Origin of the sequence: Mesorhizobium prunaredense (genome assembly GCF_900156895.1) — a bacterium.
Taxonomy (GTDB): Bacteria; Pseudomonadota; Alphaproteobacteria; order Rhizobiales; family Rhizobiaceae; genus Mesorhizobium; species Mesorhizobium prunaredense.
In genome coordinates this window covers 373,253-429,666 of record NZ_FTPD01000006.1, presented here as the reverse complement: position 1 = coordinate 429,666, position 56,414 = coordinate 373,253, and the positions used below count along the sequence as shown (strand labels likewise).

The window sequence follows — 56,414 nt, the reverse complement described above, 5'->3', positions numbered from 1 at the left end:
GCTGGTCGACAAGAAGGAATAGCGAAGGCTGTCGCTGCGGCGGGGGGGCGATACCGCACATTTCATGCGACAGGCCTGACGCGTACCCGCGGACCTGCTGTGCCAACCAAAAACAGACCGCAACCCGTTCCGGGGATGAATTGGTGAGCGACTTGCGAAGCTCAAATTTCAAGACCTTTGCCTTAAACCACTCGGCCACCGGGCAAAACATTTTTTTAGGTCGAGAAAGCGTCTGGCGGTGCCCCGGCGGTGCCCAGAGAGCCTGCAAGGGAAGATGGCCCCGAAGGGCTGGAGGTTAACTAGTTGAAAACACTGTGGAACTTTTGGTGGAGCCAATCGGAATCGAACCGACGACCTCTTGAATGCCATTCAAGCGCTCTCCCAACTGAGCTATGGCCCCACTCCGGCAGTCTACCGGCGCCGTTACCGGCGAAGAGATCCGGCGCGGGTTGAGACCGCGCCGTTAGTGCAGGCGGCTTCTAACCCCGCCTTCCGTCAATATCAAGCCTTTAAGAGCCGCTTTTTATCAAGACCCCGCGAAAGTCGGCGGGCACTGTGTGAGAGGCCGGATCAGACTTCGTCGTCGTCGTCGCCGACGCCGATCATGTCGGCGACATCGTCGTCCTCTTCCTCTTCGTCGGCGAGGAAGGTATCGTCGTCGTCGCCGAGGTCCACATCGTCCTCGTCATCGCCGAGATCGGGAAGATCGTCGGGTTTCGCATCCTCGTCCGCCTCTTCGAGCGAGACGACCTCGACGCCCTCTTCCTCCTCGGCGTCGACTTCCTTCTCGGCAACTTCCTCTTCCTCCTCAGGGGCGGCAGTCTTGCCTTCCTCGAAATAAGAGCGGGGATAGTTCTTGCCGGTATAGGGCGAGACGATCGGATCCTTGTTCAGGTCATAGAATTTTTGACCCGTCTCGGGGTCGATGCGTTTGGTGCCAAGTTCGGGTTTTGCCACAGCAAGCCTCGTCGATGAAAGTTTGGTCCCCATAACCACAGTTTACGGCGCTGTCAAAGCCTAAAGCCAAGGTCACAAATCCGCGCGTTGAGCGACCTCTTGCAAGGGGATGACCATTTCCGTCCGCCGTGATACGAGACCGCGCAAACCACAAGAAAAAGGCCGGCCACCGGCGTTTTTCACCCAAGGAAAACCCATGTCGCATACTGCCGCCCCGAAACCGGCCACCGCCCGCAAATCGCCAGCGCTTTCAGGCACAGCACGGGTACCCGGCGACAAATCGATCTCGCACCGCTCGTTCATGTTCGGCGGCCTCGCCTCCGGCGAAACCCGCATCACCGGCCTGCTGGAGGGCGAGGACGTGATGCGCACCGGCGCGGCGATGAAGGCGATGGGCGCGCATATAGAGAAGCGCGGCACTGAATGGGTGATCCGCGGCACCGGCAACGGCGCGCTGCTGCAGCCGGAAGGCCCGCTCGATTTCGGCAACGCCGGCACCGGCTCGCGCCTGACCATGGGCCTGGTCGGCACCTACGACATGGAGACGACCTTTATCGGCGACGCCTCGCTGTCCGGCCGGCCGATGGGCCGCGTGCTCGAGCCGCTGCGCCAGATGGGCGTGCAGGTGCTGAAGGCGACGCCCGGCGACCGCATGCCGATCACGCTGCGCGGCCCCAAACACGCCGCGCCCATCACCTACCGCGTGCCGATGGCCTCGGCCCAGGTGAAGTCGGCGGTGCTGCTCGCCGGGCTGAACACGCCCGGCATCACCACCGTCATCGAGCCGGTGATGACGCGCGACCACACCGAAAAGATGCTGAAGGGATTCGGCGCCAATCTGTCGGTCGAGACCGACGAGCGCGGCGTGCGCCACATCTTCATCGAGGGCCAGGGCAAGCTCGTCGCCCAGACGATCGCTGTGCCGGGCGACCCGTCCTCGGCCGGATTCCCGCTGGTGGCGGCGCTGATCGTGCCGGGCTCGGACATCACGATCGAAAACGTGCTGATGAACCCGACCCGCACCGGTCTTCTTTTGACGCTGCAGGAAATGGGCGCAAGGATCGACATTGTCGACCCGCGCAATGAAGGCGGCGAAGATGTCGCCGATCTGCGCGTGCGCTATTCCGAGCTGAAAGGCGTCACCGTGCCGCCCGAACGGGCACCGGCGATGATCGACGAATATCCGGTGCTTGCCGTCGCCGCCAGCTTCGCCGAGGGCGAGACGTTAATGCAGGGGCTGGAAGAGTTGCGGGTGAAAGAATCCGACCGGCTGTCGGCAGTGGCCGAAGGGCTGAAGCTCAACGGCGTCGACTGCACTGAGGGCGAGGCCTCGCTGGCGGTGCGTGGAAAACCAGGCGGCAAGGGGCTCGGCCAGCACCCGAACGGAAAGAGCACCATCGTCCAGACCCATCTCGACCATCGCATTGCCATGAGCTTTCTGGTCATGGGACTGGCAACGGAAAAGCCTGTCACCATCGACGACCAGGCGATGATCGCGACCAGCTTTCCGGAGTTCATGGGGTTGATGAAGGGCCTTGGCGCGGAGATTTCTTAAACCCAGGATTGTCGTCAAATTTGGCTATCAACTCAATTGTTCTTTAAGGCCGGCCCGTCAAGGTCGAGCGAACAGTGGGGAGAGCCATGAACATCCTAGCCTCGATTTTGATTGCCATCGTAGCGGGTGTCGTTTTGATCATTACAAAGGCCATATCCGTGGCCAAGATGATCAACGAGGGGAATTATTCATTCGCGCGCTTCGGTTTGATCGCGGCATTTTGGGCCGCACTTACCATTCCAAGTTTGGGCTCTTCCTGTGGACCGATAGGTTGCACATACGGTTTGCATTTCGGGTGGGTGCTTGAACTGATCCAAGTCGCAATGCCCTCAAATGCGATTTTTTTCGTAATGGGCGGCTATGCGATCCTCAGCGTGTATTTTTTCAGCCATGCGCTAGGATGGATATTCTATCTGCTTAGGGCATTTGCGCGGCCCGTTTCGCGTTAATGATGGCGTTGTAACACGGGTGGCTTGAGCAAGTTGTTCCTGGTCAACGGAAAGCTTCGCGTAGCGAAGGGCGTGGGAGACGGCAAGGTCGCGTATTGGCGAGGGCCGCAAACTCCAGCGTCGATCTTGACCTCCGAGCAACTCGAAGAAATCCAGCGGCTCAACGGCACACGTCTGTTGCTGCCGTTTGTGTTTTTGGCCCTTGGTGCTGTTCTTGTTTTCCTGTTCGCAAAGGGCCAGATACCGCCTGAGATGCCGATACTCTTTGGCCTGGTGGCCACCATTTTATGCGTGTACGCGATTGTTAACGCGACACAGAGAATAGCGAAGATTTTGGACCGAGCTCCACGTCAGCTTGAATTACCGGCTCACGTCCCCGCTTCGGTGAGATTTACATCGCTATGGCAAAATCAGAGCAGTTTCCACCTGATCATCGGGACCTGGTTTGCCGGATTCGTCTTCGCTTCGAGCGTTTTCGGCTTGATCGCGAAACTCCTGGACCTCGAAAGCTATGACCCGACCGGTAGGCTGCATCCGATCGCGCTTCTATTTTTCGCCATTATTTCGTACGTCGTTTTTGCTACTTTTTTGAAAGAACGCCGCCGCAGAAAAAATGTTGCACACCCTGAGCAGCAGTAAGTTCCAAGCTTGACGTTGGCGATACCCGAGGTTCGTATGAAACCCTTCACCATCGCCATCGACGGACCCGCCGGCGCCGGCAAAGGCACGCTGGCGCGAAGGCTGGCCGACCACTACCGGCTGAACCTGCTCGACACAGGCCTTACCTACCGCGCGGTTGCCCATGCGCTGCTTCGGCTCGGCCTGCCGCTCGACAATGTCTCGGCCGCCGAGACCGCTGCCCGGCAGGTCGACCTGGCCAACCTCGACCGGTCGATGCTGTCGGCGCATGCGGTCGGCGAAGCGGCTTCGAAAGTGGCCGTGTTCCCGTCGGTGCGGCGCATACTGGTTGAAAAGCAGCGCGAATTCGCCAAGGGACCGCCGGGCGCCGTGCTCGACGGCCGCGACATCGGCACCGTCGTCTGTCCCGACGCCGACATAAAACTCTATGTGACGGCGAGCGCCGAGGTGCGGGCACAACGCAGGCTGACCGAGATCGAGAGCATCGGCGGTAACGCCGATTTCAACGAAATCCTCGCCGATATCCTGCGCCGCGACGAGCGCGACATGGGTCGCGCCGACTCGCCGCTGAAGCCGGCCGCCGACGCGCACTTGCTCGACACGTCGGAAATGGCTATAGAAGCCGCGTTCCTGGCGGCCAAGGCGATCATCGACGACGTTCTGGCCAAGAGAAACAAAGCCTGAGCCGGGTTTCCTGCCGTTGCCGATTGCCGGCGGCGAAAAGGTACCCATATCGGGCACGAACCAGCCTGCCAGCATTCTTCATGCGCCGGAATTGCCGCTTAGGCGGCCAAGGGCTTTTTTGGAGCCCGGAACGCCGGCAGGCCAACGCAACGCTAACCCACGGCGCCCGCCCCGCTTGAGATGCGGGGCATTCCAGGAGAAACTATGTCAGTTGCAAATCCCACTCGCGATGATTTCGCGAGCCTGCTCGAAGAATCATTTTCCGCCGGCCATTCCGGCGAAGGCCAAGTCGTCAAGGGCACGATCACTGCGATCGAAAAGGACATGGCAATCATCGACGTCGGCCTCAAGGTCGAAGGTCGCGTGCTGCTGAAGGAATTCGGCGTCAAGGGCAAGGATTCGACGCTTAAGGTCGGCGACACGGTCGAAGTCTATGTCGAGCGCATCGAGAACGCGCTTGGCGAAGCGATGCTTTCCCGTGAAAAGGCACGCCGCGAAGAGAGCTGGGTCCGGCTCGAAGAGAAGTTCACCAAGGGCGAGCGCGTCGAAGGCGTCATCTTCAACCAGGTCAAGGGCGGCTTCACCGTCGATCTCGACGGCGCCGTGGCCTTCCTGCCGCGCAGCCAGGTCGACATCCGCCCGATCCGCGACGTCTCGCCGCTGATGCACAATCCGCAGCCTTTCGAGATCCTCAAGATGGATCGCCGCCGCGGCAACATCGTGGTGTCGCGCCGCACCGTGCTCGAGGAGAGCCGCGCCGAACAGCGTTCGGAAATCGTGCAGAACCTCGAAGAGGGCCAGGTGGTCGAAGGCGTCGTCAAGAACATCACCGACTATGGTGCGTTCGTCGACCTCGGCGGCATCGACGGCCTGCTGCATGTCACCGACATGGCATGGCGCCGCGTCAACCATCCGACCGAAATCCTCAACATCGGCCAGACGGTCAAGGTGCAGATCATCCGCATCAACCAGGAAACCCACCGCATTTCGCTCGGCATGAAGCAGCTCGAGAGCGATCCGTGGTCCGAGATCGGAACGAAATTCCCGATCGGCAAGAAGATCAAGGGCACCGTTACCAACATCACCGACTACGGCGCGTTCGTCGAGCTGGAGCCGGGCATCGAGGGCCTCATCCACGTTTCAGAAATGTCGTGGACGAAGAAGAACGTGCATCCCGGCAAGATCCTGTCGACGACGCAGGAAGTCGACGTGGTGGTGCTCGAGGTCGATCCGGCCAAGCGCCGCATTTCGCTCGGCCTCAAGCAGACGCTCGAGAACCCGTGGCAGGCTTTCGCCAGCAGCCATCCGGTCGGCAGCCAGGTCGAGGGCGAGGTCAAGAACAAGACCGAGTTCGGCCTGTTCATCGGCCTCGAAGGCGATGTCGACGGCATGGTCCATCTTTCCGACCTCGACTGGACCCGTCCGGGCGAGCAGGTGATCGAGGAGTACAATCGCGGCGACATGGTCAAGGCGCAGGTGCTCGACGTCGACATCGACAAGGAGCGCATCTCGCTCGGCATCAAGCAGCTGGCCAAGGATACGGCCGGCGAGGCGGCGACTTCAGGCGAACTGCGCAAGAACGCGGTCGTCACCTGCGAGGTCACCGGCGTCAAGGATGGCGGCCTGGAAGTGCGGCTGGTCGACAGCGGCATCGAGACCTTCATCAAGCGCTCCGACCTCAGCCGTGACCGCGACGAGCAGCGCCCCGAGCGCTTCACGGTCGGCCAGAAGGTCGACGCCCGCGTCATCGCCTTCGACAAGAAGACCCGCAAGCTGCAGGTCTCGATCAAGGCGCTGGAAATCGCCGAAGAGAAGGAAGCGGTTGCCCAGTACGGCTCGACCGACTCCGGCGCTTCGCTGGGCGACATCCTGGGTGCCGCGCTGAAGAAGCAGGGCAGCTAAATCTGCAAACCGCGCCTCGCGCGGCCTGTAAACAAAAACCCCGCCGGAGCGATCCGGCGGGGTTTTTGTTTGACCGTGGCCAAGCATCGGACCCAAAAGCCTGCCCTCGGGCCTGCCGGGGGATGGACGCGATTTTGGGCAAAATCCGCGCTCAAGCAGAATCCGCACTCAAGCAGAAAGAGAGATCAGGCCCTGCCGTAAAGCGGTACCAGCGTGCCGCTCATCGCCAGATTGGCCGGCGAAGCGAGATAGGTGATGGCCTCCGCGGCCGCTTCGAGGCTGACCCATTTGCCGAAATCGGCGGCCGGCATGTCAGCCCGGGTGGCCGGCGTGTCGAGGGTCGAGGGCGCGACCGCGTTGACCAGGATGCCCTTGCCCTTGAGTTCTTCCGCCATCGCCACCGTCATTGCCGCGACTGCTGCCTTGCTGGCGGCATAGGCGACCATGCCGGAACCGCGCCGCAGGTCGAGCCCGGCGCGCGCCGTGACATTGACGATGCGGCCCGACACGGAAGATTCCAGCATCGAGCGGATCGCCGCGCGGCAGCACAGGAAGGTGGTGCGGGCGTTGGTGTCCATCATTTCGGCAAAGGACGCGGGTTCGATCTTCTCGACCGGCGCGGCGGTGAAGCCGCCGGCCAGGTGGATGGAGGCCCACAAGTCGGTAACACTGGCGTAGAACGCATCGACCTTGGCGGGGTCGGCGAGATCGACATTGTGCGCCAGCCTGACGCGCTCATGTGCCGGGAAGGGAAAATGCGCGGGCGCGGCAGCATGGGCATTGGGCACATGGCAGACCGCGCCCTGCTCCAGCAGTTTGCCGACAACCGCGCCACCGAGCGCTCCGGTGCCGCCGGTCACCACAACATGCCTGCCGTCCAGTGTATCCGTCATCTTCGACCGCTCCAGTCACTCATATGCCGCTGCTCGCCGCCGCCGAAGGTCGCGCCTTTCGCGCGATCACTCAACCGAAATCTCGATGACGCGGCGTCGTTTGCGCGCGTCAAGCCGGCGGCCATCAGTCGAGGATCGCATCCCCAAGACGCTGCCACAGCACTCAATCGACGGTGATCTCGATGACATACGGCAGTCCGGTCGCACGCGCGCGCTTGAGTGCGTCCGCCAGATCGTCGATACCAACAATCCGCTCCGCGGCAATGCCATAGGCCTCGGCCAGCTTGCAGAAATCAGGCGGCGCGGGTGAGACGCCGACCGGCTCGACGCCGACATCGAGCATCGAGGTTTCGATTTCGCGATAGCCGAGATTGTTCCACACGACGAAGATCACCGGCGCCGCAGCGTCGAGCGCGGCGCCAAGCTCCGGCAGCGTGAACTGGAAACCACCGTCGCCGGTGAGACAAACGACCGGCGCATCAGGCACGGCAAGGGCCGCGCCGATCGCCGCCGGCGGACCATAGCCCAGCGCGCCGAAGCCGGTTGCGGCGTTGAACCAGCCGCCCGGACGATCGTGATCGTAATAGAGGTTGGCGGCATAGACCGGCTGGGTCGAATCGCCGACGATGATCGAGCCCGGCAATGCATCGCGGATCATCTCGACGGCGCGGGTTTGCGCCTGGAGGGCCGGGGTCATTTCGGCAAAGGCTGCTTGCCTTGTCGCAGCGGCGCGAGCCTGACCGTCGCCCGATGGCGGCTGGTCCGCACCAATCTCGACAAGCAGCGCCTCGAGTGCTGCGCCGCAATCGGCATGGATCGAAATCCGGGCGGGCCGGCGGGCAAGCTGGTCGGCGCCGATGTCGATGCGGATCAGATTGGACGGCAGGACAAAGCCACCGTCGCTATATCCGTCGTAGTCGGTCGGGCCGAATTCGGTGCCGGCGGCAATGACCAGATCGGCCTCGGCTATCAATGCACGCACCGCCTTCAGACTGGGGCTGGCCGGCACGCCGAGCGGATGGCGGTGCAGCAGGCCGCGGGCATTGGCCGTCTGGACAACCGGCGCTCCCAGCCTTTCGGCAAGGCGCTGCAACGGCGTTTCGGCTCTCTTGGCGCCGCCGCCGGCAAGGATCAGCGGGCGGCGGGCAGCCGCGCAAAGTTTTGCCGACTCTGTTATCGCCGCCGGATCCGGTTCGGGCGGCGCGACATTCGCCAGCAAAGCGGCGATGCCGTCGGCCGGCTTGACCATGATATCGGTCGGGATCTCGATATGGACCGGGCCCGGACGCGACGACGAAAACAGGGCGAAAGCGCGGGCAAGAACGCCCGGCAGTTCGTCGGCGTCGGTGACACGGTGCGAAAACAGCGCGACCTTTTCCATCATGCCGCGCTGGTCGGGCAGTTCGTGCAGATGGCCAAGGCCCTTGCCCAGTGTCGGCGTGGCGTTGACGCCCGAAATCACCAGCATCGGAACCGAATCGGCACGGGCCTGGCCCATGGCGGTGATGGTGTTGGTCAGCCCCGGTCCGGTGATGACGAAGGCGATGCCGGGCCTGCCGCCGGCGCGCGCATAGCCGTCGGCCATGAACCCGGCGCCCTGTTCATGACGCGGGGTGACGTGGCGAATCTTCGAGCGCGCCAAGCCGCGATAGAGTTCGACCGTATGCACACCCGGAATGCCGAAGACCGTGTCGACATCATGGGCTTCGAGCAAAGTGATGAGCGCTTCGCCGACCGTCGTCATTGTCTGAGCACTGGACGTGTGAGGCAGGTCGGTCCGCCCTCGCAGGCGATGCACAGCGCGTCCGCCTCGAAGGTCGAAACTCTGCAGCCGGCGGTCGCCATGGCCGCCGCCGTCTTCGGAAAGCCGGCAACGGCGATCACCTCGCGCGGCGCGGTCGGCAGCACATTGAGGCTGAGGCCGTTGGAGGCGAAGAACTCCCCGGCGTCGCCTTCGACCAGGCGAATGCCTCGCGCCCGCAGCATCTGGTAGAAGGCAGCCGGCAAAAGCGGTGCATAGACCAGCGCCAGATCGTCGGCGAGTGGACTGATCACCGACATCAGATGCAGGCAGGCGTCCTCGCCATGCCAGAGCGGCAGGTCGTAGCCATAGACCTGGATACCCTTGGGGGTGAGCAGGTTGGCGAGTTGCTGGATACCGTCCTGGTTGGTGCGCACGCCGCGGCCGACGGCCAGGGTCCGTGAATCCACCCAGACGCAATCGCCGCCCTCGACCTGTCCAGGAGGCTCGATGCGGCCGAGGATAGGCACGCCCATGCGCTTGTAGGCCGCCTCGTGCAGGCCGGGCTCGGCCCGGCGCAGCGCCTTGCCCATGGCAAGGATGATGGCGCCGTGGTCGGTCATCAACGAAGGATCATGCGTGAAGACCGAATCGGCAAGCCCGTCATCGGCGTCGGTCAGCCATTCGATCGCGGCGCCGGATGCCAGAACCAGCGTCGTCAGCGCCTCATGCTGGGCGGCGGCCTTTTGCGGATCGAAGTCCGCACCATAGTGCCATTCCGATGCTTTGGCGCGGGCCATGGCGCTTGCGGCGGACCGCATCAGCACGCGCTGCAGGGGTCCGGCCATGGACTGCGACCCGTATGCTTTACCCACCAAGTGCTCCTGAAACATCCCATCCAGCCAATAGCCACTCAGCGAGGCGTGATCAATGGTCCAAAAAGCATGGTTGACGGAGGCAAGCGGAACGGTCCATCTTGAGAATGAGAAGTCTGTCCAGTGATGGTAATGGGTAAAAAATTCCAGCAGCGACGGGTCCAGCCACTTCATGAGGCACCCCAAAGGTGATCGCGCAAGGCACGGCCCCCGCCCTGAAGTACACGGCGCAGAACGACGCCGCCGAAGCCATCCATGTCGAGAACCTGCATAAAAGATTCGGCGAACTGCATGTGCTGAAAGGCGTTTCGCTGTCGGCACGCGACGGTGAGGTCATCGCCATCATCGGCGGCAGCGGCTCGGGCAAGTCGACGCTGCTGCGCTGCATCAATTGCCTGGAGAATCCGACCAGCGGGATCGTCCGCGTCAATGGCGAGGAGATCCGGATGAAGGCCGACAGCCATGGCCACACCGTTCCCGCCGACCGCAAGCAGATCGAGCGCATCCGCTCCAAGCTCGGCATGGTCTTCCAGAATTTCAATTTGTGGAGCCACATGACACTGATCGAGAACGTCATCGAGGTTCCGGTGCATGTTCTGGGCGTCAAGCGCGACGTGGCCATCGCCGAGGCCGAAAAGTTGCTCGCCCGCGTCGGCCTGGCCGAAAAGCGCGATGTCTATCCGGCCTATCTGTCGGGCGGCCAGCAGCAGCGTGCGGCCATCGCCCGGGCGCTGGCCATCAATCCGCGCGTCATGCTGTTCGACGAGCCGACCTCGGCGCTTGACCCGGAACTGATCGGCGAGGTGCTGAAGGTGATCGGCGATCTGGCGCGCGAGGGCCGCACCATGGTGCTGGTGACCCACGAGATGAAGTTCGCCCGCGAGGTCGCATCACATGTCGTCTACCTCTACAACGGGCTGGTCGAGGAAGAAGGGCCGCCGGAGCAGATCTTCGGCGCGCCCAAATCCGAAAGGCTGAAGCAATTTCTGCGCAATGTTGGATGACTTGCGAGAAAAGCAGATGGGAACGTCAAAACCAAAAAACGGGAGAACTGAAAAAATGAAACCTTTTCTCAAAACGGCGCTCGCGGCCACGCTGATCGCGTTGTCGGGCGCATTTTCGGCAAGCGCCGAACAGATCAAGGTGGGTTTTTCGCCTGAAGCCTATCCGCCGTTTTACTCGCAGGATGCTTCCGGCAACTGGGGTGGATGGGAAGTAGACATCGTCAACGCCATCTGCGGCGAAGCCAAGCTGGATTGCGTATTGACGCCAATCCCGTGGGACGGCCTTATCCCGGCGCTTAAAACCAAGAAGATCGACGCGATCATGAATTCGATGTCCATTACCGACGAACGCAAGAAGGAAATCGATTTTTCGGAGAAATACTACAATACGCCGACTGCGGTGATCGGCGCCAAGGATCAGAAATTCGATGCGACGTCAGAGGGGCTGAAAGCCAAGATAGTCGGCGTTCAGGCGTCCACGGTGCACGCTGCTTACGCCAAGAAGCACTTCACCGATGCTGCCGAGATCAAAGAATACCAGACGCAGGACGAGGCAAATCAGGATCTCGCCGCCGGCCGGATCGATGCCACTCAGGCCGATTCGATCGCGCTCGACGCATTTTTGAAGTCAGATCAAGGCAAAGCGTGCTGCGACCTCAAAGGTTATGTCGCACCGGACCTTGAGGTGCTCGGGCCTGGCGTCGGCGCCGGCGTACGCCAAGGCGACACCGAGCTCAAGGATAAGCTCAATGCCGCAATCAAGGCCATCCGCGCCAATGGCAAGTATGCCGAAATCACCAAGAAGTACTTCGACTTCGACATCTACGGCGAAGAGTCGCAGTCCAACTGACGGCAGCGGCATCAAGCCGGGCATGCCTAGCCGCCATCGTCGCGATGGCACGTCCGGCTTGCTACATCATTGGCGCCGCCTCAACCCGGAAGTCTAGGGGACATAAGCTGAGCGACGTTCTCGCCACCATTTTCGGAGCCAGTTCGCTGGAATTGCTCTCCTTCCAGCCGCCGAATGGCAGGGGTCTCAGCCTTCTGCATGGGCTGGCAAACTCCGTCGGAATTGCTTTCGGTTCCTTTGGAGTCGGTCTCGTGATCGGCATCGGCGGCGCTTATGGCAAGCTCTATGGTGGGCCGGTGGTCCGTGACCTGCTGGAAGTCTACACCACCGTGGTCCGCGCCGTGCCCGAACTGGTGCTGATCCTGCTGCTTTATTTCGCTGGTACCGACCTCATCAACCAGTTGCTCACCGCGCTCGGCCATGCCGCAATCGATATCAACGGTGTTGTCGCCGGCATAGGCGTGCTGGGGGTCGTGCAGGGCGCCTACTCTACCGAAGTCTTGCGCGGCGCGATTCTCGGCATTCCGCAGGGCCAGATCGAAGCCGCGCGGGCGTATGGAATGCCCCCCGGCCTGCTTCTCAGGCGTATCACGCTACCTGCGATGCTGCCCTTCGCCATCCCAGGGCTGGCAAATCTGTGGCTGATCGCCACCAAGGACACCGCGCTTCTCGCGATCGTCGGCGTCAATGAACTGACGCAAACCACACGGACGGCAGCCGGCGCGACGAAGGCTTATTTCACCTTCTTCATGGCGGCGGGCGCGCTCTATCTCGTTCTGACCCTCGTCTCCAACGTCGTCATCGGGCGTGTTGAGCGCTGGGCGCGACGCGGCATGCCTTCGATCGCGGGATCGCACTGATGGCGGCTGCCGAAACCCCGGTCATTAACGCCGCCGCCCGAGCTTCGCTCTGGATGCGGCCACATCGGATAGTGCTGATCCTGATCGCGCTGGTTATCGTATTGGCGTCGATTTTCCTCATGCGCTGGGATTGGCTGCCCACCTATCTGCCGCTGGCTTTGCAGGGCATATGGCGGACCATATGGCTGCTGGTGGTGACGTCGGCTCTGGGCATCGCGCTCGCTATCCCCCTAGGCCTCGCGCAGGTGATCGGCCCGCCGATTCTGAGGGTTCCGGCCAAGGTGTTCTGCACGGTTATTCGTGGTACGCCGCTGCTGCTCCAGCTCTGGCTGCTCTACTTCGGACTCGGTTCGCTGTTTCCACAATTTCCGTGGATACGCGAGTCGTTCCTCTGGCCCATTCTCAGGCAGGCATGGCCCTACGCGGTTCTTTCGCTGACGATTTCCTATGCTGGCTACGAAGGCGAAGTAATGCGTGGCGCCTTCGCAGGCGTACCGAAAGGTCAACTCGAGGCGGCCCGAGCTTTCGGCATGAGCCGTTGGAAAATGTTCAGGCGAGTATGGCTTCCGCAGGCGATCCACCGGGCGCTGCCGACGCTGGCCGGCGAAACCGTCCTCCAGCTGAAGGCAACACCGCTGGTGGCGACCATAACCATGGTCGACATCTATGCAGTAGCCTCGCGGGTGCGCCAGGATCTGTTCGTCACCTACGAACCCTTGCTGCTTCTGGCGTTGGTCTATATGGCCATCACCGGTATCCTGGTCTTCGGCTTCCGCCGGCTCGAGGCGCGGATTCCGAACCGGCTCGGCTGACATCGAGACAGTGTCACGAATTCAGGACTTACGAAATGCAACTCAGTCTCGAGCAGGCGACAGGGCTGTGCCGAATGGCGGCGCTCGGCGCCGGCGCCAATGAGGAAGCGGCGCAGTCGCTCGCAGCCTCCATCGTAGCGGCCGAGACAGAAGGTCTGTCGACGGTCGGACTGGCGCATTTCATCGACTATCTCGAAGCGCTGGAGGCCGGCCGCATCGACGGCAAGGCCGAGCCGTTCATCACCAGGCCGGCTTTGGCGATCTATCTCTCCGACGCGCGCGGCGGTCTGGCGCATACCGGCTTCGACCGCACCATCGACGATCTCGCCAAAGCGGCGCGCCTGTTCGGCGTCGCCATCTTTTCGCAGAAGAACGCCTATACATGCGGCGCGCTCGGCTATTTCACCGGACGGCTGGCCGCGCAGGGGCTGGTGTCCTTCGCCGCGACCAATGGACCGGCCGTGCTTGCCGGCTCCGGCTCGGTCAAGCCGGTCTATTGCACCAACCCGATGTCCTTCGCCGCGCCCGCTGCCGACGGAGCGCCGCTGGTGATCGACCAGTCATCGAGCGCCACCGCCTTCGTCAACATCCGCAAGGCGGCCGAGGACGGCGAGAGAATTCCAGAAGGCTGGGCACTGGACGCGAGCGGCAACCCGACCACCGATCCCGCCGCCGCCATGAAAGGCGCGATGCTTGCCTTCGGCGGCCAGCGCGGCGCCAACATCGCACTGATGGTCGAAGTGCTGGCGGCGGGCCTGTCGGGCGCCAACTGGTCACTCGATGCGCCATGGTTCACCGACGGCCCGGACAGTCCCGGAACCGGCCTCTTCGTGCTGGCCGTCGAGCCCAAGCTGCTCGATCCGAATTTCGAGAAGCGCATGAAAGATCAACTCGACCGGTTGCGCCGCCGCTACGGCGTGCATGTGCCCGGCCGTGCCCGGGCCGAAGCGGCGGAGAAGGCAGCGGCACGGGGCATAACGGCTCCGAAAGCCGTGGTGGAGCGCATCTCCGAATTCGCCGCCCGGTATTCTTCCTGAAGACGTCCACACCTTTCGGATAGTTGATCACGCGACAGCGGGCGTACTTGCCGTTACGCCCAGGCTGCCTCGTCGAGCCACGTTTCGGAAAACAGAAGTCTCCCGAAAACCCCGCGTCGGCTGGGTTTTTCCGGGCTCTCCCGCATCTGATAGTACATGCATTTCCCGGTCAACTTTTGTTCATTTGACTTTGACTGGGGTGGCGGCTGTTTGCGCGGAGCAGCAAAAGAGGAACCCCAATGGCCGCAAGCACCGACAATCCCAGCACCAATCTTTTCGTTCCGGCCCTTGGCAGCCTCTACGCGGCGCTGAACACCACCTCTGAAACCATCCTGCGCGCCGTGGCCGGCATCTTCCTCACCATCCATGGCTCTGGCAAGATCACCGACCCGCTCGGCACCGCCGAGATGGTCGAAGGCCTCGGCTTCTATCCTGGCGCGGGTCGGTGCTGCTGGCCTGCACCGAGTTCTTCGGCGGCATCTTCATCGCCATCGGTCTCTTGACCCGCCCGGCCGCGTTCGCCGGAATGTTCGTGCTTCTGGTCACGGTCTGGTTCCACTGGGTCACCCTGGGCGAGGGCTTTTCGGGTGCCGAAAAATCGCTTCTATGGGCGGCGATCCTGTTCTTCTTCGTGATCCGCGGCGGCAACCGCCAATCGGTCGACGCGCGCATCGGCAAGGCGTTCTGAACCAGCCGGCACTGCGGCAAACGGTGACAAAGGATCGCCCTTTGCCTTCGGCGCGAAACGGATTATGAACGGCTTCAGCCAAGCACAAGTAAATCTGGGCACCAGTAAATCTGGAAAGCGCGCCGGAGCCAGCAATGACCGAAATCCTGCAGACCCCAAAGCTCGTCGTCGTGTTCGGCGGCTCCGGCTTTGTTGGCCGCCATGTGGTGCGGGCGCTGGCCAGGCGCGGCTACCGCATCAGGGTCGCCTGCCGCCGGCCCGATCTCGCCGGCCATCTGCAACCGCTCGGCAATGTCGGCCAGATCCAGCCGGTGCAGGCCAATATTCGCGTGCGCTGGTCGGTCGACCGCGCCGTGCAGGGCGCCGACCATGTCGTCAATTTGGTAGCCATCCTGCATGAGAGCGGCCGGCAGAAGTTCACGCCCGTCCACGAGTTCGGCGCACGCGCGGTCGCCGAAGCGGCGCGCGCCGTCGGCGCCGGGCTCACCCATATCTCGGCGCTGGGCACCGATCTGAACGCGCAATCCGAGTATGCGCGCACCAAGGCGCTCGGTGAAAAAGCGGTCCTGGAAACGATCGAGGATGCGGTCATCTTGCGGCCCTCGATCAACTTCGGCCCCGAGGACAGTTTCTTCAACCGCTTCGCCAGCATGGCGCGCTATTCGCCGGTCCTGCCGCTGATCGGCGGCGGGCGGACCAAATTCCAGCCGGTCTATGTCGGCGATGTCGCCGAAGCGGTGGCGCGTTCGGTCGACGGCAAAGTCCAGGGCGGCCGGATCTATGAGCTTGGTGGACCTCAGGTGCTCACCTTCAAGCAATGCATGCAGGAAATGCTTGCCATGATCGACCGCAAGCGGCTCCTGGTGTCGGTGCCTTGGTGGGTGGCGAACATGCAGGCATCGATCCTCGGGCTTTTGCCCAATCCGCTGCTGACCAAGGATCAGGTCCTGCAGTTGCGCGAGGACAACATCGTGTCGGACGCGGCCATCAGGGAAAACAGGACGCTCGCCGGTCTCGATATCCAGCCACAGTCGATCGGCAGCATCCTGCCGAGCTATCTCTGGCGCTACCGGCCCGCCGGCCAGTTCCAGCGCAAGACGGCGGAATAGCCAATCAGGCGGCTCACTAAAGGCGCCGCGTGACCTGCATCGGCAGACCGCCCTGCGGTTGCGTCGTCAGTTTCTGCACCGGCCACGGTTTGGTTTCGGCGGTGGTATCGAAGCGGAAGCGCGACAGCATGACCGCCAGAGCGATGATCGCCTCCTGCATGGCAAAGCTGGTGCCGATGCAGACGCGAGGACCGGCGCCGAACGGCAAATACTGAAAACGGTCGATCTTCTCGCGATTTCCCGGATGGAAACGTTCGGGCATGAAGGCGTCGGGCCGGTCCCACAGCTTGCGATGGCGGTGGACGACCCAGGGCATGACCAGAACCGCAGCACGCCTCGGTATGTAGAGGCCGTTCCAGGTTTCAGGCTCGATCGGCTCGCGGTTGATCGACGGCGCCGGCGGATAAAGCCTGAGCCCCTCCTCGAAGGCGGCGCGGGTGAACGGCATGGCGTCGAGCCACTTTGTCGGGTCGGGCTCGCGCGCCAGCACGGCATCGATCTCACGCTCGACCTTTTCGCGCTCCCAAGGCGCTTCGGCCAGGCAATAGAGCGTCCAGCCGAGCGCACGCGCCGTGGTTTCATGGCCAGCTCCGATGAAGGTGATGATGTTGTCCTCGACCTCGGCGCGCGTCAGGCCGTCCGGTCCCTCCGCCTTGAGCAAAAGCGTGAGGAAATCCTGCGGCACCTTGCCCGGATCGCGCTTGAGCCGCTCTTCGCGCATTTTGACGGTGTCGGTGACGATCTTGCGGAAGTAGGCCATGGTTTTGCGGCCGCGGATGCGGGTCAGGCGCGGCAGCCAGTCTGGCGCCCGCAACAGATCGAGCGGATCAACGCGGCCCATGGTCTCGAACAGCCGGTCGATCTCCTTGGCGAAGCTGCCCGGCTCACCTGATATCTCACCGGAAAACAGTGTCTCGGCCAGGATGTCAAAGGTAAGCAGCGTCATGTCGTGGGCGACGTCCGACGTGCCGCCGCCCTCGTAGCGCGTGACGAACTCCCGCGTGCGCCTCAGCATCGGCTCGGCAAAACCGAAGATGTGGCGCGGCGTGAACACCGGCGCCATCGCCTTGCGTGAACGCCGCCAGACTTCACCCTCGGCGGTCAGCAGGCCGTCGCGCAGAATCGGCCGCAGGATCATCTGGCGAACCGTCGCCATCTTGTAGTTTTTGGCATTGTCGACCAGCACGTGGCGAATGAGGCCGGGGTCGTTGGCGATGACCAGCGGCCCGCCGATGCCGGTCACCGAAATCCAAGGCTGGTTGTAGGTCGGCTCGCCCCACAGTTCGAGCGGATTGCGATAGACGATGCGGATCATCTCCAGCGTCGAAGGCGGCGACGTGCGCGGCTTCGGCGCCGGCGGGACAAAGGGGGCGGGCTGACTGTCCATGGCGTGCTCCGCTGGTCATCCCAATGTAGTGGCTGGCAAGCCAAGCGTCCATGTCGCCGGCTCTCCGGAATGTAACGGGGCACTGGAAAGTGCCTGATCGTCGGAACAGGTCGGCCCGCTCTTGTGCGGCCGCTCTGTTCCCAAAACCGGTTCCACTTTTTGGGTCCGATGCCGTGGCCCGCCAGGCGTGCTCTTCTTCCATTCGGAAATGCTTGCAAACCTTGGAAAAACCGCCTTTTGCACCTATATCTGGGCCATCAAGGACGCGCGATTCGGAGCCGATTTTTTGCGCTGGATGTGCGGCATCAATCAGACAGGTTTTCATGAGCGATCAGATCGACAACGCCAACGGCGCTGAGGCCGAGTACGGCGCCGATTCCATCAAGGTTTTGAAGGGCTTGGACGCCGTCCGCAAGCGGCCCGGCATGTATATCGGCGATACCGACGACGGCTCGGGCCTGCATCACATGGTCTATGAGGTCGTCGACAACGCTATCGACGAGGCGCTGGCCGGCCATGCCGACCTCGTCACGGTGACGCTCAATCCCGACGGTTCGGTGACGGTCATCGACAATGGCCGCGGCATTCCGACCGATATCCACACCGGCGAAGGCATTTCGGCGGCCGAAGTGATCATGACGCAGCTGCATGCCGGCGGCAAGTTCGACCAGAACTCCTACAAGGTGTCCGGTGGCCTCCACGGCGTCGGCGTCTCGGTCGTCAACGCGCTGTCGGCCTGGCTGAAGCTGAAAATCCGCCGCAACGGCCAGATCTACGAGATGAGCTTCTCGCATGGCAATGCCGACGGACCGCTGAGGGTCACCGGCAGCTATGAGCAGCGCAAGGTTGCCGGCACCTATGAGGGGCGCAGCGGCAGCGAGATCACATTCTTTCCGTCGACCGAGACCTTCACCATGGTCGAGTTCGACTTCGGCACGCTGGAGCACCGGCTGCGCGAACTCGCCTTCCTGAATTCCGGCGTGCGCATCATTTTGACCGATGCCCGCCATGCCGACGTCGTGCGGCATGAGCTGCACTATGATGGCGGGCTCGAGGAGTTCGTCAGATATCTCGACCGCGTCAAGAAGCCGCTGATCGACAAGCCGATTGCGATCAAGGCCGAGCGCGACGGTATCACCGTCGAAGTCGCCATGTGGTGGAACGACAGCTACCACGAGAACGTGCTGGCCTTCACCAACAACATTCCGCAGCGCGACGGCGGCACGCATCTTGCCGGTTTCCGCGGCGCGCTGACGCGCCAGATTACCGGCTATGGCGAATCCACCGGCCTCACCAAAAAGGAGAAGGTGGCGCTGATCGGCGACGATTGCCGCGAAGGGCTGACGGCCGTGCTGTCGGTCAAGGTTCCCGACCCGAAATTCTCCTCGCAGACCAAGGACAAGCTGGTCTCGTCCGAAGTCCGTCCGGTGGTGGAAGGGCTCGTCAACGAGGCGCTCGGCACCTGGCTCGAAGAACACCCGACCGAGGGCAAGGTGGTCATCGAGAAGGTCATCCAGGCGGCAGCGGCGCGCGAAGCCGCGCGCAAGGCGCGCGACATCACCCGCAAGAGCTCGCTCGGCGTCACTTCGCTGCCCGGCAAGCTGGCCGACTGCCAGGAACGCGACCCGGCGAAGTCCGAAATCTTCATCGTCGAGGGCGACAGCGCCGGCGGCTCCGCCAAGGGCGGCCGTTCGCGCCAGAACCAGGCCATTCTTCCGCTGCGCGGCAAGATCCTCAACGTCGAGCGGGCCCGGTTCGACCGTATGCTCGGCTCCGACATGATCGGCACGCTGATCACCGCGCTCGGCACCTCGATCGGCAAGGACGAGTTCAACGCAGACAAACTGCGCTACCACAAGATCATCCTGATGACCGACGCCGACGTCGACGGCGCCCACATCCGCACCTTGCTGCTGACCTTCTTCTTCCGGCAGATGCCGGAGCTGATCGAGCGCGGGCATCTCTACATCGCCCAGCCGCCGCTCTACAAAGTGACGCGCGGCAAGAGCTCGCAATACATCAAGGACGAAAGCGCCTTCGAGGAATTCCTGATCGGGTCAGGACTGGAAGAGGCGTCGCTTGCGCTCAGCACCGGCGAGGTGCGGGCCGGGCAGGACCTGCGCAGCGCCATCGACGATGCGCTGGCGGTGCGCCAGCTCATCAACGGGCTGCACACCCGCTATAACAGGGGCGTGGTCGAGCAGGCGGCGATCGCCGGCGCGCTCAATCCGGACGTCTTCGCCGATCTCGGCCGGGCCAACGCTATGGCCGAGCGTGTCGCCCGGCGCCTCGACATCATCGCCGAGGACACCGAACGCGGCTGGACCGGCCGCATGTCGACCTCAAACGAAGGGGTCGGCGGCTATGTGTTCGAGCGCACGGTGCGCAGCGTCAAGGAGTTCGCGCATCTCGATCTCGCGCTGATCAATTCGGCCGACGCCCGCCAGCTCGACCGCTATGCGCCGCGCCTCGCAGAAATCTATGGCGAGCCGCCGGTGCTGCGCCGCAAGGATGTCTCGGAAACCATCTCGGGACCGCTGGCGCTGCTCAATGCCGTGTTTGCCACCGGCCGCAAGGGTCTGACCATGCAGCGCTACAAGGGCCTCGGCGAGATGAATGCCGAGCAGCTCTGGGAGACCACGCTCGACCCGAATGTGCGCTCGCTCTTACAAGTCAAGGTCAATGATGCAACGGACGCCGACTCGCTGTTTTCGCGGCTGATGGGCGACGAGGTCGAGCCCAGGCGCGAGTTCATCCAGGAAAACGCGCTGTCGGTGGCCAATCTGGACATCTGAGGCCCAACCCGGATATTTGCGGCATTGGCACGCTCCGGCGCGCCAATCCGCTTTATGCTTCGGGTCGCTCCAGTTTGCGGCCGAGATCGACGGCGTCACGCAGCACGCCGATATGCGAGCGCGGCGGGGTGCCGGCGGCTGCCGCGATCTCGACGCCGGTCGCCTTCAGCGACCAGTAGAGCCTGTGCGTGAAGATGCGGCCAAGCGAACTGCGCAGCTCGACCTGAATGTTCTCCACGCCGGGGCCGAAATTTTCCGCCATCAGTCCTGAGATCGGGTCGCCGGTCAGCCAGCCATTGCCCCTGTCGAAGATGTTGGTCCAGCGCGTCGCGGCAAACACCGCACCGTGATGCACCGCCCGCTGCGGCTTGCGCGAACGGCTGCGCCCTTCCTGATAGAGGACGGTTCCACCGGCCGCCGTTTCGGCGATCGGCGGACATGCCGAGAACAGCCGCTCAGCGATGCCGCGCCTGAACTCGGCGAGATTGTAGGTCACCAGAAATTCGCTGTGGGTCAGCGGACTGCCGAGCGTGACGAAATCGCTGATCTTCCAAGGCAATGGATGATCGGCGTCGCTGGCGCGGAGGTGGCGGTAGAGCTCCCATTGGGCGCGCCGGAATCCGGAAAAATCATCCAATTTGTCGGGCCACGCAGAACCATCTGACTTGAGCGTAGCCTTGTCGACGGCGCGGATCGCTTTCAGTCTCGACTTGTCGCGGAGGGCTTCCAGCTTTCGGGGCCTGAAATCGGCCCACAATATCTGCAGCAGATCATAGGCGATGATCGATCCCAGGCTGTGCGAGACCAGCACGATGCGGTCGTAGCCGTCGTCCATCATGAGACGCTTCAGCAGCGTCAGGCCACGGTCGCGGACAAGCGCGCGCTTCTCGACCGTCGCCGCTTCAGCCCGCACATAGGCGGCCACATCACCGAAATAAGGAAGACCGAACCGGTCCACCGACCAGACGACGAACGAGGCCAGGATCGTGACGAGCATGCCCGTGGCCCAGGAAATATGCCCTTGCAAGGCCGACGTCGCGAGCGCGAACGCCGCGCCCAAGACTGTTATGACGGCCAGAAGGGTAACGACATAGAGCCCGCGGGCGTCGCGCGGAATGTCGGCGGGCTTGCGCCAGAGCAGATTTGTCACCCAGGCCGCAAGCCGGCCCCGCGTCGTGCCTTGCGTGATGTCGGCCCAATAAAGCTCGTAGAAATCAGTGCGGCGGCCCTCGACGTCGTAAGGGGTGGTGATCCGGCGAAGCTCGTGCGAGTTCGTCCGGCTGTCAGGCGTGATCCAGCTCTGGTTGATCTTCGAGCCGCCGGGACCGCCCGGATCGGCGACTTGCGCATAAAACGGCGCGCGGGCGGGATCATGACTCCAAACAGCCTGAACAAATTCCCTCAGCGTGTCCATCGGCCGTTGTTCGCCCATGCCATGCACGATGACCACGGCCTGGCTGAGCTTGCGCGGCGCCTTTCCGGGGGCCGGCAGGTTGGCCTTCGCGGGCGAGCCGATCTTGGTCGGCGAAGCGACAGGCTGGGGGCCAGACACTGATGCCTCCGTTGGTGACAAATCCGTCCATCGGAACAGAACTTGCCCATCGTAGTGCTGAATCCAAAGCAAGTGCAAAAAGCGTCGCAGATATCTGTCGCAAATCGCCGACTTTTTGCGGGTGGGTTTTGCGACAGGAATTTGTTGAAGAGTTCAACGCAGGCGATTTTGTCGCGAAACCTAGGACTGTGACTTGCGACCCGTTATCGCGCCGCCATGAAGCATCGGCAAAGCCGCCGTTGCCGACAGCCGCCTGATCCGCTACTCCGTCTTCCCGGGCGGCACGTCGTTCAATCCCGCAGCTCAGGCATAGCGCCTGCTTCACAGCCAGTACGAAAGAGAACACATATGCCTCATAACCCCAACCCAGCCAGCCACGCGGCTTCAAGCGCGCCGCGCATCCGCGACTGGTCGCTGTCCTGGCAGATCGGGGCGGTTGCCCTCGGAACCGTATTTCTGGCGCTGGCGTCTTACATCGAAGTGCCTATGGTTCCGGTGCCCGTGACCATGCAGACCTTTGCAGTCACCCTGATCGGCGCGGTCTATGGCTGGAGACTCGGCGCGGCCACGATCGTTGCATGGTTGGTCGAAGGCGCGATCGGGTTGCCGGTTCTATCTGGGGGCGCTGCCGGTGCGCATCACTTTGTCGGCCCGACCGCCGGATACCTCTTTGCCTTCCCCTTGGTCGGCGCGCTCACGGGATGGCTGGCGGAGCGCGGCTGGAACGGCAACCGCCCCTGGCTGGCGTTCGTCTCCATGCTCCTGGGCAACGCGCTTTGCCTCGTGCTGGGCGCAGCATGGCTTTCCGTCGCCATTGGCATCGAACAGGCAATTGTCCACGGCGTCACGCCGTTCCTGATCGGCGGGGCGCTCAAGTCGGCATTGGCCGCGACCACGCTCAAGCTCATGACACGCGCGCAAAAATGAGCGTCCGGCTGCGGCCGCACCATCTCCTTTGCCTGCTGACTTACGCAGGCAAAGGTTACAGCGCCGCGTTCGTCGCCAATTTCGACGAGATCGCGGCTCGGCTCTCCGCAGGCGAACACATCCTGATCGTCTCCGGGCCTGACGATATTTGCGCGCCCCTGCTCGGTGAGGCGGAGCCGCACTGCCTTCGCGACAGCGTGACGGAGCGTGACCGTCAGGCGGCGGCCAGTGTTGTTACGCTTCTGGGGTACTCGATTGCCGAGGACATGGAACTTCAGCTCCATCCCTCGCTTCTACGAAGTATGCGCGATGCGTTCTCTTCGGGCCGCACCCGGGGTGCTTGCGTCGGGTGCGAGTGGTTCGACCTTTGCAGTTCAATCGCCGCTTCAGACTATAGAACGGTGGCACTCCGGTGAAAGGAAACGCTCGCAGTGGGACGATTCCGGAAGCTCAGACCGTCTGCCCGACGGCTTCGGCCGCCTGCCGGTCGGTAGACGGTTGGGCTCTGCAAGATTGCTGATCGAATACTCGCCGGTGTCGTACATGCGGCGGAGTTCCTTTTGTTGCCGCTCGGGAAAGCTTCGGCCTCTTGCGCGGAACCGGGTTTCTGTTTCGAGCAGCTAGCGATGTATCGGAGTCGCCAACCCGGATCAGTGATCCATGGCCTTGACGATCTCTTCGGTCATCTTCTTGGCGTCGCCGAGCAGCATCATGGTGCCGTCCTTGTAGAACAGCGTGTTGTCAATGCCGGCATAGCCGGAGCCGAGCGAGCGCTTGACGAACAGACAGGTGCGAGCCTTGTCGACGTCGAGGATCGGCATGCCGTAGATCGGCGACGACTTGTCGTCGCGGGCGGACGGGTTGGTGACGTCGTTGGCGCCGATGACATAGGCGACGTCGGCCTGCGCGAATTCGGAGTTGATGTCCTCGAGCTCGAACACTTCGTCGTAAGGCACGTTGGCTTCGGCCAGGAGCACGTTCATGTGGCCCGGCATGCGGCCGGCGACCGGATGAATGGCGTACTTCACGTCGACGCCATTGGCCTTGAGCTTGTCGGCCATCTCGCGCAACGCATGCTGCGCCTGGGCGACCGCCATGCCGTAACCAGGCACGATGATGACCTTCTGCGCGTTCATCATCAGATAGGCGGCATCGTCGGCCGAACCCTGCTTAACCGTGCGCTCGATGCCGTCGTCGGCAGTGGCGGAAGTCTCGCCGCCGAAGCCGCCGAGGATGACCGAGATGAACGACCGGTTCATGCCCTTGCACATGATGTAGGACAAGATCGCGCCGGACGAGCCGACTAATGCGCCGGTGATGATCAGCGCCAGATTGCCGAGCGTGAAGCCGAGCGCCGCAGCCGCCCAGCCCGAATAGGAATTCAGCATCGAGACGACCACCGGCATGTCGGCGCCGCCGATCGGGATGATGAGAAGGACGCCAAGGACAAGCGATGCCGCAACGATCAGCCAGAACACCAGCTTGGACTCGGTGGTGACGAGCAGCACGATCAGCACGATCAGCCCGATGCCGAGGGCGGCGTTGATGAAGTGGCGGCCGCCGATCATGATCGGCTTGCCCGACATGCGGCCGTCGAGCTTGAGGAAGGCGATGACCGAGCCGGTGAAGGTGATGGCGCCGATGGCGACGCCGAGGCTCATCTCGATCAGCGCCTGGGCGTGGATGTCGGCGACCGTGCCGATGTCAAAACTTTCCGGCGCATAGACGGCGGCAGCCGCCACCATGACGGCGGCAAGCCCAACCAGCGAATGGAACGCGGCGACCAACTGCGGCATCGAGGTCATGGCGATGCGCCGTGCGGTGACCGCGCCGACCGAGCCGCCGATCAAAAGACCGAGCACGATGAGGCCGAAGCCTCCGGCCGAAGGGGTCGCCAGCGCCAGCGTGGTGGCAATGGCGATGCCCATGCCGATCATGCCGTACATGTTGCCCTGGCGGCTGGTGGTCGGGTGCGACAGGCCGCGCAATGCCAGGATGAACAGGATGCCGGAGACCAGATAGAGGAAGGAGGCGAAGTTGGCGTTCATGGCCCTCTACTTGTCCTTCTTCTTGTACATCGCCAGCATGCGCTGGGTGACGAGGAAGCCGCCGAAGATGTTGACCGACACCAGCATCAGCGCGACGAAACCGAAGCCGGTGGCGATGCCGGAAGCCGAGATGCCGACGGCAAGCAGCGCGCCGACGACGATGACCGAGGAAATGGCGTTGGTGACGGCCATCAGCGGCGTGTGCAGCGCCGGTGTGACCGACCAGACGACGTAATAGCCGACAAAGATCGCCAGCACGAAAATGGCGAAGCGGAAGACGAACGGATCGATCGCCCCGCCGGATAGCGCGTGCGCGGCGTCGGCCGCCGCATCGGTGCCGCCTGGAGCGGTGGCCAGATCCTGCACCGCAAGCCGGACGGCGGCGGTCGCCTGGTCGAGCTGGTCGAGGGCTTTCTGCAAGGTCTGGTCCATCACGCGATCCCTTTCGACTTATTAGCGGGCGATTTGGGTGCGGCAGCTTTCCTGGATGCGGCAGCTTTCTTTGGCAGGGCTGGATTTTTTGCAGCGGCGGGCTTCGCAGGCTCAGCCGAGGCGATCATCACCGCCGGCTTGCCGGCGAAGGCCGGATGCACGACCTGGCCACCATCGGTCAGCATCGTCGCCTTGACCAATTCGTCGTCGCGGTTGATGGCAAGCGTCTTGGTGGTCTTGTCGACCAGCGTCTCGAGGAACGCAAAGAGGTTCCTGGCATAGAGCAGCGAGGCGGAGGCAGCGACGCGGCCCGGCACATTGAGATGGCCGACGATTTTCACCCCGTTGGCCGTGGTCACCACCTGCCCCTGCACAGCACCCTCGACATTGCCGCCGCGCTCTACCGCTAGGTCGACGATCACCGAGCCCGGCTTCATCGAGGCGACCATCGCGGCCGAAACGAGCTTCGGCGCCGGACGGCCGGGAATCAGCGCTGTGGTGATGACGATGTCCTGCTTGGCGATGTGCTCGGCGGTCAGTGCCGCTTGCTTGGCCTGGTATTCCTTGGACATTTCCTTGGCGTAGCCGCCAGCCGTCTCGGCCGCCTTGAACTCCTCATCCTCGACCGCCAGGAACTTTGCGCCCAGCGAGGCGACCTGTTCCTTGGCGGCGGGACGCACGTCGGTGGCGGTGACCACGGCACCGAGACGACGCGCAGTAGCGATCGCCTGCAGGCCGGCGACACCGACGCCCATGATGAAGGCTTTCGCCGCCGGCACGGTGCCCGCAGCGGTCATCATCATCGGCAGCGCCCGGTCATATTCGGCAGCCGCGTCGATCACCGCCTGGTAGCCGGCGAGGTTGGCCTGGCTGGACAGGACGTCCATCGATTGGGCGCGCGTGATGCGCGGCATGAACTCCATCGAGAAGGCGGTGACGCCGGCCCCTGCCAGAGCATCGACGGCAGCATCGTTGCCGTAGGGATCGATGGTGGCGATAACGGCGGTGCCTGGGCGATAGGCCTTCAGCTCCGTCTCATCAGGCCGGCGCACCTTCAGCACCACATCGGCCTTGGCGACATCGCCGGCCTTACCGATCACAGCGCCAGCCTTGGCGAACTCCTCGTCGGGAATGCGCGATGCCGTGCCGGCGCCGCTTTCGACGATGACCTCAAATCCCAGCCCCGCCAGCCGTTTAACCGTGTCGGGCGAGGCAGCAACGCGAGGCTCGTTCGCATCGAGCTCACGAGGGATGAAAACCGTCTGTCCCACCGCATGATCCTTTCGGCTGGAACCTGTCTGCGCAGGACGCCGGCCGAACTTCCGGCGAGGTCGCGGGCAAGGGTTTTGAAGAATTTACCTGAGAATGAAAGCGCCGAGGGCGAGGATCAGAACGAACAGGACAAACGCCGAGAAGAAGCCGCCCGCAAAGAACCCGAAAGCCATCGCCAGAAGCACGGCGGCGCAAAACAGCGACCCGTATTTGGCGAGCATGAGAAAGCCGGCATAGGTGCGGTCGTGCTCGGCATAGTCCATCTTCGCGCCTAGTTCGACAGGACCGGTCGGCGAGTGATCAGCCATAGGAATACCCCTTCGAAGACATCTTGCAGGCACATAGCGAAAAGCCAGGCCGAGGGCAATGGCGCTATTGCCGCATCGCTGGAGACAACAGCCTCAAAGGAAATTGGAGCCGCCAGATGCAGGGAGGATGTTCCTGAGTGACCGTGGCTGCCGCCTGCGCTTCTTTGCGGCTGAGGTTTGTCACATCAGCCGGCGAGCTGCGGAAACAGCCCAAGCAGGCCGACGACGATCAGGTAGAGCGCGACGATGTAGTTGAGGAGTCGCGGCATCACCAGGATCAGCACGCCGGCAATCAGCGAGATCAGCGGAGTGAGTGCGAGCGTGGAAATGGTCATGCCGGGTTCCTTTCGGTAGAATTTCCGCCGAAGCGATGCAGATTGACGTCGTCCGCGCACCACCGGCGCGCCTCCCAGAACGCCGAAGCGGCCTGAAAGCTCCAGCCGCGCTCAAAATTTGCCAATTGTCAGGCGGCTTCGCGGTAGTATTTGGCGGTCGGCAGAATGGTCAGCGGCGCGAGTTCACCGGCACCAGGTGTCTCAAACAGCATGCGCTGCTCCATCGGCGTCGACCGAAAGAATGGGAACCGGGAGAAAGACCGTTCGCGAATGGCGCTGACGTCGGCGCGGTAGAGCACGACCTTGTAATTCAGGCCCGGATAATTGCGCAACTCGCCAATCTGCTCGGAACAGTAAATGCGACGATAGAAGCCTGCATGTTCCGGGCGGATGGTGGAGAGACAATAAGGCGCGTCGAAGTAGAAGCATGCCATGCCAGCGAGGCGCAGCGTCAGATAAGGAATTTGCGGATAGACCCGCGACCAGTCCGGATCGGCGGCAAAGCGGCTGGGATCGGCAAAATGCACACCAGACGCCAGCATGGGGCGCAGTATGTCGCCATAAACCGTCGTGGAAGGCGACTGCGGCGTGGCGCTGCAGGCATGGTGAATACGCAGCGTGCTGACCAGAACGCCGTCGATATAGATGCCGAACTTGGAACAATTGGCCGCTTCGTCGAGCTCGTCATGCACAATATGGTCGGGATTCTCCGGGACCATATCGTTCAGACGGTAAGATTTGTAGCGCAACCTGTAAATGTCTTCGAGATCTTCGCCCTTGTCGCAGCGGCGATATTCCGTCCGCTCGAGCATCGCCGAGACATTCCTGGCAAAGCCTGACATATCGTCAGACGCATTAGTCCCGCCCGCACCCGCCGCTTGGCGAGGCGAAGTCAACTCGACAATCATCAACTCGTTCCCCGCAACTGCCGCCGCGATCAACACTACGGCAGGGCCGTATGATGTAAAGATGAAAACAAGATAGAAATCATTTACCGTCTATTAAGGTTAATAATCGGTAGAATTGTACTAAATTATCAGGTCTTCCGGCGAAATCAGCGATGCGTCGCCTTGCTGGCCGTCTTGATGTCCCTGGCGAAGGGCCAGACCGTGCTCGACATCGTCTCGATGCCGGACGCGCTGAGCGCCGAGCCGAACAGGAATCCCTGAACCAGGTCCGGCTTGACCTGCAAGGCCAGGATCTTGAGCTGCTCGAAAGTCTCGACGCCCTCGACAGTCACCGAAAGACCCAGCGGCCGTGACAGATTGACGATGCCCTTGAGCAATTCGAGCGAACGGCTGTTCTGGGTGACGTCCATCAGGAACGAACGGTCGATCTTGATCTTGTCGAGCGGAAGTTTGTGGAGATAGCTCAGGCTCGAATAGCCGGTGCCGAAATCGTCGAGCGCGATGCGCACGCCAAGCCGCTTCAATTCCTCGATATACTGGCGTGTCAGCGACTTGTCGTCGAGCAGCGCCGTCTCGGTGACCTCGATCTCCAGGCGGCCGGCGGCGAGGCCGGAACTGGCGAGTGCGTCGCGAACCTTTTGCACAACGTCGCGGTTGCGAAAGTCCTTGGCCGAGAGGTTGACCGAGACGCTGGTCTGTGTGGGCCATTTGGCGCATTCGGTGCACGCCGCATGCAGGACGAAGGTGCTGATTTCGGAAATGATGCCCATTTCTTCCGCCAGCGGAATGAAGATGCTGGGCGAGATCGGTCCGAGATCGGGGTGGTCCCAACGGCACAGCGCCTCGCAGCTGGCTATGCGCATCGTGCTCATCGCCACGATCGGCTGGTAGACCACCCGCAAGCCCTTGCTTTCCACCGCAGTGCGCAGGTCCGCCTTCATTAATTGGCGGTTGCGGAAAGCGGCATCCATCGATGCCTCGAACAGCCGCCAAGTGTTCTTGCCGAGTTCCTTGGCCTTGTAGAGCGCCAGGTCCGCCTTGACGATCATGACGTCGACATCGGTATCCCTGACCCGCGACAGCACCGCGCCACCGCTGGCCTGGATACGCAGTCCGTGGCCGGCGACGTCGACCTCGCCCTGCAGGTCAATGAAAATCCCGTCGATTTGGCTGGTCAGATGACTCTCATCCTCGACGCGGTCGAAGAAGATCATGAACTCGTCGCCGCCGAAACGGCTGACAGTGACGCCCGGCCCGGCGACCGCCGCCAGCCGTTCGGCGACGGCGTAGATCAATCCGTCGCCGACCGGGTGGCCAAGCGTGTCATTGACGCTCTTGAAGTCGTCGAGGTCGAGCACGGCGAGCCCGCAGAGACGCTCAAGGTCGCCGGACGCCATCGCCTCGCCGATCAGTTGGTGGAAATAGGCTCGGTTAGGCAGGCCGGTGAGGCTGTCGTAACGCGCCATGAACCGTATCTTGTCTTCCGCCTCGACGCGGGCCGTCACATCCTCGAAGGTGATGACGCCCAGTTCCTGGCTACCCTCGCGCGCCGAGAACTCATAGTACTGACCGTTCGCAAGCGAGACGAGAACCTTGCGATCGCGGCCCTCGCGCAGGGCGCGCGTAAGCTGGGCTTCGATGTAGCGGCAATCCTTCGGCGCCAGCATGCCGCCGGCAACGCCGCGCATCAGCAGGCCGTGGATCGATCGCCCGAGCAGCGCGTCGGGCGACTTGAGCGACATCAGGTGCGCGGCTTCGGCGTTGGCCACCACCACCCGGCCATCAGGGCCGAGCATGACAAGTCCGTGCGACATGGTGTTCAGCGCCCGATTGAAACGCTGGGCGAGGCGGTTCGCCTTCTTCTCTTCGGACAAAGCGGCGAAAAGCACCTCCCTAACCACATCGGCGAAGCGTTTGATTGCGAATAGGAAGGGAGCCGACATCAGACCGAGTATCACATGGTAGACATCGCCACGCAGGATGAAGCCCAGCGAGATCGACCACGTCATGGTCATGATGAAGATCATGACCATCCTCGGGGAGCCGTAATTGCGGCCGGCGATCGCCGTGGCGGACGCCAGCGTAACGCAGACAGCGGCTATCTCGGCATAGTTGTCATGCGCCAAGTAGATGCCGGCGAAACAGAAGGCGCCCAGCATGAAACCATGCATGGAGCCGTAGAAAATGTAGTCATTTTCGCGGCGGCGCGCCTCCTCCCAATTCCTGGGTGACGGGGCGTGGCGGTATTTTCTGATGTTGCGCAGGCGCAGAAATGCGACGATCAGAAATCCGGCGGCCACCGCAATGTAGATCGGATCCTTGGTCTTCCAGTAGACCAGCACGACCAGCAGGGTTTGGGCAAAGAATCCGATCGAAAGCGTCAGGCTGTCGCGGAACAGAGTTTCCACGAACGGAATGTAGACGTCGACCGGGATCTCGTTTTTTCTTTTCAGATTCACGCCTGAGTCCCACCCTGGGGAGCCAAGCTGTGTCACATCAGCCTTAAGAAAGATTTAGAGAGGCGGTTCCGGGCATCACCGCCAGGTCGGCTAATGCCAGGGGAAGCGACCCTTCAGGTAAACAAGGCATATCGATCACTCGGCGGCTTGGAGTTCCGGGCGAGCCGGTGTCTTCGCCAGGCGATCGAGCAGCCTCAGGCGCTCGCCGGCGGCCCTTTCGGCGCTGGCCTGCCTGACGTGACCATAGCCGCGAATGAGCGCCGGCACCGAGGCAAGCGCTGCCGCGGCCTCGACCTTGCCTGGCGCCAGCGCGCTGGCGACAAGCTCCAGATCGGCCTCGTACTGCGCAAGAAGCCGCCGTTCCATACGCCTTTCGGAGCTGTAGCCGAACACATCGAAGACCGTGCCGCGCAAGCCTTTCATCGCTGCCAGCAGCCGGAATCCCTTCATCATCCAGGGACCGAAGCTCGACTTCCTCGGCTTGCCGTCCTTGCCGCGCCTGGCCATGATCGGCGGCGCGAGATGGAATTCGAGTTTGTCGTAGCTCTGAAACTGCTTGCCCAGCTCGGTGGCGAAGGAGCCGTCGGTATAGAGCCTCGCCACCTCGTATTCGTCCTTGATCGCCATCAGCTTGAACAGGTTCCTCGCAGCGGCTTCGGTCACATCAGTCGAACCGGGCGCCGCGCTAGCTTCGGCAATGCGCAGCGCGGCCAGTCTGTCGGCATAGCGCTTGCCATAGGCGGCGTTCTGATAGGCGGTGAGGAAGGCGACGCGGCGGGCGATGACGTCATCGAGCGTTTCGGCGACAGCGGTGTTCTGTGCAGCCGTGCCCGGCTGGACGACGAGGGCGCGCACGAAATCCGGTTGGTGGGCGGCGCGGCGGCCCCAGCGGAAGGCTGAGACGTTCATCGCCACCGACTGGCCGTTGAGCTCGATCGCCTTTTCGACTGCCTCGGCAGACAGCGGCAAGCCGCCATGCTGAAAGGCGAAGCCGAGCATGAACATGTTCGCGCCGAGCGAGCTGCCGAACAGCGCGGTGGCGGTGCGGGTGGCGTCGAAGAAATGCGCCTTGTCGTCGCCGGCGGCACTGCGGATCGCCTTTTTCAGCCGCTCAACCGGCAGCGAGAAATCGGCCGACCGGGTAAACTCGCCAGGCATGATCTCGGCGGTGTTGGCGAGGAAGATCGTGTGGCCTTCGCGCACCGCGGCGAGCACCCTTTGGGCGCCCGACACGACGAGGTCGCAGCCAAGCACAAGGTCTGCCTTGCCGGCCGAAACGCGGATGGCATTGATATCGCCCGGGCTGCGCGCGATGCGGACATGGGTGAACACCGAGCCGCCCTTCTGGGCAAGGCCGGCCATGTCGATCATGCCGCAGCCCTTGTCTTCGAGATGAGCCGCCATGCCAAGCACCGCGCCGATGGTGACGACGCCGGTGCCGCCGACGCCGTCGATGATCGCCGCCCAGCCTTGGTCGCCGAGCGGGAATTCCGCGGGCGCGGGCACGCCGTCGAGCGGATCGGTCGTGCCGGCCATACCCTCGACCTTCTTGATCTTGGCGCCATGCACGGTGACGAAGGACGGACAGAAGCCGTTGATGCAGGAGAAATCCTTGTTGCAGCTCGACTGATCGATCTTGCGCTTGCGGCCGAATTCGGTCTCGACCGGCTGGATCGACACACAATTCGACTGCACCCCACAATCGCCGCAGCCTTCGCAGACCAGTTCGTTGATGAAGACGCGCTTGTCGGGATCGGGGAAGGTGCCGCGCTTGCGGCGGCGGCGCTTTTCGGCGGCGCAGGTCTGGTCGTAGATCAGCACGGATGTGCCCCTGATCGTGCGCAATTCGCGCTGCACGAGGTCGAGGTCGTCGCGGTGATGGATGGTGGCGCCTGCGGGGAATTCGACCTTGCCGGTATATTTGGCCGGCTCGTCGGTGACGATGGCGATCCGCTCGACGCCCTCGGCCCGCACCTGCCTGGCGATCATGTCCACGGTCAGGCCACCCTCGTGCGGCTGGCCGCCGGTCATCGCGACGGCATCGTTGTAGAGGATCTTGTAGGTGATGTTGGCGTCGGTCGACAGCGCGAAGCGGATCGCCAGCGCGCCGGAGTGGTTGTAGGTGCCGTCGCCGAGATTCTGGAAGATGTGGTCGCGCTTCGAGAACGGCGCCTGGCCGACCCATTGCGCGCCCTCACCGCCCATGGCGGTGAAACCAACGGTGTTGCGATCCATCCACAGCGCCATGAAATGGCAGCCGATGCCAGCGGCGGCGAGCGAGCCGTCGGGCACCTTGGTCGAGGAATTGTGCGGGCAGCCGGAGCAGAAGAAGGGCGTGCGCGAGGCGATGTCTGTTGTCTCGGCGAGCATCGCCTGGAACTGGCGAAGTTTCGCCACCCGCGCGGCGATCTCGTCCGAGGGACCGATCGTCCGCAAGATTCTGTCGCCGAGCGCTATGGCGATGTCGTTGGGATCGAGCGCGCCCTTGGCCGGGAACAGCCCGTCGCCGCGCTCGTCCCTCTTGCCGACGATGACCGGCTGCATGGCGGTGCCATAAAGGTTTTCGCGCAGTTGCACCTCGATCAGCGAGCGTTTCTCCTCGACGACGACGATGGTGTCGAGGCCGCGAGCGAAGTCGGCGATGTGCTGCAGGTCGAGCGGCCACGGGCAGCCAACCTTGAACAGCCTGATACCGATGCGGTTGGCGGCGGCTTCGTCGACGCCGATGTCTTCCAGCGCCTGGCGGACGTCGAGATAGCTCTTGCCGATGGTGACGATGCCAAGCTTCGGGCCACTGCCGCCGGAATAGACGATCCGGTTCAGCCCGTTGGCATGGATAAAGGCCGAAGCGGCGGCGCGTTTGTATTCATGCAGTCGCTCCTCCTGGCCGAGCATGTCGATCTCGTTGCGGATGTTGAGGCCGCCGGGCGGCATGTCGAAGTCCGGGTTGACGATATCAAGCCGTTCGAGCGCGGCATCGACCGAAGCCGTCGATTCGATGTTGTCCTTGACGCATTTGATCGCCGCCCAGGTGCCGGCGAAGCGCGACATGGCAATGCCATAGAGCCCATAGTCGATGATCTCCTGGACCCCGGCCGGATTGAGGATCGGCACCATGGTGTCGACAAACAGGAACTCGGTCGCGTGCGCGTTGGTCGAGGATTCGGCCATGTGGTCGTCGCCCATCAGGGCGAGCACGCCGCCATGTCTTGACGAGCCGGCGAGATTGGCATGGCGGAAGACGTCACCGGAGCGGTCGACGCCCGGGCCCTTGCCGTACCAGACCGAAAAGACGCCGTCATGCGTGCCCTCGCCCAGCAACTCGGCCTGCTGCGATCCCCAGCAGGCGGTGGCGGCGAGTTCCTCGTTGAGGCCGGGCTGAAAGACGATGTCCGACTGGGCGAGCTGCTTCCTGGCCTTCCAAAGCTGCATGTCGAGGCCGCCGAGCGGCGAGCCGCGATAGCCGGAGACGAAGCCGGCGGTGTTCAGGCCAGCCCGGCGGTCGCGGTCGCGCTGCATCAAAAGCATGCGGATGACCGCCTGCGCGCCGGAAAGGAAGATGCGTTCCTTTCCCAGGTCGAACTTGTCGTCGAGCGCGACATCATGCAGCGTCATCAGGCATTTCCTCTGCGGAGGCCGCAGTTCGAGCGCAGCCAACGTCGGAGTTGGAAGCTGCAGTGTTTCTCCCCTTGCCGGGCAGGTCAAACAAAATCGAAGATGCCAAGCGAGGCGCAACAAACGATCCGTGCGCGGCCGTCTGACGCCACGAAACGCCTGTTTGGGAGGTGGCCGAGCACGAAAATTCCGGCAGCGGTCAGTGCCACTAGTGACGCATCATGCAGCCTTTGGGCAACTGGGCTTCGGTTCGCCGGGCAGCTTGCCGTCGGCATGACCGGCCAGGTCCTTGTTGAGTTCGTAGACCGGCCCGACCACGAGAGGCCGGTCGGGCAAGACCGACTGGTCGAGCGAGGACGTCAGTGTCGTCTCGAAACTCTGCAGCAACTTGCCGCTGGAATCCTCGATGCGGATCGACACCGCATAGGGCTTGTCCTTGACGACGCAGGTGAGCGGCGGGCTGGTCAGCGTCACATGCGGCAGCTTCGGCCATATTTTCTGGGTGACGATGATCGGATCACCACCGGCCGGGTTCTGGAAGGAGACCACGGCGACCTGTCCCTCACCCACCGGCCGCAGCGGATTGAGGGTGATGACATAGGTGGCGATGCCCAGCCGGTAGTTGAACTCGAACAGCTTCCCGGAAAAGGCGAACAACTGGTCCTTACCGGAGTCACGGCAGGCGCCGAGCGCGGCCGCCGCGAACAACGCCGCGACGACAATCATCGCGCGCGAGAATCTCTTAGACATTGGCGATCTCCCTCGCCGCGGTCCGGCGGCGATAGTATCGGTTTGCCTTCTGTCGGTTGCCGCACACCGCCATGTCGCACCAGAGGCGGCTGGAATTGCGGCTTTTGTCGACAAACAGCCAGCTGCAGTTCGGACATATCCTCAACCTGGCGATTGTGTCGCCGCGCAGCAGCGACAGCGCCGAGATCGCAAGCGCCGCCTCGAAGGCAATCGGCGTCGCCTGATCGCCGAACGGTTTTCCGGGCCTCCCGATTTCGGTTCGGATTTGGGCGAGTCCGTCGGCGCAGGCTTCAAGGAATTCAGGCATGTCTGCGGTTGCGATCGCACGCTTCGAAACCGCGCGGCGAAACAGCCGATCGGTCGTCTCCCTGATCGAAAGCACCACCGGCGCGATCTTTTCAGGCACCGGCGCTGCGAGCGGCCTGCCGCCGAGCTCGGCGGCGCGAAAGCCACTCGCCGCCTCGGCAAAGCGAGCGATCTCGGCCGGGTCTTTGAGTCGGTCGAAGGTTTTCTCCGGATCGTTCCGCAAGACGACGGTGTTCGCCGTGTCGAGCGCAAGCATGCCACCGGTGAAGCGGTGCGGAGTCCAGGATACTGTCATATGGCGAATCTAACCGATAAAACGCATTTGACAAGTTAGATTTCCGAGTGCAACGCTCGTCGCGAGGCGATCGCCATAGCCGTGTCTTGAGCCATAGCCTTGGTCTTGAGATTGTCGTTCGTCGCAAACCGCTGCGCCGCGATTGCGGGGCATGCATCGAGGACATTGCATGCTCTACTTCTTCCAGCAGGTTCTGAACGGACTGCATTCGGGCGCACTCTACGCATTGCTGGCCTTCGGCTACGTGCTGACCAACGGCATCCTGCATCGCACCAATCTTGCCTATGGGGCGCTGTTCGCCTTTTGCGGGCATACGATGATCCTCACCGCGGCGTTCGGCTATCAGGCGTTGTGGCTAACGCTGTTTGCATCGGTCGCGCTCGGCGTAGCTGCGGCGTTCCTTTATGCGGCGCTGCTCAGCCATGTCTTGTCGCGAAGCATCTTCGAACCGTTGGCCGACCGCTCGCCCAACGCCATCGTGGTAACGACGCTCGGCATATTGCTGGCCTTGTCGGAAGCCAGCCGTATCGCCGCCGACACCCATGATCTGTGGCTGCCGCCAATGCTGGCCCAGCCCATCATTTTTGCGCGGGGGGCGAATTTCAATGCCACGCTGACGCTCATCCAGTTGCTCAACTGCGCTGTCGTCGCCGCAACTATCGGGGTCGCCGCCTGGGCGTTCGCGCAATCAAGCTTCGGCCGGCGCTGGCGCGCCGTGTCCGACGATCCCAGGGCGGCGGCGATGTGCGGCGTCGATGTTCGCGCGGTGCTTCGGCGTGCGGTGCTTTTCGGTGGCCTTTGCTCGGCACTGGCCGGCGTTCTCGCCGCCTTCTACTACGGCAACATCAGCTTCGGCACAGGGTTGGTCTACGGGCTGAAAATCCTGTTCGTGACGGCGGTGGGCGGCTATCTCTCGCCGTTGCGGGCAGCACTTGGCGCTGCCGCTTTCGGGATGGCCGAATCGCTGTGGGCCGGCTACTTCCCGGTCGAATGGCGCGATGCCTGGATGTATCTGTTCCTCGTCGCCATACTGGTGCTGATCGGCGCCGGGCGAGACCAGAGTAAGATCGTCTGACAGTGCCAACGTGGGCAGAGTTGGCTGCAAACGTCACTTTGATTTTTGCGCATGATCTCCTTCCGCGGCTGTTTCGCCCCTTCCCCATCCCACAAGATTGTTTTCTCGGTCTGCCCTGTGTTGACCCGCCGGGCCACGCACGGCATACCGTTGGGCCACATCGAAGCGGCGGAAAACAAGCGGGAATTGGCGCGTCGCTAATACTTTGAGCCACGCATCGTGCTTTCCGAAAATCGACACCGATTTTCGGGCCGATGTGTAAAGGGAGGAATGTATGGCAGGGCTTCTCACTCTATCCAGAACCATTGACCGTATGAACGAGTTCATCGGCAAATGGGTGTCGTGGCTGATCCTGCTGGCAGTCCTGGTCAGTGCCGCCAATGCGGTCATCCGAAAGACGTTCGACATGTCGTCGAACGCCTGGCTGGAACTGCAGTGGTATTTGTTCGGCGCCGCCTTCATGCTGGCCGCCGCCTACACGCTGAAGCAGAACGACCATATCCGCATTGACATCGTCTACGGCATGTTCTCGCGCCGCGTGCAGCACTGGATCGACCTTCTCGGTCACCTCTTTTTCCTGATGCCGTTCGTGACGCTGATGGTGATCTATTTCGTTCCCTATGTGTCGCTGTCGTTTCGCAGCGGCGAAATGTCGAACAATTCCGGCGGGCTGATCATCTGGCCGGCAAAGGCGATCCTGCTGGCCGGCTTTTTCCTGCTCGCGCTTCAGGGCATTTCCGAGATCATCAAGAAGGTCGCCATCATGCGCGGCGACATGGACGATCCCACCCCGTTCATATCGGTGCATGAGCAAGCCGAACTCGAAGCGAAGGCACTCGCCGAAGAGGTGCGCTCGTGATTGAGTTCATCGCCCAGAACATGGCGCCGATCATGTTCGCCTCGCTGATCATCTTCCTGCTGATCGGCTATCCGGTGGCGTTTTCGCTCGCCGCCAACGGCCTGCTGTTCTTCTTCATCGGTGTTGTGCTGTCACCCTATTCGGGCGGCTCGATCAATCTCGCCTGGCCGCTGCTGCACGCACTGCCGGATAATTTCTACGGCAGCAGGGTGATGTCGAACGACACGCTGCTGGCCATCCCGTTCTTCACTTTCATGGGCATCGTGCTCGAACGATCGGGCATGGCCGAGGACCTTCTCGATACGATCGGCCAATTGTTCGGGCCGATCCGCGGCGGACTCGCCTATGCCGTGATCTTTGTCGGCGCGCTGCTTGCCGCAACCACGGGTGTGGTGGCTGCCTCCGTCATCGCCATGGGCCTGATCTCGCTGCCGATCATGCTGCGCTACGGCTATGACCGCCGTGTAGCGTCCGGCGTCATTGCCGCGTCGGGCACCCTCGCCCAGATCATTCCGCCGTCGCTGGTGCTGATCGTTCTGGCCGACCAGCTCGGCCGCTCGGTCGGCGACATGTATGCGGGTGCGCTGATCCCGGGGCTGGTTCTGACCGGCCTTTACACGATGTATATCCTGATCATGTCGATCGTCCGGCCGAAGTCGATGCCGGCGCTGCCGCTGGAAGCCCGCACCCTCGGCCACGGTGTCCTGTCGCTGCTGTTCGCGGTGTTGGCGGCAGTCGTGATTTCCTACGCGGCGTATCGCTATCTTGCGCCCTCGCAGGGCCAAAACGCAGACATCCTCGGCGCCACCATCGGCGTGATCCTCATCTATGTCGTGGCAATCGCCGACCAGCGCCTGAAGATCAACATGCTGTCGCGGCTGGCGCAGCAGGTGATCATCGTGCTGATCCCGCCACTGGCGCTGATCTTCCTGGTGTTAGGCACCATCTTCCTCGGCATCGCCACGCCGACCGAAGGCGGCGCCATGGGCGCTGTCGGCGCGCTGATCATGGCGGCGATGAAGGGGCGGCTGTCGCTGGACGTGATCAAGCAGGCGCTGGCGTCGACGACGCGGCTGTCGTCGTTCGTGCTGTTCATCCTGATCGGCGCGCGAGTGTTCTCGCTCACTTTCTACGGCGTCAACGGCCATATCTGGGTCGAACACCTCCTGACATCGCTGCCGGGCGGCGAGATCGGCTTCCTGATCGGCGTCAACATCCTCGTCTTCCTGCTCGCCTTCTTCCTCGATTTCTTCGAGCTCGCCTTCATCATCGTGCCGCTTTTGGCACCGGCCGCAGACAAGCTCGGCATCGACCTGATCTGGTTCGGCGTGCTGCTCGGCGTCAACATGCAGACCAGCTTCATGCATCCACCCTTCGGCTTCGCGCTGTTCTACCTGCGTTCGGTCGCCGCCCGGGTGCCCTATCTCGATCGCCTCACCGGCAAGCAGATTGCGCCGGTAACCACCGGCCAGATCTATTGGGGCGCGGTGCCCTTCGTTTGCATCCAGGTCATTATGATCGGCTTGACCATCGCCTTCCCGCAAATGGTGATGCACTACAAGGGCACGGCAGCGGACCCGGGCACGATCGACTACCAGGTGCCGGAAACGCCGAGCCTGTCGCCGCTCGGCGTTCCGCCAGCGGATGGCGGCGCGGCACCGACTGCGCCTGCACCGGATCTGTCGCAGCCGCCTAATTTCGGTGAAACGCCGGCTGCCAAGCCGGCAGCGCCAGCGCCCGATCTGTCCCAACCACCGAGTTTCAATTGACGCCGGAGGCTCTACAGACATGAAAGCGGTGCGGCTGGAGGGCGTGGGCAGCATCGTCGTTCGGGAGGTCACCAAGCCCGTGGCCGGGCCGGATGATCTCCTGGTGCGGATCGAGGCATGTGGCGTCTGCGGCACTGACCGGCATCTTTTCCATGGCGAATTTCCCTGTACGCCGCCGGTGACGCTCGGACATGAATTCTCCGGGATCGTCGAGGCGATTGGAACCGCCGTGTCCGGCTTTTCGGTCGGTGATCGAGTCACCGGCGATCCCAACATCGCCTGCGGGCGCTGTCCGCACTGCCACGCCGGTCGCATCAATCTATGCCATAATCTGGTTGCCATCGGCATCCGCCGCGACGGCGGCTTCGCCGAATATGGCGTGCTGCCTCAGAAGCAAGCCATTCTCCTCCCGAAAGACCTGAAGCCCACGCATGGCGCGTTCTGCGAGCCGCTTGGCTGCTGCCTGCATGGAGTGGACCTGGCGCAGATCCGACCCGGCTCCTCGGTCGCCGTGCTTGGCGGCGGCGTGATCGGCCTGCTCACCGTGCAACTGGCGAGACTTGCCGGCGCGACGACAATCATCCTTTCGACGCGCCAGGCCTCGCGGCGCGCCCTTGCAGAAGAATTGGGCGCAACAGCGACGGTCGACCCAACCGCTTGCGACATCATCGACACGGTGGTCGGTCCGTCAGGCCTCATGCCGGGCGGCGTCGATGTGGTGTTCGAATGTGCTGGGGTAAGAGAGACGGTCGAGCAGTCGATGCGGCTCGCCAGGGCCGGTGGCACGGTTGTCGTCGTCGGCGTGATGCCTCAAGGCATGAAAGCAGAATTCGAACCTTTCGACCTGTTGTTCCGGGAATTGAGGGTGCTGGGCTCTTTCCTCAATCCGTTTACGCATCGCCGGGCTGCCGATCTCATCGCCTCGGGCGCGATCGAGATCGACAAGCTCATCTCCCGGCAGGTGACGCTTGAGGAGGCGGCTGCGGTGATCGCCAATCCGCCTGCGCCAGGCGAGGTCAAGGTGCTGGTGGTGCCGCGCTGATCGGCAATTCGAAGCCGTTTCGGCGCCACGCGTCCGAAGAACGCGTGGCGCCGAAACTGTTGTCAGAGTTTGCCGGTGCGCTGCTGGACCATCATGAAGGTGTCATAGTTGTACTCGGCCACCTGCGCCCAGAGATAGTGCTCCTTGCGGAACGCCTTGATCGAGTCCCATATCTTCTTGAACGGCGCGTTCGAGGCTTCCATCTCGGCATAGACCTCGTTTGCCTTTTCGGAGCAGGCTGCCAGGATTTCCTGGCTGAACGGGCGCAATTTGGCGCCCGCGGACACCAGCCGCCTCACGGCCGCCGGATTCAGAAAGTCGTATTTCTGCAGCATGTTGGCGTCGGCGGCCTGCGCGGCGGTGCGCACCAGCGCCTTGTAGGCCGGCGAAAGCTCCTCGTATTTCGCCTTGTTGAACATCAGATGGACGGTCGGCCCGCCTTCCCACCAGCCAGGATAATAATAATTGGGCGCGACCTTGTAGAAGCCGAGCTTCTCATCGTCATAAGGGCCGACCCATTCGGCGGCGTCGATGGTGCCTTTTTCCAGCGCTGGATAGATATCGCCGCCGGCGATCTGCTGCGGCACGACGCCGAGCCTTTGCACCACTTTGCCGGCAAAGCCACCGATGCGCATCTTGAGGCCCGAAAGGTCGGCGACGGTGTTGATTTCCTTGCGGAACCAGCCGCCCATCTGCACGCCGGTATTGCCACCCGGCAAGCCAAAAAGGCCCTGCGTGGCCAGAAACTCGTTGAACAGGTCGATGCCGCCGCCGTGGTAATGCCAGGCATTGATGCCGCGCGCGTTGAGCGAGAACGGAACCGCGGCACCCAAAGCCCATGTCGGGTCCTTGCCCCAATAATAGTATGCCACCGTATGGCAGGCCTCGACGGTGCCGGCGGCGGTGGCATCCGCGACCTGCAGGCCGGGCACCAGTTCACCGGCAGCGAAGACCTGGACCTGGAAGTTGCCGTCGGTCGCCTCCGAGAGCATCTTGGAAAAGACCTCGGCGCCGCCATAGATCGTATCGAGGGACTTCGGGAAGGACGACGCCAGGCGCCATGTCACTTTCGGGTTGGTTTGGGCGATAGCCGGCGCGGCAAGCGCCGCCGTAGCCGCCGCAGCGCCGACACCGGTAACACCGGCCTTGCGGATGAATGATCGACGATCCATGAAGTTCTCCCTATTGGATCAACAGACCGACGTTCGGGAGATGCTCTCTGCCCCGGATCGGCTTCGCGGCAAACAATACACGGGCAAGAAGTCGAGTCCAGCCACGGGAGCCGGTTTTGCCGGCGGCGTTTTCGCGAAATACGCGGCGCGAACGCACCTCCTGCAACTTAAGTCTAACGCCCCTTCCGTGGCCCATGCGACATGCCGAACTTGTCATGGCAAAGCGCCTTCGGATCGCCTATTTTAAAGGTAGAATATATCCTTGCACTGAATGGACCCGGGTCAAAAATGCAGCAGCCGCTCGTCGCCATATCGACCGACGTCCGCCAGTTCGACAACTACACCTGGCATGCCGCTCCGCAGCAATATCTGGAGGCGGCGCTTTCGGCCGCCGGCGTGTTCCCGGTGCTGGTGCCGTCCTTCGGCGACCGGCTCGATTTCGATGAACTCCTGTCATCGGTCGACGGCGTCATGATCACCGGCTCGAAGTCCAATGTGCATCCCTCGCTCTATGGCGGCGATGCCAGCGAGGCCAACGGCCCCTACGATCCGGCCCGTGACGCCACGACGCTGCCGCTGATCCGCAAGGCAGTGGAGCGCGGCGTGCCGCTGCTCGCCATCTGCCGCGGCATCCAGGAGATGAATGTGGCGCTGGGCGGCACGCTGGCCACAGAAATCCAGGAGCGCGAGGGATCGCTGGACCATCGCGCACCGGCGAGCGACAATCAGGACGAACGCTTCGCCATCCGCCAGACCATTTCGATCAAGCCCGCAAGCTGCCTCGCCGGCGTGTTCGGGGCGGGCGACATCATGGTCAACTCGGTGCACCGCCAGGCCATCGACCGGCTCGGCCCGAAGCTGCAGATAGAGGCGGTCGCTAGCGACGGCACGGTCGAGGCGGTTTCGGTGCGCGATGCCCGCGCTTTCGCCGTCGGCGTCCAGTGGCATCCCGAATACTGGGTCAAGTCGGACAGCGTCTCAGCAAGGATATTCCGCGCCTTCGGCGACGCGGCGCGCGTGCACGCCGCGGCGAAATCCGACGCGCGGGCCGCCGCGGAATAGTTCAGCCGTCGGACGTCAACGTCAATCGCTGCTGGCCGCCAGCGACAGCAGCGGCAGGGCTGGTGCGTAGGATTCATAACCGTCGCCGTCGGCGACGCCGAAAGTGACGATCGGGTCGATGCCGTTCGCGCTGAAGGTGACCGTGCCGTCATCCTGCTCACGCCAGAATTTCGCGCGCTCGATGCCGGGCAAGACCCGGTGGCAATTTGCAGTGACCGTCAACAGCGACAGGCCATGCGAAACCTCAGTGCCGCGCTTGACCGCGCAGGACGCTTCGTCGCCATTGGCCACCAGCCTGTAGTCGCCGGGCGACTGCGCCGACTCATCGGCTGTCCGGCGTTCGCCTCCGCCGCTGTTAAACAGCTGAACGCTGCCGAACAGCGCGACCACCGCTATCAATGCAGCAAGTGCTTTCATCTGCGTTCTCCGGATGTTTGGCGATCGATGAAGAGTGAACTCAAAGCGTTAAGCCGTCGTTAATCGTTAACAAATAGGAAAGCATGCCGCTCAGCTGCGCGCCTTGACCTTTTCCGTTTCCGGCACCGGCGTCAGCGCCCTCCCTTGCGAAAACCAGGAAATCAGATTGTCGACGCACAGATCGGCCATGGCGCGGCGGGTATGTTCCGAAGCCGAGCCGACATGCGGCAAAAGTGAGGTGTTGGGGGCGGCAAGCAGCGCCGGCGGCACGTTCGGCTCGTCGGCGAAGACGTCGAGCCCGGCAGCGGCGATGGTGCCGCCGGCAAGCGCCGCGGCAAGAGCTGCCTCGTCCACCGTGCTGCCGCGACCGATGTTGACGAAGACGCCATTCGGGCCGAGCGCCGACAGGATCCCGGTGTTGACCGCCTTTTCCGTCGAGGCGCCGCCGGGCGCCACCGAGATCAGCGTATCAACCGCCTCGGCGAGGCCCTTCAGCGTGCCGTGGTATTCGTAGGACAGGCCTTCGACCTGGCGCCGGTTGTGATAAGCGATCGGCAGCCCGAAGGCCTCCAGCCGGCGCGCAATGGCGACGCCGATGCGGCCCATGCCGAAAATGCCGACACGACGGCCGCGCAAGGTCAGCCGGCTCAAGCGATAGTTGCCGTCGCGTGCCCAACTGCCGTCGCGCAGCCAGGTCTCGGCGCGCGGCAACTCGCGGACGGTGTTGATCAAAAGCCCGATCGCCGTATCGGCGACCTCCTCGGTCAGCACATCCGGCGTGTTGGTGACCATGACGCCGCGCTGTGCTGCGTGACGGGCATCGACTGAATCATAGCCGACGCCGAAATTGGCGATGATCTCGAGGTTCGGCAGCGCGTCGATGAGGGCTGCGTTGATCCCGCCAAAGGCGGCAATGCCGCGCACCGTCCGGCGCATCTCGTCGGTGACCAGCGACGCATCAGGCCGTTCGATCCAGACGCGGCTGAACGTCCGGTCGAGGCGGCCGACCGCGTGGTCGTTGAATTGGCCCGGCACCAGAATGGCGACTGCTTGCTGCTGTTCGGCTTTCGTCATGCACGTTCCACTGGTTTGCCGGTCGACTGGCGCACGTGCAGTTCCGGCTTGATCAGTTCCTGCGACGGCCGCACCATCTGCCCATTGAGCTTGTCGAGCAGCGCGCTGGCGGCGCGGCGGCCGACTTCACGCTGGCCATTCCACACGGTGGTCAGCGCCGGCGTCGCGATCGCCGCTTCCTCGAGATCGTCATAGCCGGTCACGGAGATGTCAATGCCCGGCACCAGCCCGGCGCGTGCAATGCCGTTCATCAGGCCGATGGCGACGAGGTCGTTCCAGCAGCAGGCCGCGGTCGGCTTGTCCTTCAGCGCCAGGAACTGCCCGGCGGCCTCGAAGCCAGCCTGTTTGGTGCGCGGGCCGGGGATGCGCCAGGACGGCCTGACCTCCAGCCCTGCCGCCTCCATGGCGTTGAGATAGCCTTGGTAGCGGTCGCGGCCGGTCGAGGTCTGGTCGGTGCCGCCGATCATGGCAATGCGTTTATGGCCGAGCGAGATCAGATGGTTGGTGGCTAGCCCGGTGCCATAGGCATCGTCGCCGCGAAACACCGGCACGTCAGCGCCTTCGACGGTGCGTGCGATCAGCACCGCCGGCAGGCCGTTTTCCTCGGCCATGAAGATGTCTTCGGGCGGCGTGCCGATGGCCGGCGACATGATGACGCCGTCGGCGCCAAGCTGCAGAAGCGTGTCTATAAAGGTGCGCTGCTTTTCGAGCTGGTCGTAATGGTTCGACAGGATGAAGGTCTGCCGGCTGCGGTCGAGCTCGCTTTCGATCGAGCGCAGGATCTCGGCGAAGAAGGGATTCATGATGTCGTGGACGACGACGCCGACAATGCCCGAACGCGAGGTGCGCAGGCTGGCGGCGCGGCGATTGTAGATATAGCCGATGGCGCGGGCATGTTCCTTGATACGGTCGCGGGTGATTCCAGCAACCAGCGGGCTGTCGCGCAGGGCCAGCGACACCGTGGCCGTGGACACACCGAGCGCATCCGCGATCGTCGAAAGCTTGATCTTCTGTGCCAGCGCCTTGCGCTCCCCCGACGATCTAGAGCTGATCCATGATCTCCAGCGAAAACCGGATGCCCGTTTTCGGGAACATGGTCTAAACAGTTTAAACGCGGCCTTATGCCACCCTTCTGAAACAAATCAAAGTTTTTTTGCCAGCGCCTCCACCTCGACGTCGAGGGCAGCGCGGTTGCGCACGCCAAGCCGGTGCTCGCGATGAACGATACAAAAGCCGCTGGCGACGATGACGAGCGCCGAGGACACCGAGCATCAACAGGATGAACCAGTGTCGATATGCATCAGGGATGCATGCGGGCACCTTTGGTGAGCTTGTCGACAAGCTTCTTTTCGGCGCGCAGCGCGATGCCGACGACCTTGGCATCGTCGGGTGCGAATTCGGCAAAGACGGCGCGGTTCGCCGCGTCGTGGCCGGTCGAAAACATTTCCTCGACGTAGAGCGAGGTCGTCACACCGCGCTCCAGCGCCCGCCGGTGGATCGCACTGAGCGTCGAGCGATCGGCCGAAAGCAGGATGATCGGCTGGATCGAGAGCGGATTGTAGATATTGCCGGCGCGGTCGCGATAGGGTTCGCCGATGATGTCGCTATACTGCGCGACGATGCCGCTGGTCAGGAACGCGGTGACGTTGAGCTTTTGCCAGACGGGAAGGTCGTCCTGCAGCACGATTGCAAATTTCGTGTCGAACATGAGACATTTGCCATTCGAGGTTTGTGAATGAAGCGATGTCACACGGTCTAGATGGCGAGGCCTTTCAGGGTCTTGGACGTTTGTGCGTTGACGCGGCTGAGAACTGCGTGATCTCGGCGCCCGATTGCGTCGGAATGGAGCGTATCGAGGCCCGGTTCCACGGCACCGCCTTCGATCTCCATCGTCACGATACCTACGCCATCGGCGTGACGCTGCATGGCGTCCAAACCTTCCGTTATCGCGGCGCGACGCATCACAGCCTGCCCGGCCAGATTATCGCGCTCCATCCCGACGAATTGCACGATGGCGGCGCCGGCACTGAAGACGGTTTGCGTTACAGGATGCTTTATCTGGAGCCGTCCATCGTGCTGGACTGCCTCGATCAGACAGGCGCGTCGCTGCCTTTCGTCAGCAATGCCGTGGTGACGGATCCTGTTTTCCGCACGCGGCTGCTTTCGGCGCTGGGGCCGTTGGACCAGAAGCTGGACGATCTGTTTATCGCCGACTTCGTTGCGCAATTGATGCAAAGCTTGGCACGGCATTCAGGCCTGCCGGCGAAACCGATCCCAAGGACAGCGTGGCGGGCTGTCAGCCTGGCACGCGACTATCTGGAAGAAAATGTTTTCCGTACCGTCCGTTCCGAGGAGCTGGAGGCGATCACTGGGCTGGATCGCTACGCCCTATCGCGGCATTTCCGTGCCGCTTTTTCCACCAGTCCGCACCGCTTTCTCTTGATGCGCCGGCTTCAGCGAGCACGCCGCATGATAGAGGCGAGCGAGTCATTGGCGCAGATCGCAATAGCGGCCGGTTTCAACGACCAAAGTCATTTCAGCAGGCACTTCAAGAAGGCGTTCGGTGTCACGCCGGGCCGCTGGTCGGCATTGGTCCATGCATCGTCAGCAGCGGCTGCCTGATGGCGTCAGCCGCGGATCATTCGTCGGCGTCGATCTCATCATCGACGAGAACCATCTCTCCGTTCGAGAGGTTCGCCTCAACGCGGGCGAGCAGCTTGAACAGCGCCTTCTGGTCCTTTTTATCGAGCCCCTTCAGCGCCTGCTTCTCGGTCTTCTTCACCGATTTCTCGATGGCATGAATGATTTCGCGGCCAGTGTCGGTCAGAAAGATATGGGCCTGGCGAGCATCGGCGGAAGAAGCGCGTTTTTCCAGAAAGCCTTGCGCCTGCAGCCGGTTGATGGTCTTGGTGATGGTCGGCGGGCGAACACCGAGGCGACCGGCAAGATTGCCGGGCGTCTGCCCGTCCTCACGGTCGAGCGCGAGCATGATCTGGTCCTGGCCGGCATAGAAGCCGTGCGCCAAAAGCCGCGCGGCGAGTGCCGTACGCGCCAGCCGCGCCGCCGAATGCAGCCGGCTCATTGTCGCAGTCTTGTCCGCCTTGGCCATGGCTATCCCTCTTCGGCCGAACCGGTGTGGACAGCATAGCGGCAGCCGCCCGGTTGGCAATGGACGATCAAAAAGATCCGGCTTTACAAAAACAGCTTTGCCGGCAAGCAATGCGGTGTCCGCCGTGGCTAATGCCAGATGTTTATTTCAGTTAGATGACAAACGACTTTCCAGCGCAGGTGGACGCATTCGGCAGGAGCGCCGCACACCCGATGCGGGACTCAATCAGCCCTCACCGCGACGATCATCAAGGCCTGGTAGGCGTCTGCCACCTCGCGCAGCGCCGCCTGCGAAAGCGGCCCGGCGCGCCGCGCGATACCGTCCCTGGCGTTCGACGTATCCCGCTTGCCGGACCGGTCGGTGTAGGGCGCGACAGTGGTGAATATCTGTTCGCTCAGGCCGTCGGGGAAAAACAGCTGGCCGGTCATCACCGAATTGTCGTTGGGGAAGGCTTTGAAATGGATGTGGGTGGTGCGGCCGCGATACCAGCCGGGATAGATGGTGGCGAACGAGACGATGCCGCTGTCATCGGTCTCTTGCCAACCGCGCAGAAAACTCTGGCCTGACGTATCGACATCCTGGCCGTCGCCTTGTCCCGGATAGCCTGAATAATGGCCTTGGGCGTCGCAATGCCAGATATCGACCCGCGCGCCGGCAAGCGGCCGGCAGCCTGCGTCGACGACCTGCAGCCGCAGATTGAGGGCAATGCCCGCTTTGCCTTCGGTGATATCGGCGCGTTCGAGCTTCGGGTCGAAATAGAACGGGCCCTCGGCCGCTTCCGGTGTGATCGCGCAGACGCCGGCGCCGCTATCGAACAGGGCAAGCCCGGCATAGGGCGACGCCTGCTGAGCCAGCGCGATGCCCGGCAGAAAGACACCGCCGCCCGCGCTAACGGCAATGAGGCCAAGCGCCTGGCGCCGGCTCAATGGCAAGGAGGTCGGGTTATCGGACATCCGGCGCCTCTTTTTGGTTTCTGTCGAGCAAGCTGCCTTGGGCTTATCTAGTCGGTGAGACCAGCCAACGCCAATGAAAACCCGGCAATGTTGGGAAAGCCCGGCAATGTTGGCGACCCGTTTGGCCCATCGGTTGCCACGTGCAAAAGCACGGCATGCATCCTATATGGAGCCAACAATCCTTTTCGAGGCCCAACATGAGCGATGCACAGACGACGCAGATCCCCGTAACCGTTCTCACCGGCTATCTTGGCGCCGGCAAGACGACGCTGCTAAACCGCATCCTTTCGGAAAACCACGGCAAGCGCTACGCCGTCATCGTCAATGAGTTCGGTGAGATCGGCATCGACAACGAGCTGATCGTGGAATCCGACGAGGAAATCTACGAGATGAACAATGGTTGCGTCTGCTGCACGGTGCGCGGCGACCTGATCCGCGTCGTCGAGGGCTTGATGCGCCGGCCAGGCCGCTTCGACGCCATCGTGATCGAGACGACCGGCCTCGCCGATCCGGTGCCGGTGGCGCAGACCTTCTTCATGGACGACGACGTGCGCTCCAAGACCAGGCTCGACGCGGTGGTGGCGCTGGTCGACGCCAAGCACCTGCCGTTGCGGCTGAAGGATTCCCGCGAAGCCGAGGATCAGATCGCCTTTGCCGATGTCGTCGTGCTCAACAAGACCGATCTCGTCACGCCGGAGGAACTGAGCAAGGTCGAGGCGACGATCCGCGCGATCAACCCGGCGGCCCGGATCCATCGTACCACGCGCGCCGGCGTGGCGCTGTCCGAGGTGCTCGACCGCGGCGCCTTCGATCTTTCTCGGGCGCTGGAGAACGATCCGCATTTCCTCGAGGCGCGTGACGACCACGACCATCATCACCATGATCATCATGACCATGATCATCACGATCATGACGGGCATCATCACCATGACGGGCATGACCACCATGATCACGCGCACCCGTCCGATATACATGACGTGACGGTGCAGTCGGTGTCGTTGCGCGGCGGCGAGATGGACCCGAAAAAATTCTTCCCCTGGATCGAGAAGATCACCCAGATGGAAGGCCCGAACATCCTGCGTCTGAAAGGGATCATCGCGCTTAAAGGCGATGACGAGCGCTACGTCATCCAGGGCGTGCACATGATCATCGAGGGCGACCACCAGCGCGCCTGGAAGGACGGCGAGAAGCACGAGAGCCGGCTGGTCTTCATCGGCCGCGAACTCGACGCCGAGCGGCTGAAGAAGAGTTTTGATGCCTGCCAGGCAGCTTGATTTTCGGGCCTTATAACGCTAGCGCTGCACGTTCTTTCCTTCTCCCCTTGTGGGAGAAGGTGGCCGAGCCCACGGGTCTTGCCTCCGGCAAGCCCGATCACAGGTTTCGCTCGGTCGGATGAGGGGTGTTCCAGCTTGGCGCCAACTGCGCTTCGTCCAACACCCCTCAACCGTCTTGGCGCTACGCGCCAATCCACCTTCTCCCGCAAGGGGAGAAGGTCGCGTCGCACCTAGCCGCGCTAATGATTCCTCCGCAGCGGCAGGGCGACCACACCAATCTCGAATGGAATCTCCCATGCCGACAGTCGCCCCGCTTGATCTCCAGGGACATTGCATCGCCGCCGTTTTCCTTGGCGACGTACCGCATTTCGCACTGGCCGACGGCACAATCCATCGGCTGGACCACGGCCACAAGACGACGCAGGCCAATGACGGGCTGCTCGCCGCCTTCCACGATGCGGCCAACGACCGGCTGATCACCGGCGGCGAGGACGGCAAGATTTTTTCCGTTACCGCCGGCAGCAATGCGGCAGAACTGGCAAGCGCCGGGAAGAAATGGATCACCAGCGTCGCCGCGGGACCACAAGGCGCCGTCGCCTATGCCTCGGGCAAGATCGCCTTCGTGCGTTTCGCCGACGGCAAGACCAAGGAATTCTTGCATCCGCGTTCGGTCGAGGGGCTGGCGTTCTCGCCCAAGGGCATGCGCTTCGGCGTCGCCCGCTACAATGGCGCGACGCTGCATTTCCCGGCGGCGAACGGCAAGCCGGTCGAGCTGGAATGGGCCGGCGCCCATACCGGCATCACCTTCTCGCCGGACGGCGCCTTCCTCGTCACCACCATGCAGGAGAACGCGCTGCATGGCTGGAAGCTCGCCGATGGCAAGCACATGCGGATGAGCGGCTATCCCGGCAAAGTCAAAAGCCTGTCGTGGGCGCCCAGGGGAAAATGGCTGGCCAGTTCGGGAGCCCCGGCGGCGATCGTCTGGCCGTTTTCGGGCAAGGACGGGCCGATGGGCAAGGCGCCGCTGGAACTCGGCACGCGCGGCAACGCCATGGTGACCTCGGTCGCCTGCCATCCAAGTCAGGATGTCGTCGCCGTCGGCTATGACGACGGCATGGTGATGGCGGTGCGTTTCGCCGACGCCAAGGAGGTGCTTCTGCGCCGACCGGGCAAGGGCGCCATCACCTCGATGATGTGGGACAAAGAGGAACGCCGCGTCGCCTTCGGCAGCGCCGCCGGCGACTGCGGCGTCATCGATATTTCGGCCTAGGAAAGTAGGGGAGTACGGGAGTAGGAACACATTCCCCTATTTCCCTATGACGCATGAGAGGGGCATTCATGCATACAATCGACCATTCAAAGACGGCGATCGGTGGCATCAGCACTGCTCGCATCGCCGATCTGCGCGAGACCGAGGCCGAAGCCTTCCGCAAGGCGCGGCCGAAATCGGCAGCCAAGGTCGGCAACGGCCTGCCGGGCTTCTTCGGCGGCGTGCCAATGCACTGGATGAACGACTGGCCGACGCCGTTCCCGATACTGGTCGACAGCGCCAGAGGTGCCACTATCACTGACATCGACGGCAATCGGCTTGACGATTTCTGCCTCGGCGACACCGGCTCGATGTTCGGCCACTCGCCGCCGCCGGTCGCCCACACCATCCGTAGGCAGGCCGGACGCGGCCTGACCTACATGCTGCCTTCGGAAGATGCACTCGCCATCGGCCCGCTGCTGCAACAGCGCTTCGGCCTGCCGTTCTGGCAGATTGCGACAACGGCGACCGATGCCAACCGCTTCGCGCTGCGCGTCGCCCGCGCCATCACCGGCCGGGGCAAGATCCTGGTCTTCAATGGCTGCTACCACGGTTCGGTCGACGAGACGATGGTGCGCCTGGTCGACGGCAGACCGGCCAACCGCCCAGGACTGGCCGGCGAATTCCGCGACCTGACCCGGGCTACCGATGTCGTCGAGTTCAACGATGTGCCGGCGCTTGAGACAGCACTCCGGGACCAGCAAATCGCCTGTGTCGTCACCGAGCCGGTGCTGACCAATTTCTGCATGGTGCTGCCCGATCCCGGCTTCCACGAGGCGCTGCGGCGTTTCACCCGCGCAACCGGCACCCTGCTGCTAATCGATGAGACGCACACGATCTCGACCGGTCCGGGCGGCTACACCAGGAAACACGGCCTGCAGCCGGACCTGTTCGTGCTCGGCAAGCCGATCGCCGGCGGCGTGCCGGCCAGCGTCTGGGGCATGAGCGACGGCGTCGCCACCCGCTATGCCGACTATGTCAGGACCAAGGAACCAGGCTATTCCGGCATGGGCACGACGCTCTCGGCCAATCCGCTGCAGTTCGCAGCCATGCGCGCCACGCTCGAAGAGGTGATGACCGACGAGAACTATCGCCATATGGACCATCTGGCGCGGCGGCTCGACGCCGGGCTGACCGCCGTCATCGACCGTTACCGCCTCCCCTGGCATGTTGCCCGAGTCGGCGCCCGCGTCGAGTTCATCTGCGCACCCGGCCCGCTGAGGAATGGCGGCGAGGCGGAAACAGCGCACGCGCCGACGCTCGAAGCGGCTATCCATGTCGCGCTGGTCAATCGCGGCGTGCTGATCGCGCCGTTCCACAACATGATGCTGATCTCGCCGGCGACCAGCGCTGCCCAGGTGAACCGCCTGATCACCGCCTTCGGCGCGGTTGCGGCAAGGCTCGCGGCATGAGACAAGCTTGCACATGAGAGAAGCGCACAAGCAGACTTTGAACGCCATCATCGCCTCCCCTTCGGGCTCGACGCCCGCCGAGGCGCAAACCTTTCTCGACGCCCATCCCGAGATCGAAGCGTTCGACATCGTGCTGACCGACGCCAATGGCGTCGGGCGTGGCAAGATCGTGCGCCGGCACGAGTTGATGAGCATCTTCGAGGGCGGCAGGCATATGCCGATCTCGATCCTCGGCCTCGACATCACCGGCGAGGACGTGCACGAGACCGGACTGATCTGGACGACGGGCGACGGCGACCTGCGGGCATGGCCGATCCCCGGCACGCTGGTGCCGCTGTTCGGCACACAGCCGCCGCGCGGCCAGGTGCTGATGGCGATGTACCATCTCGATGGTCAGCCCATGTCCTCCGACCCGCGGCTGGCGCTGGGCCGGCAGGTGGAGATACTGGCGGCCAAGGGCCTGCATCCGGCCGGCGCCTTCGAGCTCGAATTCTTCCTGCTCGCCAACGAGCGCGACGCCGACGGCAAGGTGCAGCCGGCGCACGCGGTGCTCGACGGCCGCCGCTCGGCCAAGACAGAGGTCTATTCCGTCGACCATCTGCACGGCATGGAGCCGCTGTTTTCCGACATCTATGCCGCAGCCAAGGTGCAAGGCATCCCGGCCGAGACGGTCATTTCCGAATACGCGCCCGGCCAGTACGAACTGACGCTGAACTATCGCAAGGACGTGATGCGGGCGGCCGACGACCTCGTCATGCTGAAGCGGTTGGTGCGGGCACAGGCGCGCCGCCACGGCGTCACTGCCTGCTTCATGGCCAAGCCGATCGAGAAATATGCCGGCTCCGGCATGCATTTCCATGTCTCGCTACAGGACAAAGCCGGCAACAACGTCTTTGCCGAAGCCAGCGGCGAGACCTGGTCCTTGCCGCTGCTGCGCGGACTGGGCGGGCTCATCCAGACCATGGCCGAATCGATGCTGGTGTTTGCACCGCACGCCAATTCATGGCGGCGTTTCGTTTCGCAATCCTATGCGCCGGTGGCGCCGACCTGGGGCGTCAACAACCGCTCGGTGGCATTGCGCGTGCCGGCAGGCGATGCGAAAAACCGGCGCATCGAGCACCGGTCGTCGGGCGTCGACGCCAACCCTTATCTGGTGGCGGCAACCGTGCTGGCCGGCATCGTCAAAGGTCTCGATGAGGGCCTCGATCCAGGCCCCGAAACCACTGGCAATGGCTACGAATCAGCCATCACGCGCACCACCATGCCGGTGGACTGGCGTGCGGCGATCGAGGCGGCAAGGGCCTCGACATTCCTCAAAGGGGCGCTGGGGGAAGACCTGCACCGGACCTTCGTGGCGATCAAGCAATCCGAATATCTGCGGGTGGCGCGCACGGTCAGCGAACTGGATTATCATCTCTATCTGCACGAGGTGTGAGGCATCGCATCGCCGGTCATTCGCCCGGCGAAGGCCAGGTCCCGGCTATTTGAAGGAACCTTTCGGGGGCTTCGCTCATTCCGCATCTGATCGCAGCAGCGGGCAAGGCCGCATCAGCCATGATCGCCAGGATGCAGACAAATTCTCCACACCACGCCAAGGTACAGGCAAGACGCTGGCCCAAGCCTGAATTGCCTGAGACGGCGGAAGACGATGGCGCAAGCACCATTCCCGAACTCAGCGAAGTGGCGAAGGCCTGTCGCCGCTGCCCGCTGTGGCGCAACGCAACGCAGACCGTGTTCGGCGAAGGGCCTGACAGGGCCAAGGTGGTTTTCGTCGGTGAACAGCCAGGCGACCAGGAGGATCTGGCCGGTAAACCTTTCGTCGGTCCGGCGGGAAAGGTCTTCGACGCCATCCTGGACGATGCCGGCGTCGACCGGCTGAAAGTCTATGTCACCAATGCGGTCAAGCATTTCAAGTTCGAGCCGCGCGGCAAGCGGCGCATCCACTCGAAGCCGAATGCCGGCGAGGTGCAGGCCTGCCGCTGGTGGCTAGACAAGGAGCTCGATCTGATCAAGCCCAATCTGGCGGTGGCGCTCGGCGCAACGGCGGCGCAGGCGCTGCTCGGCAAGGTCGTGCCGGTCATGAAGATGCGCGGCGCGGTCGTGGATCGGGACGATGGCTTGCCTGTGTTCGTCACCATCCACCCGTCCTTCATCCTGCGTATTCGCGAGCCGGCGGACAAACAGGCCGAACGCGAGCGGTTCCTGCAGGACATGAAGGCGGTGAAAAAGCTGATGGCCGCCTGACCCCTAACTGATCAGGATTGCCCTCAAATCATTGACGTTCGTCCCGGTCGGGCCGGGCACGAAGAGATCGCCGACGGCCTTGAATGCCGTCCAGGCATTGTTGCCGGCAAGCATCGCCTTGGCATCGACGCCTGCCGCCCGCATCCGCGACACCGTTGAGCCGTCGGCAAAGGCGCCGGCATTGTCCTCCGAACCGTCGATGCCATCGGTGTCGGCGGCCAGTGCATGGACGCCCCCAATACCGCTGATGCCGATGGCGAAGGCGAGCAGAAACTCGGTGTTACGACCGCCCTTGCCCTTCGCCCGAACGGTCACCGTCGTCTCGCCACCTGATAGGATCAGCACGGGCTTCGGGAAAGGCCGGTTGCGCGTCGCGACTTCACGGGCGATTGCCGCATGGACACCCCCAACTTCGCGCGCTTCGCCCTCGATGGAATCGGAGAGGATGACCGCCTCGATGCCATGGCGCCTGGCTTCGGCTGCGGCCGCTTCCAGCGAGACGCCGGCCGAGGCGATCAGATGCACTTCGTTGCGCGAAAAACGCGGATCATCGACGCGCGGCGCATCGGCGGCCGGCGAATTGATATGCGCCATGACAGAGGCCGGCAGTTTCATGCCATAGGCGGCGATCGATGCCAGCGCCTCTTGGCGGTTGCCGGAATCGGGAACGGTCGGGCCGGAAGCCACCAGCGCCGGATTGTCGCCGGGAATGTCGGAGACGACCAGCGACACCAGCTTTGCCGGATAGGAAGCTGCCGCCAGCCTGCCGCCTTTGATCGTGGAAACATGCTTGCGGATGGTGTTCATGGCGGCGATCGGCGCGCCGGAGGCGAGCAGCGCCTCGTTGACGGCGATCTCGTCAGCCAGCGCCAGACCTTCGGCGGGCGCCGGCAGCAGCGCCGAGCCGCCGCCTGAGATGAGCGCCACGACCAGATCGTCCGCGGTCAGGCCCTGCACCTTTTCGAGCAGCCGGCGCGACGCTTCGAGCCCGGCGGCATCTGGCACCGGATGCGCCGCCTCGATGATCTCGATGCGCTGGCATGCCGCGCCATAGCCGTAGCGGGTGACGACCAGCCCTTCGATCGGCCCGTCCCACACTTTTTCGAAAGCCGCCGCCATCTGCGCCGAGCCTTTTCCTGCACCAATGACGATTGTGCGCCCCTTCGGTATTGCCGGCAGATGATCCCTGATCGTCCTCTGGGGATCAGCGGCGGCAACGGCGGCATTGAAGATGGCGGCGAGGAAGGTCTTGGGATCGATCTCTGTCATTTTGCTTCCGGCGGCAGTGCCAGCTCGCGCCCGTCGACGCCGAGGTGGCTGCACAGCGCATCGACGACGACGCCGTGATCCTCGCGTTCCGGCAGACCCGAGACCGCGATCACACCGATCACGCCGGCACCTTTGACCGTTATGGGAAAGCCACCACCGGCCAGCACATAGTCTGATATGTCGAGCCCCTCGCCCGGCTTGAAGCTGCGGTCGGGACGCTGCTGCTCCAGCACCATGCGGTAGGTGCTTTTCAGGAACCGCTGCACCACGTTGATCTTGCGCCGCGCCCAGTCCGGATTGGAGGCGTTCGAGCCCGGCATTGCCGCGTAGAACAGCGGCCGGTCGAAGGTCCTGATGTCGACGATGATCGGCAAGCCCTGGGCCAGTGCCCGGTCGCGGATCGTCGAGCCGATCTTGAAGGCGACAGCTTCGTCAAAGACCGAGAAGACAAGCTCGGCTTCCTGTTTCTGGATCAGAGCGATATCGTCCGCAACGGCCATGTCGTTCCCCTATCAACGTCGCGGCACGCTTTGACCGATGGCTGCCGCTGGGTCAAGCGGGACTTGTGGGATAGCTAAACCGCCATATCCGTCTTGGCCGCCCGTCCGGCGACGTAGACTTCGCGCACGGCGCGATCATCGCCCAGCGTCTGCAGCAGAAACAGCTCCTCCGCCAGCGTGTCCGCCGTCTCCATCCGCAGCCGCATCGCCGGCGTGGCGCGCGCGTCGAGGACGACGATGTCGGCATCGCTGCCTCGGTCGAGCGTGCCGATCCTTTCCACGATCGACAGCGCCTCGGCATTGCCGCGGGTGAGCTGCCAGAACGACTGGAACGGATTGAGCTTCTCGCCGTTCAGGGCGATCACCTTGTAGCCCTCATCCATGGTGCGCAGCATCGAGTAATTGGTGCCGCCGCCGACATCGGTGGCGG

52 protein-coding genes, 1 tRNA gene and 1 pseudogene (1 of these 54 cut by a window edge) are annotated in these 56,414 nt (G+C 63.1%); 26 read left to right on the top strand and 28 right to left on the bottom strand.

What is annotated here, in order from left to right; genetic code table 11:
• Nucleotides 1-324: 324 nt before the first annotated feature.
• Together BQ8794_RS07870 and BQ8794_RS07865 are read right to left on the bottom strand one after the other, a co-directional pair.
• Nucleotides 325-400, bottom strand: a tRNA-Ala gene (locus BQ8794_RS07870).
• A 170-nt stretch (nt 401-570) separates the two neighbouring features.
• The gene (locus tag BQ8794_RS07865; protein ID WP_077375256.1) at nt 571-957 is read right to left on the bottom strand and encodes a TIGR02300 family protein; all 387 of its coding nucleotides are present in this window, start codon (nt 955-957) and stop codon (nt 571-573) included.
• A 196-nt stretch (nt 958-1,153) separates the two neighbouring features.
• On the opposite strand from BQ8794_RS07865, the gene aroA reads away from it, so the two are divergent.
• The 5 genes from aroA (at nt 1,154) to rpsA (ending at nt 6,186) form a co-directional block, all read left to right on the top strand.
• Nucleotides 1,154-2,512 (top strand): 3-phosphoshikimate 1-carboxyvinyltransferase, encoded by a 1,359-nt coding sequence (gene aroA / locus BQ8794_RS07860; protein ID WP_077375103.1) that lies wholly within the window; start codon nt 1,154-1,156, stop codon nt 2,510-2,512.
• An 86-nt stretch (nt 2,513-2,598) separates the two neighbouring features.
• Complete coding sequence (locus BQ8794_RS07855; RefSeq protein WP_143744483.1) at nt 2,599-2,961, top strand: hypothetical protein; 363 nt, start codon at nt 2,599-2,601, stop codon at nt 2,959-2,961.
• A gap of 24 nt (nt 2,962-2,985) precedes the next feature.
• Nucleotides 2,986-3,600 carry a hypothetical protein gene (locus BQ8794_RS07850; RefSeq protein WP_077375097.1) on the top strand — a complete coding sequence of 205 codons (615 nt, stop codon included), beginning with the start codon at nt 2,986-2,988 and terminating at the stop codon, nt 3,598-3,600.
• Nucleotides 3,601-3,636: 36 nt separating this feature from the next.
• Nucleotides 3,637-4,284, top strand: a complete 648-nt coding sequence (gene cmk / locus BQ8794_RS07845) for a (d)CMP kinase (RefSeq protein WP_077375093.1) — start codon at nt 3,637-3,639, stop codon at nt 4,282-4,284.
• Nucleotides 4,285-4,488: 204 nt separating this feature from the next.
• Nucleotides 4,489-6,186, top strand: a complete 1,698-nt coding sequence (gene rpsA, locus BQ8794_RS07840) for a 30S ribosomal protein S1 (RefSeq protein ID WP_077375090.1) — start codon at nt 4,489-4,491, stop codon at nt 6,184-6,186.
• Between the two features lie 185 nt (nt 6,187-6,371).
• On the opposite strand, the gene BQ8794_RS07835 is transcribed toward rpsA, so the two are convergent.
• From BQ8794_RS07835 to BQ8794_RS07825, 3 genes are all read right to left on the bottom strand, one after another.
• Nucleotides 6,372-7,079: an SDR family NAD(P)-dependent oxidoreductase gene (locus BQ8794_RS07835; RefSeq protein WP_077375087.1), complete on the bottom strand. Its 708-nt coding sequence runs from the start codon at nt 7,077-7,079 to the stop codon at nt 6,372-6,374.
• A 163-nt stretch (nt 7,080-7,242) separates the two neighbouring features.
• Nucleotides 7,243-8,823: a 5-guanidino-2-oxopentanoate decarboxylase gene (locus BQ8794_RS07830; RefSeq protein ID WP_077375084.1), complete on the bottom strand. Its 1,581-nt coding sequence runs from the start codon at nt 8,821-8,823 to the stop codon at nt 7,243-7,245.
• A complete protein-coding gene (locus tag BQ8794_RS07825) occupies nt 8,820-9,668 on the bottom strand; it encodes a dimethylarginine dimethylaminohydrolase family protein (RefSeq protein ID WP_077375254.1) in 849 nt (282 codons plus the stop codon). The genes BQ8794_RS07830 and BQ8794_RS07825 overlap by 4 nt, the downstream gene beginning before the upstream one ends.
• A 218-nt stretch (nt 9,669-9,886) precedes the next feature.
• On the opposite strand from BQ8794_RS07825, the gene BQ8794_RS07820 reads away from it, so the two are divergent.
• The 7 genes and pseudogenes from BQ8794_RS07820 to BQ8794_RS07790 all read left to right on the top strand — a co-directional run bounded on the left by BQ8794_RS07820 (nt 9,887) and on the right by BQ8794_RS07790 (nt 16,055).
• The gene (locus BQ8794_RS07820; RefSeq protein WP_077375251.1) at nt 9,887-10,699 is read left to right on the top strand and encodes an ABC transporter ATP-binding protein; all 813 of its coding nucleotides are present in this window, start codon (nt 9,887-9,889) and stop codon (nt 10,697-10,699) included.
• A 55-nt stretch (nt 10,700-10,754) separates the two neighbouring features.
• Nucleotides 10,755-11,549 (top strand): transporter substrate-binding domain-containing protein, encoded by a 795-nt coding sequence (locus BQ8794_RS07815; protein WP_077375081.1) that lies wholly within the window; start codon nt 10,755-10,757, stop codon nt 11,547-11,549.
• 194 nt (nt 11,550-11,743) lie between these two features.
• Nucleotides 11,744-12,409, top strand: a complete 666-nt coding sequence (locus tag BQ8794_RS07810; protein ID WP_244554891.1) for an ABC transporter permease — start codon at nt 11,744-11,746, stop codon at nt 12,407-12,409.
• Complete coding sequence (locus BQ8794_RS07805) at nt 12,409-13,221, top strand: ABC transporter permease (protein WP_077375074.1); 813 nt, start codon at nt 12,409-12,411, stop codon at nt 13,219-13,221. Before BQ8794_RS07810 ends, BQ8794_RS07805 begins: the two co-directional genes overlap by 1 nt.
• 35 nt (nt 13,222-13,256) lie before the next feature.
• On the top strand, nt 13,257-14,258 hold the full coding sequence (locus tag BQ8794_RS07800; protein WP_077375071.1) for an Ldh family oxidoreductase: 1,002 nt from the start codon (nt 13,257-13,259) through the stop codon (nt 14,256-14,258).
• Nucleotides 14,259-14,497: 239 nt separating this feature from the next.
• Nucleotides 14,498-14,946: pseudogene (locus tag BQ8794_RS07795) on the top strand (DoxX family protein).
• Between the two features lie 134 nt (nt 14,947-15,080).
• The gene (locus tag BQ8794_RS07790) at nt 15,081-16,055 is read left to right on the top strand and encodes a complex I NDUFA9 subunit family protein (protein ID WP_077375068.1); all 975 of its coding nucleotides are present in this window, start codon (nt 15,081-15,083) and stop codon (nt 16,053-16,055) included.
• A gap of 16 nt (nt 16,056-16,071) precedes the next feature.
• On the opposite strand, the gene BQ8794_RS07785 is transcribed toward BQ8794_RS07790, so the two are convergent.
• Complete coding sequence (locus tag BQ8794_RS07785) at nt 16,072-17,442, bottom strand: cytochrome P450 (protein ID WP_077375066.1); 1,371 nt, start codon at nt 17,440-17,442, stop codon at nt 16,072-16,074.
• Nucleotides 17,443-17,765: 323 nt separating this feature from the next.
• Here BQ8794_RS07785 and gyrB point away from each other — a divergent pair, with 323 nt between their 5' ends.
• On the top strand, nt 17,766-20,237 hold the full coding sequence (gene gyrB, locus BQ8794_RS07780; RefSeq protein WP_077375063.1) for a DNA topoisomerase (ATP-hydrolyzing) subunit B: 2,472 nt from the start codon (nt 17,766-17,768) through the stop codon (nt 20,235-20,237).
• Nucleotides 20,238-20,289: 52 nt separating this feature from the next.
• Here the strand turns inward: gyrB and BQ8794_RS07775 are convergent, their stop codons facing one another.
• Nucleotides 20,290-21,789, bottom strand: a complete 1,500-nt coding sequence (locus BQ8794_RS07775) for a hypothetical protein (RefSeq protein ID WP_244554885.1) — start codon at nt 21,787-21,789, stop codon at nt 20,290-20,292.
• Between the two features lie 348 nt (nt 21,790-22,137).
• Here BQ8794_RS07775 and BQ8794_RS07770 point away from each other — a divergent pair, with 348 nt between their 5' ends.
• Entirely contained in the window at nt 22,138-22,716 is a 579-nt protein-coding gene (locus tag BQ8794_RS07770) for a biotin transporter BioY (RefSeq protein WP_077375060.1), read from the top strand.
• Entirely contained in the window at nt 22,713-23,132 is a 420-nt protein-coding gene (locus BQ8794_RS07765; protein WP_077375057.1) for a DUF1284 domain-containing protein, read from the top strand. The genes BQ8794_RS07770 and BQ8794_RS07765 overlap by 4 nt, the downstream gene beginning before the upstream one ends.
• Before the next feature lie 234 nt (nt 23,133-23,366).
• Here the strand turns inward: BQ8794_RS07765 and BQ8794_RS07760 are convergent, their stop codons facing one another.
• The 10 genes from BQ8794_RS07760 to BQ8794_RS07715 all read right to left on the bottom strand — a co-directional run bounded on the left by BQ8794_RS07760 (nt 23,367) and on the right by BQ8794_RS07715 (nt 35,444).
• Nucleotides 23,367-24,764, bottom strand: coding sequence for an NAD(P)(+) transhydrogenase (Re/Si-specific) subunit beta (locus tag BQ8794_RS07760; protein ID WP_027151489.1), 1,398 nt, complete (start codon nt 24,762-24,764; stop codon nt 23,367-23,369).
• 6 nt (nt 24,765-24,770) lie between these two features.
• Complete coding sequence (locus tag BQ8794_RS07755; RefSeq protein WP_077375054.1) at nt 24,771-25,196, bottom strand: proton-translocating transhydrogenase family protein; 426 nt, start codon at nt 25,194-25,196, stop codon at nt 24,771-24,773.
• Nucleotides 25,196-26,467, bottom strand: a complete 1,272-nt coding sequence (locus BQ8794_RS07750; protein ID WP_077375051.1) for a Re/Si-specific NAD(P)(+) transhydrogenase subunit alpha — start codon at nt 26,465-26,467, stop codon at nt 25,196-25,198. Before BQ8794_RS07750 ends, BQ8794_RS07755 begins: the two co-directional genes overlap by 1 nt.
• Nucleotides 26,468-26,551: 84 nt before the next feature.
• Nucleotides 26,552-26,776 carry an aa3-type cytochrome c oxidase subunit IV gene (locus BQ8794_RS07745; RefSeq protein ID WP_077375048.1) on the bottom strand — a complete coding sequence of 75 codons (225 nt, stop codon included), beginning with the start codon at nt 26,774-26,776 and terminating at the stop codon, nt 26,552-26,554.
• Nucleotides 26,777-26,961: 185 nt separating this feature from the next.
• Nucleotides 26,962-27,111 (bottom strand): DUF3096 domain-containing protein, encoded by a 150-nt coding sequence (locus BQ8794_RS07740; protein ID WP_065006071.1) that lies wholly within the window; start codon nt 27,109-27,111, stop codon nt 26,962-26,964.
• A gap of 128 nt (nt 27,112-27,239) precedes the next feature.
• Nucleotides 27,240-28,019 (bottom strand): N-acyl amino acid synthase FeeM domain-containing protein, encoded by a 780-nt coding sequence (locus BQ8794_RS07735; protein ID WP_077375245.1) that lies wholly within the window; start codon nt 28,017-28,019, stop codon nt 27,240-27,242.
• Nucleotides 28,020-28,165: 146 nt separating this feature from the next.
• The gene (locus BQ8794_RS07730) at nt 28,166-30,478 is read right to left on the bottom strand and encodes a putative bifunctional diguanylate cyclase/phosphodiesterase (RefSeq protein ID WP_077375045.1); all 2,313 of its coding nucleotides are present in this window, start codon (nt 30,476-30,478) and stop codon (nt 28,166-28,168) included.
• 135 nt (nt 30,479-30,613) lie between these two features.
• On the bottom strand, nt 30,614-34,093 hold the full coding sequence (locus BQ8794_RS07725) for an indolepyruvate ferredoxin oxidoreductase family protein (protein ID WP_077375042.1): 3,480 nt from the start codon (nt 34,091-34,093) through the stop codon (nt 30,614-30,616).
• Nucleotides 34,094-34,312: 219 nt separating this feature from the next.
• Nucleotides 34,313-34,843 (bottom strand): hypothetical protein, encoded by a 531-nt coding sequence (locus BQ8794_RS07720; protein ID WP_167378663.1) that lies wholly within the window; start codon nt 34,841-34,843, stop codon nt 34,313-34,315.
• A complete protein-coding gene (locus tag BQ8794_RS07715; protein ID WP_077375036.1) occupies nt 34,836-35,444 on the bottom strand; it encodes a CGNR zinc finger domain-containing protein in 609 nt (202 codons plus the stop codon). Before BQ8794_RS07715 ends, BQ8794_RS07720 begins: the two co-directional genes overlap by 8 nt.
• 169 nt (nt 35,445-35,613) lie before the next feature.
• Between BQ8794_RS07715 and BQ8794_RS07710 the strand changes: the two genes are divergently transcribed.
• The 4 genes from BQ8794_RS07710 to BQ8794_RS07695 all read left to right on the top strand — a co-directional run bounded on the left by BQ8794_RS07710 (nt 35,614) and on the right by BQ8794_RS07695 (nt 40,189).
• Complete coding sequence (locus tag BQ8794_RS07710; RefSeq protein WP_077375033.1) at nt 35,614-36,519, top strand: branched-chain amino acid ABC transporter permease; 906 nt, start codon at nt 35,614-35,616, stop codon at nt 36,517-36,519.
• Between the two features lie 274 nt (nt 36,520-36,793).
• Nucleotides 36,794-37,378 (top strand): TRAP transporter small permease subunit, encoded by a 585-nt coding sequence (locus BQ8794_RS07705; RefSeq protein ID WP_077375030.1) that lies wholly within the window; start codon nt 36,794-36,796, stop codon nt 37,376-37,378.
• Nucleotides 37,378-39,147, top strand: coding sequence for a TRAP transporter large permease (locus tag BQ8794_RS07700; RefSeq protein ID WP_077375242.1), 1,770 nt, complete (start codon nt 37,378-37,380; stop codon nt 39,145-39,147). The genes BQ8794_RS07705 and BQ8794_RS07700 overlap by 1 nt, the downstream gene beginning before the upstream one ends.
• Before the next feature lie 19 nt (nt 39,148-39,166).
• Entirely contained in the window at nt 39,167-40,189 is a 1,023-nt protein-coding gene (locus BQ8794_RS07695) for a zinc-dependent alcohol dehydrogenase family protein (RefSeq protein ID WP_077375027.1), read from the top strand.
• A gap of 62 nt (nt 40,190-40,251) precedes the next feature.
• Here BQ8794_RS07695 and BQ8794_RS07690 read toward each other — a convergent pair whose 3' ends face one another.
• The gene (locus BQ8794_RS07690; protein ID WP_077375024.1) at nt 40,252-41,361 is read right to left on the bottom strand and encodes a TRAP transporter substrate-binding protein; all 1,110 of its coding nucleotides are present in this window, start codon (nt 41,359-41,361) and stop codon (nt 40,252-40,254) included.
• A 288-nt stretch (nt 41,362-41,649) separates the two neighbouring features.
• Here BQ8794_RS07690 and BQ8794_RS07685 point away from each other — a divergent pair, with 288 nt between their 5' ends.
• Entirely contained in the window at nt 41,650-42,423 is a 774-nt protein-coding gene (locus BQ8794_RS07685; protein WP_077375021.1) for a gamma-glutamyl-gamma-aminobutyrate hydrolase family protein, read from the top strand.
• A 21-nt stretch (nt 42,424-42,444) separates the two neighbouring features.
• On the opposite strand, the gene BQ8794_RS07680 is transcribed toward BQ8794_RS07685, so the two are convergent.
• From BQ8794_RS07680 to BQ8794_RS07665, 5 genes are all read right to left on the bottom strand, one after another.
• Nucleotides 42,445-42,840 (bottom strand): hypothetical protein, encoded by a 396-nt coding sequence (locus BQ8794_RS07680; protein ID WP_077375018.1) that lies wholly within the window; start codon nt 42,838-42,840, stop codon nt 42,445-42,447.
• Between the two features lie 90 nt (nt 42,841-42,930).
• Nucleotides 42,931-43,914, bottom strand: coding sequence for a 2-hydroxyacid dehydrogenase (locus tag BQ8794_RS07675; protein ID WP_077375015.1), 984 nt, complete (start codon nt 43,912-43,914; stop codon nt 42,931-42,933).
• Nucleotides 43,911-44,933, bottom strand: a complete 1,023-nt coding sequence (locus tag BQ8794_RS07670) for a LacI family DNA-binding transcriptional regulator (RefSeq protein WP_077375012.1) — start codon at nt 44,931-44,933, stop codon at nt 43,911-43,913. The genes BQ8794_RS07675 and BQ8794_RS07670 overlap by 4 nt, the downstream gene beginning before the upstream one ends.
• 123 nt (nt 44,934-45,056) lie before the next feature.
• Nucleotides 45,057-45,179 (bottom strand): hypothetical protein, encoded by a 123-nt coding sequence (locus BQ8794_RS36975; protein ID WP_280174562.1) that lies wholly within the window; start codon nt 45,177-45,179, stop codon nt 45,057-45,059.
• A gap of 35 nt (nt 45,180-45,214) precedes the next feature.
• On the bottom strand, nt 45,215-45,622 hold the full coding sequence (locus tag BQ8794_RS07665) for a DUF2000 family protein (protein WP_077375008.1): 408 nt from the start codon (nt 45,620-45,622) through the stop codon (nt 45,215-45,217).
• A gap of 35 nt (nt 45,623-45,657) precedes the next feature.
• On the opposite strand from BQ8794_RS07665, the gene BQ8794_RS07660 reads away from it, so the two are divergent.
• Nucleotides 45,658-46,536 carry an AraC family transcriptional regulator gene (locus BQ8794_RS07660; protein WP_077375005.1) on the top strand — a complete coding sequence of 293 codons (879 nt, stop codon included), beginning with the start codon at nt 45,658-45,660 and terminating at the stop codon, nt 46,534-46,536.
• 16 nt (nt 46,537-46,552) lie between these two features.
• Here the strand turns inward: BQ8794_RS07660 and BQ8794_RS07655 are convergent, their stop codons facing one another.
• Both BQ8794_RS07655 and BQ8794_RS07650 read right to left on the bottom strand, forming a co-directional pair.
• The gene (locus BQ8794_RS07655) at nt 46,553-47,023 is read right to left on the bottom strand and encodes a MarR family winged helix-turn-helix transcriptional regulator (RefSeq protein WP_023796815.1); all 471 of its coding nucleotides are present in this window, start codon (nt 47,021-47,023) and stop codon (nt 46,553-46,555) included.
• 221 nt (nt 47,024-47,244) lie between these two features.
• Nucleotides 47,245-47,976, bottom strand: a complete 732-nt coding sequence (locus BQ8794_RS07650) for an intradiol ring-cleavage dioxygenase (RefSeq protein ID WP_077375002.1) — start codon at nt 47,974-47,976, stop codon at nt 47,245-47,247.
• Between the two features lie 197 nt (nt 47,977-48,173).
• On the opposite strand from BQ8794_RS07650, the gene BQ8794_RS07645 reads away from it, so the two are divergent.
• The 5 genes from BQ8794_RS07645 to BQ8794_RS07625 all read left to right on the top strand — a co-directional run bounded on the left by BQ8794_RS07645 (nt 48,174) and on the right by BQ8794_RS07625 (nt 54,215).
• The gene (locus tag BQ8794_RS07645) at nt 48,174-49,250 is read left to right on the top strand and encodes a CobW family GTP-binding protein (protein WP_077374999.1); all 1,077 of its coding nucleotides are present in this window, start codon (nt 48,174-48,176) and stop codon (nt 49,248-49,250) included.
• 295 nt (nt 49,251-49,545) lie between these two features.
• On the top strand, nt 49,546-50,520 hold the full coding sequence (locus BQ8794_RS07640) for a WD40 repeat domain-containing protein (protein ID WP_077375239.1): 975 nt from the start codon (nt 49,546-49,548) through the stop codon (nt 50,518-50,520).
• A gap of 68 nt (nt 50,521-50,588) precedes the next feature.
• Nucleotides 50,589-51,971, top strand: coding sequence for an aspartate aminotransferase family protein (locus BQ8794_RS07635; RefSeq protein ID WP_077374996.1), 1,383 nt, complete (start codon nt 50,589-50,591; stop codon nt 51,969-51,971).
• Nucleotides 51,972-51,984: 13 nt separating this feature from the next.
• Nucleotides 51,985-53,406: a glutamine synthetase family protein gene (locus BQ8794_RS07630; RefSeq protein WP_077374993.1), complete on the top strand. Its 1,422-nt coding sequence runs from the start codon at nt 51,985-51,987 to the stop codon at nt 53,404-53,406.
• A gap of 86 nt (nt 53,407-53,492) precedes the next feature.
• On the top strand, nt 53,493-54,215 hold the full coding sequence (locus tag BQ8794_RS07625) for a UdgX family uracil-DNA binding protein (protein ID WP_280174564.1): 723 nt from the start codon (nt 53,493-53,495) through the stop codon (nt 54,213-54,215).
• A gap of 3 nt (nt 54,216-54,218) precedes the next feature.
• Here BQ8794_RS07625 and BQ8794_RS07620 read toward each other — a convergent pair whose 3' ends face one another.
• From BQ8794_RS07620 to guaD, 3 genes are all read right to left on the bottom strand, one after another.
• A complete protein-coding gene (locus BQ8794_RS07620; RefSeq protein ID WP_077374987.1) occupies nt 54,219-55,484 on the bottom strand; it encodes a glycerate kinase type-2 family protein in 1,266 nt (421 codons plus the stop codon).
• Nucleotides 55,481-55,984, bottom strand: a complete 504-nt coding sequence (locus tag BQ8794_RS07615; protein WP_077374984.1) for a heme-degrading domain-containing protein — start codon at nt 55,982-55,984, stop codon at nt 55,481-55,483. The genes BQ8794_RS07620 and BQ8794_RS07615 overlap by 4 nt, the downstream gene beginning before the upstream one ends.
• A gap of 74 nt (nt 55,985-56,058) precedes the next feature.
• Nucleotides 56,059-56,414, bottom strand: partial view of a guanine deaminase gene (gene guaD, locus BQ8794_RS07610; protein WP_077374981.1) — the final stretch only. It continues 958 nt past the right edge of the window; only the last 356 of its 1,314 coding nucleotides appear in the window; its start codon lies beyond the right edge, outside the window; its stop codon occupies nt 56,059-56,061.

Bases quoted from the DNA above. Each gene is read 5' to 3' on its own strand.
- BQ8794_RS07740 (WP_065006071.1), bottom strand. From the start codon at position 27,111: ATGACCATTTCCACGCTCGCACTCACTCCGCTGATCTCGCTGATTGCC.
- BQ8794_RS07830 (WP_077375084.1), bottom strand. From the start codon at position 8,823: ATGACGACGGTCGGCGAAGCGCTCATCACTTTGCTCGAAGCCCATGAT.
- BQ8794_RS07720 (WP_167378663.1), bottom strand. From the start codon at position 34,843: ATGTCTAAGAGATTCTCGCGCGCGATGATTGTCGTCGCGGCGTTGTTC.
- BQ8794_RS07815 (WP_077375081.1), top strand. From the start codon at position 10,755: ATGAAACCTTTTCTCAAAACGGCGCTCGCGGCCACGCTGATCGCGTTG.
- BQ8794_RS07745 (WP_077375048.1), bottom strand. From the start codon at position 26,776: ATGGCTGATCACTCGCCGACCGGTCCTGTCGAACTAGGCGCGAAGATG.
- BQ8794_RS07715 (WP_077375036.1), bottom strand. From the start codon at position 35,444: ATGACAGTATCCTGGACTCCGCACCGCTTCACCGGTGGCATGCTTGCG.
- BQ8794_RS07760 (WP_027151489.1), bottom strand. From the start codon at position 24,764: ATGAACGCCAACTTCGCCTCCTTCCTCTATCTGGTCTCCGGCATCCTG.
- BQ8794_RS07695 (WP_077375027.1), top strand. From the start codon at position 39,167: ATGAAAGCGGTGCGGCTGGAGGGCGTGGGCAGCATCGTCGTTCGGGAG.
- BQ8794_RS07615 (WP_077374984.1), bottom strand. From the start codon at position 55,984: ATGGCCGTTGCGGACGATATCGCTCTGATCCAGAAACAGGAAGCCGAG.
- BQ8794_RS07825 (WP_077375254.1), bottom strand. From the start codon at position 9,668: ATGGCCGGACCCCTGCAGCGCGTGCTGATGCGGTCCGCCGCAAGCGCC.
- BQ8794_RS07675 (WP_077375015.1), bottom strand. From the start codon at position 43,914: ATGACGAAAGCCGAACAGCAGCAAGCAGTCGCCATTCTGGTGCCGGGC.
- BQ8794_RS07650 (WP_077375002.1), bottom strand. From the start codon at position 47,976: ATGTCCGATAACCCGACCTCCTTGCCATTGAGCCGGCGCCAGGCGCTT.
- BQ8794_RS07620 (WP_077374987.1), bottom strand. From the start codon at position 55,484: ATGACAGAGATCGATCCCAAGACCTTCCTCGCCGCCATCTTCAATGCC.
- BQ8794_RS07710 (WP_077375033.1), top strand. From the start codon at position 35,614: ATGCTCTACTTCTTCCAGCAGGTTCTGAACGGACTGCATTCGGGCGCA.
- BQ8794_RS07680 (WP_077375018.1), bottom strand. From the start codon at position 42,840: ATGAAAGCACTTGCTGCATTGATAGCGGTGGTCGCGCTGTTCGGCAGC.
- BQ8794_RS07705 (WP_077375030.1), top strand. From the start codon at position 36,794: ATGGCAGGGCTTCTCACTCTATCCAGAACCATTGACCGTATGAACGAG.
- BQ8794_RS07655 (WP_023796815.1), bottom strand. From the start codon at position 47,023: ATGGCCAAGGCGGACAAGACTGCGACAATGAGCCGGCTGCATTCGGCG.
- cmk (WP_077375093.1), top strand. From the start codon at position 3,637: ATGAAACCCTTCACCATCGCCATCGACGGACCCGCCGGCGCCGGCAAA.
- BQ8794_RS07635 (WP_077374996.1), top strand. From the start codon at position 50,589: ATGCATACAATCGACCATTCAAAGACGGCGATCGGTGGCATCAGCACT.
- BQ8794_RS07735 (WP_077375245.1), bottom strand. From the start codon at position 28,019: ATGATTGTCGAGTTGACTTCGCCTCGCCAAGCGGCGGGTGCGGGCGGG.
- BQ8794_RS07855 (WP_143744483.1), top strand. From the start codon at position 2,599: ATGAACATCCTAGCCTCGATTTTGATTGCCATCGTAGCGGGTGTCGTT.
- BQ8794_RS07800 (WP_077375071.1), top strand. From the start codon at position 13,257: ATGCAACTCAGTCTCGAGCAGGCGACAGGGCTGTGCCGAATGGCGGCG.
- BQ8794_RS07690 (WP_077375024.1), bottom strand. From the start codon at position 41,361: ATGGATCGTCGATCATTCATCCGCAAGGCCGGTGTTACCGGTGTCGGC.
- BQ8794_RS07790 (WP_077375068.1), top strand. From the start codon at position 15,081: ATGACCGAAATCCTGCAGACCCCAAAGCTCGTCGTCGTGTTCGGCGGC.
- gyrB (WP_077375063.1), top strand. From the start codon at position 17,766: ATGAGCGATCAGATCGACAACGCCAACGGCGCTGAGGCCGAGTACGGC.
- BQ8794_RS07765 (WP_077375057.1), top strand. From the start codon at position 22,713: ATGAGCGTCCGGCTGCGGCCGCACCATCTCCTTTGCCTGCTGACTTAC.
- BQ8794_RS07645 (WP_077374999.1), top strand. From the start codon at position 48,174: ATGAGCGATGCACAGACGACGCAGATCCCCGTAACCGTTCTCACCGGC.
- BQ8794_RS07785 (WP_077375066.1), bottom strand. From the start codon at position 17,442: ATGGACAGTCAGCCCGCCCCCTTTGTCCCGCCGGCGCCGAAGCCGCGC.
- BQ8794_RS07630 (WP_077374993.1), top strand. From the start codon at position 51,985: ATGAGAGAAGCGCACAAGCAGACTTTGAACGCCATCATCGCCTCCCCT.
- BQ8794_RS07685 (WP_077375021.1), top strand. From the start codon at position 41,650: ATGCAGCAGCCGCTCGTCGCCATATCGACCGACGTCCGCCAGTTCGAC.
- BQ8794_RS07665 (WP_077375008.1), bottom strand. From the start codon at position 45,622: ATGTTCGACACGAAATTTGCAATCGTGCTGCAGGACGACCTTCCCGTC.
- rpsA (WP_077375090.1), top strand. From the start codon at position 4,489: ATGTCAGTTGCAAATCCCACTCGCGATGATTTCGCGAGCCTGCTCGAA.
- BQ8794_RS07640 (WP_077375239.1), top strand. From the start codon at position 49,546: ATGCCGACAGTCGCCCCGCTTGATCTCCAGGGACATTGCATCGCCGCC.
- BQ8794_RS07660 (WP_077375005.1), top strand. From the start codon at position 45,658: ATGTCACACGGTCTAGATGGCGAGGCCTTTCAGGGTCTTGGACGTTTG.
- BQ8794_RS07770 (WP_077375060.1), top strand. From the start codon at position 22,138: ATGCCTCATAACCCCAACCCAGCCAGCCACGCGGCTTCAAGCGCGCCG.
- BQ8794_RS07835 (WP_077375087.1), bottom strand. From the start codon at position 7,079: ATGACGGATACACTGGACGGCAGGCATGTTGTGGTGACCGGCGGCACC.
- BQ8794_RS07755 (WP_077375054.1), bottom strand. From the start codon at position 25,196: ATGGACCAGACCTTGCAGAAAGCCCTCGACCAGCTCGACCAGGCGACC.
- BQ8794_RS07805 (WP_077375074.1), top strand. From the start codon at position 12,409: ATGGCGGCTGCCGAAACCCCGGTCATTAACGCCGCCGCCCGAGCTTCG.
- BQ8794_RS07725 (WP_077375042.1), bottom strand. From the start codon at position 34,093: ATGACGCTGCATGATGTCGCGCTCGACGACAAGTTCGACCTGGGAAAG.
- aroA (WP_077375103.1), top strand. From the start codon at position 1,154: ATGTCGCATACTGCCGCCCCGAAACCGGCCACCGCCCGCAAATCGCCA.